Source organism: Streptomyces sp. NPDC001070 (assembly GCF_053598835.1).
Window position 1 is genome coordinate 1 of record NZ_JBSFLB010000028.1, and the last position, 55,169, is coordinate 55,169.

Annotated in this window: 52 protein-coding genes and 3 pseudogenes (1 of these 55 running past the window's edge); 19 read left to right on the forward strand and 36 right to left on the reverse strand. The window is 72.0% G+C overall.

Features of this window, described 5'->3' with window-relative positions; all coding sequences use genetic code 11:
- Positions 1–39: 39 nt before the first annotated feature.
- The 4 genes from ACWDAS_RS29840 to snpA all read right to left on the reverse strand — a co-directional run bounded on the left by ACWDAS_RS29840 (position 40) and on the right by snpA (position 2,945).
- Positions 40–210: a hypothetical protein gene (locus ACWDAS_RS29840; protein WP_450397191.1), complete on the reverse strand. Its 171-nt coding sequence runs from the start codon at positions 208–210 to the stop codon at positions 40–42.
- A 164-nt stretch (positions 211–374) separates the two neighbouring features.
- A complete protein-coding gene (locus ACWDAS_RS29845) occupies positions 375–1,121 on the reverse strand; it encodes a hypothetical protein (protein WP_450397194.1) in 747 nt (248 codons plus the stop codon).
- Between the two features lie 10 nt (positions 1,122–1,131).
- Positions 1,132–1,686: an isochorismatase family protein gene (locus ACWDAS_RS29850; RefSeq protein ID WP_450397197.1), complete on the reverse strand. Its 555-nt coding sequence runs from the start codon at positions 1,684–1,686 to the stop codon at positions 1,132–1,134.
- Between the two features lie 500 nt (positions 1,687–2,186).
- The gene (gene snpA / locus ACWDAS_RS29855) at positions 2,187–2,945 is read right to left on the reverse strand and encodes a snapalysin (RefSeq protein ID WP_450397199.1); all 759 of its coding nucleotides are present in this window, start codon (positions 2,943–2,945) and stop codon (positions 2,187–2,189) included.
- Positions 2,946–3,817: 872 nt separating this feature from the next.
- Between snpA and ACWDAS_RS29860 the strand changes: the two genes are divergently transcribed.
- The 3 genes from ACWDAS_RS29860 (at position 3,818) to ACWDAS_RS29870 (ending at position 6,041) form a co-directional block, all read left to right on the forward strand.
- Positions 3,818–4,981 carry an L-histidine N(alpha)-methyltransferase gene (locus ACWDAS_RS29860; protein WP_450397202.1) on the forward strand — a complete coding sequence of 388 codons (1,164 nt, stop codon included), beginning with the start codon at positions 3,818–3,820 and terminating at the stop codon, positions 4,979–4,981.
- 1 nt (position 4,982) lies between these two features.
- Positions 4,983–5,564, forward strand: a complete 582-nt coding sequence (locus ACWDAS_RS29865; protein ID WP_450397204.1) for a hypothetical protein — start codon at positions 4,983–4,985, stop codon at positions 5,562–5,564.
- A gap of 231 nt (positions 5,565–5,795) precedes the next feature.
- Positions 5,796–6,041 carry a hypothetical protein gene (locus tag ACWDAS_RS29870; protein WP_450397206.1) on the forward strand — a complete coding sequence of 82 codons (246 nt, stop codon included), beginning with the start codon at positions 5,796–5,798 and terminating at the stop codon, positions 6,039–6,041.
- Positions 6,042–6,486: 445 nt separating this feature from the next.
- Here the strand turns inward: ACWDAS_RS29870 and ACWDAS_RS29875 are convergent, their stop codons facing one another.
- Positions 6,487–7,287 carry an SDR family NAD(P)-dependent oxidoreductase gene (locus tag ACWDAS_RS29875; protein ID WP_450397209.1) on the reverse strand — a complete coding sequence of 267 codons (801 nt, stop codon included), beginning with the start codon at positions 7,285–7,287 and terminating at the stop codon, positions 6,487–6,489.
- 379 nt (positions 7,288–7,666) lie between these two features.
- Between ACWDAS_RS29875 and ACWDAS_RS29880 the strand changes: the two genes are divergently transcribed.
- The 4 genes from ACWDAS_RS29880 (at position 7,667) to ACWDAS_RS29895 (ending at position 11,654) form a co-directional block, all read left to right on the forward strand.
- The gene (locus ACWDAS_RS29880) at positions 7,667–8,200 is read left to right on the forward strand and encodes a DUF6882 domain-containing protein (protein ID WP_450397211.1); all 534 of its coding nucleotides are present in this window, start codon (positions 7,667–7,669) and stop codon (positions 8,198–8,200) included.
- 358 nt (positions 8,201–8,558) lie between these two features.
- Entirely contained in the window at positions 8,559–8,909 is a 351-nt protein-coding gene (locus ACWDAS_RS29885) for a hypothetical protein (protein WP_450397213.1), read from the forward strand.
- Positions 8,910–9,185: 276 nt separating this feature from the next.
- The gene (locus ACWDAS_RS29890) at positions 9,186–10,196 is read left to right on the forward strand and encodes a DUF1259 domain-containing protein (RefSeq protein WP_450397215.1); all 1,011 of its coding nucleotides are present in this window, start codon (positions 9,186–9,188) and stop codon (positions 10,194–10,196) included.
- 891 nt (positions 10,197–11,087) lie between these two features.
- Entirely contained in the window at positions 11,088–11,654 is a 567-nt protein-coding gene (locus ACWDAS_RS29895) for a hypothetical protein (RefSeq protein ID WP_450397217.1), read from the forward strand.
- Positions 11,655–11,919: 265 nt separating this feature from the next.
- Here ACWDAS_RS29895 and ACWDAS_RS29900 read toward each other — a convergent pair whose 3' ends face one another.
- From ACWDAS_RS29900 to ACWDAS_RS29925, 6 genes are all read right to left on the reverse strand, one after another.
- A complete protein-coding gene (locus tag ACWDAS_RS29900; RefSeq protein ID WP_450397220.1) occupies positions 11,920–12,201 on the reverse strand; it encodes a hypothetical protein in 282 nt (93 codons plus the stop codon).
- A 725-nt stretch (positions 12,202–12,926) separates the two neighbouring features.
- Complete coding sequence (locus ACWDAS_RS29905; protein WP_450397223.1) at positions 12,927–15,089, reverse strand: phosphocholine-specific phospholipase C; 2,163 nt, start codon at positions 15,087–15,089, stop codon at positions 12,927–12,929.
- A 218-nt stretch (positions 15,090–15,307) separates the two neighbouring features.
- Positions 15,308–15,580, reverse strand: coding sequence for a hypothetical protein (locus ACWDAS_RS29910; RefSeq protein ID WP_450397226.1), 273 nt, complete (start codon positions 15,578–15,580; stop codon positions 15,308–15,310).
- A 430-nt stretch (positions 15,581–16,010) separates the two neighbouring features.
- The gene (locus tag ACWDAS_RS29915) at positions 16,011–17,093 is read right to left on the reverse strand and encodes a WxL protein peptidoglycan domain-containing protein (protein WP_450397229.1); all 1,083 of its coding nucleotides are present in this window, start codon (positions 17,091–17,093) and stop codon (positions 16,011–16,013) included.
- A gap of 74 nt (positions 17,094–17,167) precedes the next feature.
- Complete coding sequence (locus ACWDAS_RS29920) at positions 17,168–19,144, reverse strand: fibronectin type III domain-containing protein (RefSeq protein WP_450397232.1); 1,977 nt, start codon at positions 19,142–19,144, stop codon at positions 17,168–17,170.
- Positions 19,145–19,273: 129 nt separating this feature from the next.
- A complete protein-coding gene (locus tag ACWDAS_RS29925; RefSeq protein ID WP_450397235.1) occupies positions 19,274–20,479 on the reverse strand; it encodes a HupE/UreJ family protein in 1,206 nt (401 codons plus the stop codon).
- Positions 20,480–20,613: 134 nt separating this feature from the next.
- Between ACWDAS_RS29925 and ACWDAS_RS29930 the strand changes: the two genes are divergently transcribed.
- Positions 20,614–21,324 carry a hypothetical protein gene (locus tag ACWDAS_RS29930; protein WP_450397241.1) on the forward strand — a complete coding sequence of 237 codons (711 nt, stop codon included), beginning with the start codon at positions 20,614–20,616 and terminating at the stop codon, positions 21,322–21,324.
- Between the two features lie 165 nt (positions 21,325–21,489).
- Positions 21,490–22,779, forward strand: coding sequence for an MFS transporter (locus tag ACWDAS_RS29935; RefSeq protein WP_450397244.1), 1,290 nt, complete (start codon positions 21,490–21,492; stop codon positions 22,777–22,779).
- Between the two features lie 461 nt (positions 22,780–23,240).
- Here the strand turns inward: ACWDAS_RS29935 and ACWDAS_RS29940 are convergent, their stop codons facing one another.
- The 5 genes from ACWDAS_RS29940 to ACWDAS_RS29960 all read right to left on the reverse strand — a co-directional run bounded on the left by ACWDAS_RS29940 (position 23,241) and on the right by ACWDAS_RS29960 (position 29,195).
- Positions 23,241–24,902 carry an alkaline phosphatase D family protein gene (locus ACWDAS_RS29940; protein ID WP_450397247.1) on the reverse strand — a complete coding sequence of 554 codons (1,662 nt, stop codon included), beginning with the start codon at positions 24,900–24,902 and terminating at the stop codon, positions 23,241–23,243.
- 136 nt (positions 24,903–25,038) lie between these two features.
- Positions 25,039–25,710, reverse strand: a complete 672-nt coding sequence (locus tag ACWDAS_RS29945) for an HNH endonuclease family protein (protein WP_450397250.1) — start codon at positions 25,708–25,710, stop codon at positions 25,039–25,041.
- Between the two features lie 274 nt (positions 25,711–25,984).
- Positions 25,985–26,389 carry a DUF742 domain-containing protein gene (locus ACWDAS_RS29950; protein ID WP_450397253.1) on the reverse strand — a complete coding sequence of 135 codons (405 nt, stop codon included), beginning with the start codon at positions 26,387–26,389 and terminating at the stop codon, positions 25,985–25,987.
- On the reverse strand, positions 26,386–26,835 hold the full coding sequence (locus ACWDAS_RS29955; RefSeq protein ID WP_450397256.1) for a roadblock/LC7 domain-containing protein: 450 nt from the start codon (positions 26,833–26,835) through the stop codon (positions 26,386–26,388). Before ACWDAS_RS29955 ends, ACWDAS_RS29950 begins: the two co-directional genes overlap by 4 nt.
- Positions 26,832–29,195 carry a sensor histidine kinase gene (locus ACWDAS_RS29960; protein WP_450397259.1) on the reverse strand — a complete coding sequence of 788 codons (2,364 nt, stop codon included), beginning with the start codon at positions 29,193–29,195 and terminating at the stop codon, positions 26,832–26,834. Before ACWDAS_RS29960 ends, ACWDAS_RS29955 begins: the two co-directional genes overlap by 4 nt.
- Positions 29,196–29,584: 389 nt before the next feature.
- Here ACWDAS_RS29960 and ACWDAS_RS29965 point away from each other — a divergent pair.
- Positions 29,585–29,961: pseudogene (locus ACWDAS_RS29965) on the forward strand (TetR/AcrR family transcriptional regulator); the annotation flags it as partial.
- 19 nt (positions 29,962–29,980) lie between these two features.
- On the opposite strand, the gene ACWDAS_RS29970 reads toward ACWDAS_RS29965, so the two are convergent.
- The 4 genes from ACWDAS_RS29970 to ACWDAS_RS29985 all read right to left on the reverse strand — a co-directional run bounded on the left by ACWDAS_RS29970 (position 29,981) and on the right by ACWDAS_RS29985 (position 33,338).
- Positions 29,981–30,748 (reverse strand): Mut7-C RNAse domain-containing protein, encoded by a 768-nt coding sequence (locus tag ACWDAS_RS29970; RefSeq protein WP_450397476.1) that lies wholly within the window; start codon positions 30,746–30,748, stop codon positions 29,981–29,983.
- A gap of 122 nt (positions 30,749–30,870) precedes the next feature.
- The gene (locus ACWDAS_RS29975; protein ID WP_450397262.1) at positions 30,871–31,533 is read right to left on the reverse strand and encodes an HAD-IA family hydrolase; all 663 of its coding nucleotides are present in this window, start codon (positions 31,531–31,533) and stop codon (positions 30,871–30,873) included.
- Positions 31,534–31,661: 128 nt separating this feature from the next.
- Complete coding sequence (locus tag ACWDAS_RS29980; protein WP_450397264.1) at positions 31,662–32,258, reverse strand: hypothetical protein; 597 nt, start codon at positions 32,256–32,258, stop codon at positions 31,662–31,664.
- Between the two features lie 117 nt (positions 32,259–32,375).
- Positions 32,376–33,338 (reverse strand): peptidoglycan-binding domain-containing protein, encoded by a 963-nt coding sequence (locus tag ACWDAS_RS29985; RefSeq protein WP_450397266.1) that lies wholly within the window; start codon positions 33,336–33,338, stop codon positions 32,376–32,378.
- Between the two features lie 188 nt (positions 33,339–33,526).
- Between ACWDAS_RS29985 and ACWDAS_RS29990 the strand changes: the two genes are divergently transcribed.
- A complete protein-coding gene (locus tag ACWDAS_RS29990) occupies positions 33,527–35,572 on the forward strand; it encodes a DHA2 family efflux MFS transporter permease subunit (RefSeq protein ID WP_450397269.1) in 2,046 nt (681 codons plus the stop codon).
- 37 nt (positions 35,573–35,609) lie between these two features.
- Here ACWDAS_RS29990 and ACWDAS_RS29995 read toward each other — a convergent pair whose 3' ends face one another.
- The 3 genes from ACWDAS_RS29995 to ACWDAS_RS30005 form a co-directional block, all read right to left on the reverse strand.
- A complete protein-coding gene (locus ACWDAS_RS29995) occupies positions 35,610–36,116 on the reverse strand; it encodes a hypothetical protein (RefSeq protein ID WP_450397272.1) in 507 nt (168 codons plus the stop codon).
- A gap of 154 nt (positions 36,117–36,270) precedes the next feature.
- Positions 36,271–36,681 carry a cupin domain-containing protein gene (locus ACWDAS_RS30000; protein WP_450397275.1) on the reverse strand — a complete coding sequence of 137 codons (411 nt, stop codon included), beginning with the start codon at positions 36,679–36,681 and terminating at the stop codon, positions 36,271–36,273.
- 258 nt (positions 36,682–36,939) lie between these two features.
- Positions 36,940–37,269 carry an antibiotic biosynthesis monooxygenase family protein gene (locus tag ACWDAS_RS30005; RefSeq protein ID WP_450397278.1) on the reverse strand — a complete coding sequence of 110 codons (330 nt, stop codon included), beginning with the start codon at positions 37,267–37,269 and terminating at the stop codon, positions 36,940–36,942.
- A gap of 82 nt (positions 37,270–37,351) precedes the next feature.
- Here ACWDAS_RS30005 and ACWDAS_RS30010 point away from each other — a divergent pair, with 82 nt between their 5' ends.
- The gene (locus ACWDAS_RS30010) at positions 37,352–37,633 is read left to right on the forward strand and encodes a DUF2087 domain-containing protein (protein WP_450397280.1); all 282 of its coding nucleotides are present in this window, start codon (positions 37,352–37,354) and stop codon (positions 37,631–37,633) included.
- Here ACWDAS_RS30010 and ACWDAS_RS30015 read toward each other — a convergent pair.
- A complete protein-coding gene (locus ACWDAS_RS30015) occupies positions 37,567–37,815 on the reverse strand; it encodes a DUF2000 family protein (protein WP_450397283.1) in 249 nt (82 codons plus the stop codon). The genes ACWDAS_RS30010 and ACWDAS_RS30015 overlap by 67 nt on opposite strands.
- A 58-nt stretch (positions 37,816–37,873) precedes the next feature.
- Between ACWDAS_RS30015 and ACWDAS_RS30020 the strand changes: the two are divergent.
- Positions 37,874–38,661 (forward strand): annotated as a pseudogene (locus ACWDAS_RS30020) (helix-turn-helix domain-containing protein).
- On the opposite strand, the gene ACWDAS_RS30025 reads toward ACWDAS_RS30020, so the two are convergent.
- A complete protein-coding gene (locus ACWDAS_RS30025) occupies positions 38,634–39,290 on the reverse strand; it encodes a hypothetical protein (RefSeq protein WP_450397284.1) in 657 nt (218 codons plus the stop codon). The pseudogene ACWDAS_RS30020 and the gene ACWDAS_RS30025 sit on opposite strands and share 28 nt — an antisense overlap.
- Positions 39,291–39,401: 111 nt before the next feature.
- Complete coding sequence (locus ACWDAS_RS30030; protein WP_450397287.1) at positions 39,402–40,073, reverse strand: DedA family protein; 672 nt, start codon at positions 40,071–40,073, stop codon at positions 39,402–39,404.
- A 529-nt stretch (positions 40,074–40,602) separates the two neighbouring features.
- On the opposite strand from ACWDAS_RS30030, the gene ACWDAS_RS30035 reads away from it, so the two are divergent.
- The 4 genes from ACWDAS_RS30035 (at position 40,603) to ACWDAS_RS30050 (ending at position 44,327) form a co-directional block, all read left to right on the forward strand.
- The gene (locus ACWDAS_RS30035) at positions 40,603–42,024 is read left to right on the forward strand and encodes a family 2B encapsulin nanocompartment shell protein (RefSeq protein ID WP_450397290.1); all 1,422 of its coding nucleotides are present in this window, start codon (positions 40,603–40,605) and stop codon (positions 42,022–42,024) included.
- 200 nt (positions 42,025–42,224) lie between these two features.
- Positions 42,225–42,422, forward strand: a complete 198-nt coding sequence (locus ACWDAS_RS30040) for a hypothetical protein (RefSeq protein ID WP_450397293.1) — start codon at positions 42,225–42,227, stop codon at positions 42,420–42,422.
- Positions 42,423–42,455: 33 nt separating this feature from the next.
- Complete coding sequence (locus ACWDAS_RS30045; protein WP_450397295.1) at positions 42,456–42,992, forward strand: DUF4097 family beta strand repeat-containing protein; 537 nt, start codon at positions 42,456–42,458, stop codon at positions 42,990–42,992.
- Positions 42,993–43,082: 90 nt separating this feature from the next.
- Positions 43,083–44,327 (forward strand): hypothetical protein, encoded by a 1,245-nt coding sequence (locus tag ACWDAS_RS30050; protein WP_450397298.1) that lies wholly within the window; start codon positions 43,083–43,085, stop codon positions 44,325–44,327.
- Between the two features lie 108 nt (positions 44,328–44,435).
- Here ACWDAS_RS30050 and ACWDAS_RS30055 read toward each other — a convergent pair.
- The 3 genes and pseudogenes from ACWDAS_RS30055 to ACWDAS_RS30065 form a co-directional block, all read right to left on the reverse strand.
- Positions 44,436–45,032: pseudogene (locus ACWDAS_RS30055) on the reverse strand (phosphotransferase); the annotation flags it as partial.
- Positions 45,033–45,083: 51 nt separating this feature from the next.
- The gene (locus ACWDAS_RS30060; protein WP_450397300.1) at positions 45,084–45,311 is read right to left on the reverse strand and encodes an FmdB family zinc ribbon protein; all 228 of its coding nucleotides are present in this window, start codon (positions 45,309–45,311) and stop codon (positions 45,084–45,086) included.
- Between the two features lie 20 nt (positions 45,312–45,331).
- Positions 45,332–45,991, reverse strand: a complete 660-nt coding sequence (locus ACWDAS_RS30065; RefSeq protein ID WP_450397303.1) for an O-methyltransferase — start codon at positions 45,989–45,991, stop codon at positions 45,332–45,334.
- 23 nt (positions 45,992–46,014) lie between these two features.
- On the opposite strand from ACWDAS_RS30065, the gene ACWDAS_RS30070 reads away from it, so the two are divergent.
- Positions 46,015–46,659, forward strand: coding sequence for a nucleoside/nucleotide kinase family protein (locus ACWDAS_RS30070; protein ID WP_450397306.1), 645 nt, complete (start codon positions 46,015–46,017; stop codon positions 46,657–46,659).
- Here ACWDAS_RS30070 and ACWDAS_RS30075 read toward each other — a convergent pair.
- Genes ACWDAS_RS30075 through ACWDAS_RS30085 form a run of 3 tightly spaced genes read right to left on the reverse strand, consistent with a single transcriptional unit; the run spans position 46,640 to position 51,098 of the window.
- Positions 46,640–47,467, reverse strand: a complete 828-nt coding sequence (locus ACWDAS_RS30075) for an HAD family hydrolase (protein ID WP_450397309.1) — start codon at positions 47,465–47,467, stop codon at positions 46,640–46,642. The genes ACWDAS_RS30070 and ACWDAS_RS30075 overlap by 20 nt on opposite strands.
- Positions 47,464–49,902, reverse strand: coding sequence for a phosphoribosyltransferase (locus ACWDAS_RS30080; protein ID WP_450397312.1), 2,439 nt, complete (start codon positions 49,900–49,902; stop codon positions 47,464–47,466). The genes ACWDAS_RS30075 and ACWDAS_RS30080 overlap by 4 nt, the downstream gene beginning before the upstream one ends.
- A 29-nt stretch (positions 49,903–49,931) precedes the next feature.
- Positions 49,932–51,098: an HpcH/HpaI aldolase/citrate lyase family protein gene (locus tag ACWDAS_RS30085; RefSeq protein WP_450397314.1), complete on the reverse strand. Its 1,167-nt coding sequence runs from the start codon at positions 51,096–51,098 to the stop codon at positions 49,932–49,934.
- Between the two features lie 235 nt (positions 51,099–51,333).
- Between ACWDAS_RS30085 and ACWDAS_RS30090 the strand changes: the two genes are divergently transcribed.
- Entirely contained in the window at positions 51,334–52,266 is a 933-nt protein-coding gene (locus tag ACWDAS_RS30090; RefSeq protein ID WP_450397317.1) for a TerD family protein, read from the forward strand.
- Between the two features lie 33 nt (positions 52,267–52,299).
- On the opposite strand, the gene ACWDAS_RS30095 is transcribed toward ACWDAS_RS30090, so the two are convergent.
- From ACWDAS_RS30095 to ACWDAS_RS30110, 4 genes are all read right to left on the reverse strand, one after another.
- Complete coding sequence (locus tag ACWDAS_RS30095) at positions 52,300–53,031, reverse strand: TerD family protein (RefSeq protein WP_450397320.1); 732 nt, start codon at positions 53,029–53,031, stop codon at positions 52,300–52,302.
- A gap of 87 nt (positions 53,032–53,118) precedes the next feature.
- Positions 53,119–54,261 (reverse strand): DUF475 domain-containing protein, encoded by a 1,143-nt coding sequence (locus ACWDAS_RS30100; protein WP_450397322.1) that lies wholly within the window; start codon positions 54,259–54,261, stop codon positions 53,119–53,121.
- A 16-nt stretch (positions 54,262–54,277) separates the two neighbouring features.
- Positions 54,278–54,853, reverse strand: a complete 576-nt coding sequence (locus ACWDAS_RS30105) for a TerD family protein (protein WP_450397325.1) — start codon at positions 54,851–54,853, stop codon at positions 54,278–54,280.
- 63 nt (positions 54,854–54,916) lie between these two features.
- A protein-coding gene (locus ACWDAS_RS30110) for a TerD family protein (protein WP_450397328.1) crosses the window boundary here: on the reverse strand, positions 54,917–55,169 show its 3' end. It continues 323 nt past the right edge of the window; 253 of the gene's 576 nt are visible here — the last part of the coding sequence; the start codon falls outside the window, past its right edge; its stop codon occupies positions 54,917–54,919.

Sequence of the window (55,169 nt, forward strand, 5' to 3'; positions counted from 1 at the left end):
GGAACCGCGATCACCACCGCGGTTCCCAGGCCCGCCGGGTCAGGAGGGCGTGCCGTTGCGCACGGAGGACAGGTTGATCCGCGCGCTCTGCAACTGGGCGTGGTGGGGGTCCTGCACGTCGGCATCGGTGATGTAGAGGGTGGTGCCGTGCACCGCGGTCGCGGTGGGCGAGGCGAGCCCGTACACCAGCGTCTCCTCCGGCCGTCGCATCGACCGACGGCAGCAGCCGGAGCGGCCTCGGATCGAACTTACAAGGCGGATGTCGGCGGTTCGAAACGGTGCACGCCCATCTCGACGTGGCACCGTGCATCAATCCAGCGGCGTGCCCGGTCGTCGCGGCAAGGCGCTCGTCTTCGCGCCCTCGCAAGCGGGCTTCACCGGTTCAGTGCCTCATCCCACACGTCTCCGCCATCCGCCCAGGTCCATAGCCAATTACGCAGTGAGGCCGATGCGTGCCTCAGCCCGTCGTGCGCGTCTTCGCCCCAGCCGGGAACCCACCCGTCCGCGTCGTAGAGCAACACGGGGTTGCCGACCGCGGTAAGGGAGAGGTGCCACTGCATCGTGCAGCCGCCGTAAGCGAGGTGCAGCCACGACGCCGGCACTCCACGCGTACGGTTTCGCTCATGAAGGCTGACCGCGCTTGGCCAGTCGCTCAGGTCCCCGGGGGCCCGGTTGCCGTCGGTCAGCGAGGCCAGACCGCTGTCGGGGCCGAAGCCTCCGTTGGCGACCTCGGTGTACACGCGCCGTAGAAGCTCGGGAAGGCGGCGCCCGATTCTGTGTTCTGCCTTATCGAGATCCGCCATGGAGAGCGGCGCAAACAGCGGGCCGCGGGGAGCGTCAGCGTAGTAGACGGCCACCTCCTCGACGTCGGACTTGAGCTGTACCGTCCCATCGCTGCAGTACCCCCTGATGACGTCCCGGCGCTGCTCCAGTCGCGCGCTGCCGTAGCGCTCGGATATCCACAGGGCTGGAACGTCAGCCGTGTCGAATCGCCGACCCGGATCGCACGCCCGAGCACGCAGCTTCTCGATCAGCACATCGTCGTCCTCCTCCTCGACGCCCGACTCGTCGAGAGACTCCGGCCTGAGCAGCGCAGGACCATCGTGCGAAGGGGAGGTCATGCGCGGGAGCCTAGTGCTGAGCCCTGTCCTCGAAGCCGATCTTCGCGGCCGGTGTCACCAGGATGGAACGCCCGGCGTACTGGATCGTGGAGAAGATCTCGTTGTTGTGCGCGATGACCTGAGCGGCGGCGGGCGCGGCACCAAACGGGCGTTCGGGCGTGGTGTGGCCGTCTGCGACCAGCACCAGGTCGTAGCCGCGGGAAAGCGCACTGCGGCAGGTGGAGTCAACGCAGTACTCCGTGGCGAAGCCGGTGACGACCAGGCGGCGCACTGCCTGCTCGCGCAGCAAGTCGTCGAGCGCCGTATCGAGGAAGGAGTCGGCGCTCTCCTTGTCCAGTACGGCGTCGCCCGGCTGTGGCGCCACCGCCGGGTGGACGTCGACCAGTTCAGCGGTCAGTCCGGGAACCACGAGGTCCAGCCGTTGCCTCAGGTAGACAACCAGCGCACCGGTAGAGCGAGCCCGATCGGCAAGTGCGGCGACCCGAACCAGACAGCCTTCGGCATCGTGGGCGTCGGCCAACAGGGCGCTCTGCATGTCGATGATGAGCAACGCAGTGTCTGGCACTCCGCGATCTTATAGGCCCCGCATAGGGGGCATGAGCGTGCCCGCTGCGTGCCCGGTCCGGCGGGGTCCAGGGTTGGAGCCCAGAGAGCGCCGACAGGGAATCGATCACTCCACTCGCACGTCTTGCTCAGAAGATCCACAGACCCCAGACGCCGGCCACAGCCGCTCGGCCACAGCTACCTGCCCCCCGCCCGTCCGAGACACCTACGATCGAGCTGTTCTTCAGTCTGCTTGATCAGTACCGAGCCGAGCAGCAACCTGTCGAATCCCCTTTCGTGGTTGACGGGTTGGTGTCGGGTGATCTTTGACATCCGCCATAGACGGGTTCGATTCGGCACCGCCCGCGTACCGGCCGGATGGGACGCGTTGGCCCTCTCGCGCAGCGGACATCGGCCCGCTGTCCCGGCTCTGGGGGTGCCCATACGGGCGCGGGTGGGTGGTCTTGGCCATGCGGCTGAAGCCATCCTCGACGGCGAGCCGCTTCCCACTTGGGAACGCAATCAGCTCCAGGACGTGCTGTTGAGCGGACGCCCCGGACCGTGGCCCGGCGCCACGGTCCCCACCGGCGGTGCAGTGCTCAGCTGGTCAGCGGGCTGGTTCACCGTACCCGGGGCCTGCGCGAGTCCGGTGGCCCACAGCTGGTCGACACGCGAGCGCTCGGTGGCGTCCGGGTAGCGGTTGGTGCAGGACGGGCCGGGGCCGCCGCCCGACATCAGCTCACTGCACGGCCCGCTGTAGTCGTCCGACAGGCCCAGCACGTGCCCGGTCTCGTGGGTGACGACGCGGATCGAGTCGTTCTGCTGGGTTTGGGAGTAGTCAAGGAAGATGTAGCCGCTTCCGTGGCCGTTGGTGGAGGCGTAGGACCCCCGCTGGTTGTTGCCCTCGTAGTAGGAGAAGTCGGCACCGCTCGATGCCTCCTGGAGCTTGACGTTGGACTCCGAGCTGTTCCAGATCGAGGCGGCGCTCGATATCTGCGAACGGAAGCTCGGTGCCCGGGAGGCGTCGTAGTAGACGGTCACCTCCTGCGCGTTGGGCTGGGCGGCGCGCTTCTCGGCGACCGACTTGAGCACAGCCTCGAAGAACGCCTTGTTGTTCGTGGCCTCCTCAACCGACCCGCCGTACCGCGCCACGGAGGTACCGGCGGAGGCGGACGGGGTGGCGGCCGTCTGGGCGCTCGCCGGCACCGCCGCGCCCAGCGCGCTGGTGGCCAGGCCGAGAGCGAGGGCGAGGAGCCTCGCGGACGTTCGGGACGACTTCATCTGAGGGCTCCTACTCACTCGGTGACGCCGAGCGCCCGGTGCGCGGTCGACTCCGCGTGAACACCGGCGACGAACTGCAGCGACGTCCTGTGGGTCGCCATTGTTAGAACGGCTCGACAGGGAGCGCAAAGGGCCCCGCCACTACGTCGCCTCGTAGGTCCCAGGAACTCGCCGGGGCAGTGCGCGGGTCTCCAGTCCGCACATGGCGGCGGAAGACAAAGCTGTCGCGACGTCAGAAGCCTTACGCCACCGGCCAACGGCCGCGCGGGTCGGACGGGCGGAATTCCGGGACGCGCGGCGGGATCCACATCCGGGCAAAGTCGGACAAATCCTCAGGTATCTGCCACGCCGCGTCTACTAAGTGCGCCCGTTGGTTGGCGGAGCACTGTGACCGACATCATAGAATATGGGCTTCCGTTCCTTTCGCGCTCCACCGGCCCCGAGTCGCCCCCGGGAAGTCACCCTCGGTGCTGGGCGGCATCCCTCACCGCTGAGCCGCCGCCGCTCAGTCCTGATCAGGATGGAAGCCGGGCCCGCCGTGCAGCGGCGAGCGGCGTGAGGGAGAGGTCGGTCGGTTCCTCGGCCGCCTCCAGCGGCGTGTCCGTGCCGGCGTCGTCCGCCGTGCTGGTCGGCGTCGTGCTCGGTCCCCGGGCGTAGAGCCCGTTGCGCAGTCGGCGCTCGTGCGGCTCGACCGGGGCGCGGTCATCGTTTGTTCCTCGCGTTCGTGATGCCAGGCGGTGGCTCGGTGGCAGGGGTTGACGGCGGTGTCCTGAGGTGTGGTCGGGTGTGCGCGCTCCCCAGGTGTGCAGCCCCGGCCGCGCGGGCACTGTTCGAGTGCAAGGGGGCTCTGCAGGGGACGGGGGGACAAACATATGGGGGACGGAGTGTTCTCGCGCCTGGAACGGGCCTTCACGGACGGCTGGGACCGCTGGATGCTCAGCCTGGAACGCGAGGACCCGCGCGGCTTCCTCATGGACATGGTCCGCTCACTCAAGGGGCACCGTGACGACGGCCTCGGCAAACAGATCGAGAACAAGCACCGCTACATCGGCCTGGGCCCCACCATCGCCTGGCTGCTCACCTCCAAGGACCCCTCCTACCCGGTGGCCTACGACAGCATCGCCTCCTTCGGGCGGGTCTGGGACGACTGTTACGGAGCCCTCGGCGACAAGCCCTACCACTACGTCAGCTTCGGGGTGGGCACCGGCGACAAGGACCGCCATGTTCTCGATCGCCTGCAGGCGCACAACGACGGCCTCCTCTACGTTGCCGTCGACATAAGCTCCGCCATGCTCAACCTGGGGACCCACGAGACCCGGCTGCGCATGCCGGGCCGCACCGTTCCCCTGGAGCTCGACTTCGAGGACAGCACGAGCCTGATGGCGCTGCGCGAGTTCCTCGACGCATTCATCGGCGAGGAGCCGATCCTGTTCAGCCTGCTCGGCAACGCACTCGGCAACGTCGAGGACGATCGCGGCCTGCTGCGCACCCTCGGGCAGGTACTGCGCCCCCAGGACCGGCTCGCGCTGGAAGTGGCCACCACCCAGCGCCTCGACGACGAGGCCACCCAGATCGTCGCCGCCGAACGCAGCGGAAGCCGCCTGTACAACGAATTCGTGACCGCCGCACTGGCGATGTACACCGACCTCACCATCGACACCAACTGGCTCAGCTACACGGCGAAGATCGATGAGGACCACGCCATCCGGGTCGAGGGCCACTACATCAATCGCAGCGGCACCCCGCTGACACTGATGCTGCCCAACCGGGAGACGGTCCCCTACCGGGTCGGCGAGGGTATCCGGGTGCTCCTTGGCCGCCGGTACTCAGAACAGGGTCTGCGCTCGGTGACGGAGGGCGCGGGGCTGCTGGACGTCGTGGCCGAGCAGGGACTGGACCTCGGCGCGGTGCAGCGACGACCCCAGTCGCCGCTCGGATTCGGCGATACGCTGATGCTGCTGCGCCGCGCTCCTTCACCGCCGCCACCGCCCCCGCTCCCGCTGGCTCGGCTCTGGACACCGGCCACGGAGCGCTGAGGTGCTGCGTGTTGCCGTACGCACCACCACATTCGTGCTGCTGTTCGGCCTGTTGGTGCAGTCGGCGTGGTGGTGCTTCGTTCCCGACGAACCGGTCATGCAGCCGGTCAACGCGCTGCTGGCGGTCAGTGCCGCGATCTCCGGCATCCCCGCGGAGCGGCTGGCGACAGCCGCCGAGCGGCGCCGCCGGGCGCTGTTGGCCCTGCGTCATGAACTCGGCAGGAACCGCTCGCTGCTGGCGGACGCCTGCGCACTGGCCCAGCGGCCCGGATACGGCCAGATCTATCCGCGTCTGATCCTGGACGCCCTGGACACCGCCGTCTTGCTGAGCGCGCTCAGCCCGATGCGCGACCAGGCGGTCCTGGCCAGGGTGATGGACTGGCGGGGCACCGCGGCCGACCTCAACCGCCGTTTGGAGATGACCGAGCTGCGGCTGTGCTCGGGGGAGCCGGTCGATCGCTCGGAACTCGCGCTGCTGCGGGACATCGCCGGGCGACCCGACGGCCCCTTCGCCCAGGCATCCTCCTCGCTGGAGGAGTTGCACGAGTCGATAGACCGCTCACTGCGGCGGGGCCGGCGCTGACGGACGGGCGTCCGGTATGGCCCTGTCCTGCAACGAGATCCAGCGCCTCATCACGCTCGTCATCCAGCCCTCCATGACATCTGCATGACCGTCTGACCAGCCGAGCAGACTTCCGCGTCCTCCACGCCCACAGTTCGCAGCGAGGGGGTCGTGCGGTCGTGCTGAGCATGGCATGGTGCGGCCTTTGCGCTGTGTACGTCGGGGCATCCGCGTCAGGAGGACACTGGTCCTATGACCCTGCCCAAAACGCATCATTGCTCTTCCTGCTCGGACGGTGGCGCGCAGGAGGAGGTCATCCACGAAGACCTCGTGGTCGGAGCACCACTGTCCATGGAGGATCTCACCGAGGCGCAGCGCCTCGACCGGTTCGCCCGCAAGTACGCCCACGACGGTTGCGAGGTCAGAGAAGTCCGACGGGTCCCGCACGACTGCTTGAGCGGCTACGCGTGGTCCGTCCGCTTCGTGGAGCGTTCCTGACCAGGACATCACCGGGTGGCCCGGGGAAGATGCCTGCCGGCGGGGGCCGGGCCCGTTGGGCAGTTTCGGACTTCTCGTCACGGCCGGCGATGCCGCGCCCTCCCTGGGGGTGGCAGAGTCTTGGCCGTGCCCGATGCGTGCCCGATCGAGCCGTGAACCCCGGTCAGCCGGGGTCTGCTGCGGGCTCCACCAAGGAAACACGCGCCGCCGTTCTTGCCGGTTCAGCGCCGGTTTCAGGCAGCCGGGCACGGCGGGTTTCGGTCCGCCGAGCCCGTGCCCACGTCGCCTGCCTCGATTCTGCAGCCGGCCCGTGCAACGCGACCCGTGGCTCACGCAGCGCGGTGTTCTGATCACGGCTGGGGCGGGTCACACCGGTCGTTCCCAGGTTGCCGGGAGCGGGGGAGCGAGATGGTGAAGGCCGCGCCGTTGCCGGGGCCGGCACGGATCAGTCGTTGATGGATCCGCAGCTGAGGTTGACCACGGTCCCGGTGATGGCGCCCGCCCGATCGGACGCCATGAACGCGGCCGTCTCTGCGACTTCAGCCAGCTTCGGCAGCCGGCGCAGGGCGGTGCCGCGTTCCATGTAGGCCTTCACCGTGGAGCTGTCTTCCGGATCGGGTTCGGCGTCGTCGATCAGGCCCCAGGAGACCCAGGCCTCCGGGATGCCGTCCGGGCGCAGGCAGACGACACGTACGCCGTGCGGTCCGACTTCACCGGCCAAATGTCGGGAGAGCAGTTCCACGGCGCCGCAGGCGACGCCGAAGCCTCCGGTCGCGTGGAAGCCCTGATCGCGGCCGGACAGGCGCGACGCTGACGTGGAAAGGGTCACGATCACGCCCGAGCCCTGTGCGGCCATGTGCCGGGCCGCCGTTGTCGCGGTGACGAAGTTGGCGGTGGCGGCGGTGGTGATCGGTGTCAGGAAGTCGTCGACTGACATGCCGGTCAGCGGCGTGCCCTGCAGATCACCGCGGATGCTGACCGCGTTGATGGAGACGTCCAGCCGGCCTGCCGTGCGGACCACCTCGGCGGCGTGCCGCTCAACCGCCTCCGGGTCGAGCGCGTCGACCTGGGCGACATGCGCCCGGCCGCCCGTGGACTCGATCTCCTCGGCCAGCTCCTCGAGCCCCGCGAGTCTGCGACCGGTGAGGAAGACTCGTGCTCCCTCGCGACCGAAGGTTCGCGCCACTGTCTGCCCGACCGCCCCGCCCGCTCCGTAGACGACGGCGGTCTTGTTCTCCAACAGCATGTCCCAGTCACCTCGATCGGAGTCTGCGTCGATCTCGCCGGCACATTAGATGCCGGTACTGACATACGGACTCTCGTGTGCGGTGCCGACGGCCCTGACCCTGCGGCTGTCGCAGCCCTCGCCGGCCGCAGCCGTCCGCGCGGAGGTTCCTCAGCCGGCCGCCGGCTGCCGTGCGGGTACTGGTGATCTCCGAATGAGGTCGCCCGTGGATCGAGGATCGCCGCAGGTCGGAGGTTGGCCAGGCGGCATCACCCGGCGAACCTCAGTAGCCGGCTACCGCTCGTGCCACTGTCGTGCCACATCGGGCGGTCCGCCACGTCCGCGGGTTCCGCCGGCCCCCGCGCTGTGCAGCTCACAGGCGTCCCCTATCGTCCCCACCATGGGACTGTTCAAGAAGGCTGCGAAGCAGCAGCCGACTGCCTCTCAGCCAGATCTCGCGGTGCTGGTCATGCAAGGCGAGGACATGATCGAGCAGCTTGCCGAGGCCCACCGGAAGTGGGGCCTGGGCACGGCAGATCGCTGGGACCTGGATCAGCGTACGGGTGAGATCACGTGGACCTTCCCGGACAAGATCGCCACTGCCCCCGCTCAGATCATCGGCAGCTACAACCGATCCACGTCCTCGTGGGTGTGGGCCTGGGCGAACGACGACATTCTGCCGGCGATGAGCCGGGACTCCGAGAAGGTCCGCGACTGGGCGGCAGCCAACGGTCACGCTGGCCTTGCACTCCCGCGCGTCGAAGTCGACGAGGAGACTGCGGGCACGATCGCTGCAGTAGCTCTCCGGGTCACGGGGGCGACCGGGTTCTACCGGGGCGGCAGTGGCACCGCCTTTCCGATCATCACCTTCGGGCCGGTAACGCTGACCTCGGCTGACGGAGAGGTCTCTTCTTTCACGGTCGACATCGAGTAGCAATACTCACGGCTGCACGACGGCGACGTCAGCGGCCATCACCGGACTCAGCGGCCGTCGTTGTGAGTTCCCAGGCAGACGCCTTCGCTTGGAAGTCCTGTCCTGACGCCTGAGTTGACCGCCCGGCGGCACGCTGAGCCCCCGACCCCCGCTGCGCAATCCGTGCGCCCGCGGCAGCGACGGCAGCGTCGACGGCACGGAGTACGGACCGCACAGCACCCAACGGCCGCCGGCAGTCCGGCCGCCGACTGATCAGGCCCCTGTTCGGGTGCCTGCCCGCATCTTCGAAATGCCCGCTCCAGCGGCCCCCCTGGAAGGCCTGTGCTGCGGTGTCGGCGGCCGGCTGTAGCCTCCGCGCATGGCCATCAGACCGTCCACGACCTGGCGCGACGAGGTCGCGCGACACGCCGGTTCCACGGAGCTCTACGCCTCGGGGATGCTGCAGGCCACCGAGGCCGCGCTGACCGCGTTCGAGGAAGAGGCGCGTGCTCTCGGCAGCGCATCCGACGAGCCCGTACTTGCCGCCGTCGAGCGCGTCGTGCAGCAGCTGAACGTCATCGATGAGGAGTACGGGGCGTACTGCACCGTCGAGCGCGAGGACCTGTGCGAGTACATCGACGACGTCCTCAGCGGGCATGGCGTCGACGTCTCGGCGCTTCTTGCCCGCCAGGACATGGCGGAGCTGACCGAACGGTGGCGTGAGTGGTAGGCCTGTCGGCCGTGTGTCCAGGTGCCGGCGCGTGATGTCACAGAGCCGTCCGGCGGCCACCTGACTGCGTCGATGAAACCGCCCCGGAAATCGAGCATCCGGGACTTCTCGCAGGTGGAGGGGGTCTACGCGCGGTGGAACCGGGCACACCGACCGTGCCGCCCGGCTCTCTCACCCGATTGGCGACGACGGCTTCACCCACCTGGCCGCAGTGCTGGCGATGTTGAGGACTGTCCGTCGCCCTCCGTGCTTCCATCCCGTCAGGAGGCACACATGATGGCTGAGGACCGACAGCAGGAAACCCACCCGGGAGCGGGTGCGTCGCGGCGGCGCGTGCTGGCCGCGGCCTCTCTGGCGCCGATGCTCGCCGGGACGCTCTCCGCGTGCGCGTCAGCCGGAGCGACGAAGGGGCACCAGCACGCGCCGGTCATGCCGGTGCGCACCGCCCTGTCGGACTGGAAGGACGTCGCCGTCGCGTTGGGCCGGACGGGCGACATCAGGCGCAACTTCATGTACCACACAGGCCTGCCACGCCGGGACCTCAAGGTGGTCTCGCAGGGCGTCACCGTCAAACCGGGGCTCGCCCTGGGTTCGCATGTGTCCTTCGTCCGCTACGCCGACGGGAACACACTGCTGATGGGCGACGTGGTGGTCACCGAGAAGGAGATGCAGTCGTTCGCCGACGTGCTGCACGAGCGCGGGATCGAGCAGACCGCGATCCACAAGCACCTGCTGTCCCAGTCCCCGGAGATCTGGTGGTTCCACGTCCACTCGCACGGCGACGACGCCGTGGCCATCGCCCGGGGCCTGCGCGCGGCGCTCGACCGTACCGGCACTCCACCCCCGGCCCGGCCGGCCCACGTCCTGCCGCGCACCATCGACCTGGACATCGCCGGCATCGATGCCGCGATGGGCGTCAAGGGCGGCATCGACGACGGGGTCTACAAGAACACCTTCGTCCGCCGGGAGACCATCACCGACGGTCACATGGTGCTGCCGCCGGGCCTCGGATCCACGAGTGCGATCAACTTTCAGCCACTGGGCGGCGGCCGGGCCGCGATCAGCGGCGACTGCGCCATGATCGCCGGCGAGGTCCAGGCCGTCCTCGCGGCCCTCAGGCGTGCCGGTGCCCAGCTCGTCGAACTGCACAACCACGGGCTGACGGACGAACCCCGGCTCTTCTTCGTCCACTTCTGGGCCGTCGGTGACGCGGTCAAGCTCGCCCGGGGCGTGCGGGCCGCGGTGGACGCCACCAACGTCGTGCCGATGCCTGTCTCGGTGGGCTGATCGCCCGGCCGGCACCCGTCCCCGGCCCCGGTCTCCCAGGTGCCGGGTACGGGCGGGGCCGGAGGGTGTGCCCCCGCCTTCCGGACGCTTGGCCGCAGGTTCGAGCCCTGCCGGGGGCTCGCCGGCCGGACACGGCCGGCCGAACGCAGAGCAGGGGCACCTGGGCGACCGGGTCCGCGGCACGGGGAGTCCGGGGTGACGAGCGGCTGCCCGGCGGCATCCCGGGTCGCGGGTGAACGCTTCCAGGGTTTCCGGGCCAGATCGGGGTCGCGCAGCGCGAGGCGGCGCCGCTCGGGATCCGGCGAGGTTGCGAAGCGGGCGGCGAGACCTGCTGCGGGGAATCGCGGGTGGGTGGCGAGCATCTGGACGGCGCGGTGAACGCCGTTGAGATAGAGGTCCAGCAGCAGCTCCGGCGGCGGCTCCGGGTGGAACTCGCACAGCAGGAGCCGTACGGCGAAGTCTTCGTCCTCCGAGAGCAGTTCGACGAGGTCGGTCTCCAGGGCCGGGCATACGGCGGCGCTGCGTCGCAGCCAGGTGTGGGCGGAGGTCGCGCACGCCCGCAGGACCTCTGGGTTCCCGCGCGCCTTCCATACCCAGTCGAGCGTGCCCAGGCGGGCCTCGGGGTCCACGGTGTAGTCGATGGCCGCGCGTTCCTGCTCGGTCAGTTCCTGCCTCGCAGAGACGACCAGGCGCACGTGCGGGTCCGGGTGGGCGGCCAGCTGCCGCACGAGGTCGGGCGGGAGGGAGGGGTTGGCGGCAACAGAGGCGGGGTGATCGTTGGTGACCAGGCGTTCGGCGAGTTCGCGGCTCAGCATCCTGGCGGAGTGCCTCGTCCAGGCGCCACGAGCCCGCGAGGCTCTCGACCAGCCAAGCCGTGCGTTCGGTGTCCATGTGGCAGACGCACAGTGCCGCTTCTCGCCGCACGTCGAGGTCGTCGTCGTGGAGCAGCGCTTGTCTGGCCTGCTCGGAGAGGGAGTCCCACGCGCCGCAGGCGGCTTGCCGCAGGGCGCTGTCCGGATGGTCCGCCAGTCCGGCCAGGACGTGCGCCGGCACGAAGGTCGACATGAGGGTTGCGTGGCGGATGCGTTGTTGCGGGTGGGTGAGGAGCTGCTCGTATGCCGAGTCGGGCAGCGGTTCCACGTGGGCCCGGTACGGCATCGGGCCTGCCGCCACGCCCAGGATGACCTTCGAGGACGGATCGTCGAGGAGGCGGGCTCGCTGAGCCGGGTCTGCGCTCGCGCTCTCGGCGAAATGGGTCCGCAGTGCCGGGTCGGGGTCCGCCAGGATCGCGTCGACAACCTCGGCCGGGAGGCTGCTGCGCTGAGTGATGTTCCTCCTGATGTTCTGGTCGTCGTGTTTGAGCAGCCGCAGCAGGACAGCGGCGTGTGCGGCCGGATTACAGGAGAGTGCCTCCAGGGCGGCGTTGTGGTGATCGGCCATGGTGTCTCCGTTGGGTGATCCCGGCTCGTGCAGCTTGCCATTCCACCAGCCGGGCGGCGCCGCGTCGATGGCGGGCGTTGCCCTGCCGGAAGCCGATGCCCGGCTTCGGAGCCACCTGCCGTACTGAAGCAGGTGCCGGCGCGTGTGGTGGACGAGGCCTGGTCGGCCTCGCCGGGCAGCCATGCTCGGGATTGCCACCGGCTGGAAGGCCCGTGGGTCTTGGTCACGGGCCTTCCAGCCGGTCAGTGCCGGTCAGTGCTGCTTCACAGGCAGCAGTGGCCGGCTAGCCCAGCGGGCCGAAGTAGGGGATGAACGGGGTGAAGCCACCGATGGGGGCGTAGGGGACCAGGCCGCCGTAGAAGCCGTAACCGCCGTAGAGGCCGTAGCCGCCGCGGGGGACGTAGGGGCCGAAGGGGCCGAAGCCGCCGCCGCCCTGGACGGTCTGGTGGGGCGCGGAGGCCGTGGCTTGCGGGGCCGCGGCGGCGGCGCTCGCCCCGACGAGGGCGAGCAGTGGCGCCGCGAGCGCCGCGGCGACAGTGCGGCGGACGCTGATGTTTGCGCGCATGTCAATCTCCTTTGGGCTTGAAGATTGCTGGACAACGGCCGTGTCATTTCCGACCGCCGTCAAACCGGCTTCGTTGCACCTGGAGCCGGTAGGGGGCACGCGACCCACGAGGTTCTGGCTCACTGGGCAGGGACGCCGTTATGCAAAGCGGCAAACGCCGAGACAATGACCGTGACATGCGCGGGGCCCGGAGTCAAAAGAAAGGGCCGCGGCACTGAGACGCCGAGGTGGATTTCCGCAGTTCAGAGGGCATGTATTCGCTCTTTGGAAAGCTTGGGGCCACGGTCTCCGCAGTCGCGGACGGCGCCCGGAACGCGGTCCGGGGCCCGCGGTCACCGGGCGAGGATCGCGCGACGCCCGCCCGGTATCGCGCGGACGCACCATGGCGCCGGCTACCCGGGGGCATCGCCGCCCGGCACCGCCGACGATCTGTGCGGAAGTTCGGCGTCGCACCAGAGCAAGCGGGCGGCGGCAGCCCCGACGCCGCCCCGGCACGGCGGATGTCGGGGCCAGGCTCGACCTCGACGCGCCGACCTCCACGTCGCCCGGTACGTACACCGCGGTGCTGACGGTGACCGTCATCCGACCCGGATCCGCGCGCGGTCGGCAGGTGGCCGGTCGCGGCCCTTCCCACCGCACACGGACCGCGACATGCGCGCGCTCCGGGATGGGCGGGAAGGGCCGACCGTCGATGCGGGCCGCCGGGGCGATCCGCCGGGGCCGGGTCAGCCGGTGATGCTGGCGCTGCCCGTCTCCAGGTGGCCGCTGAACCGCTGCGACCAGGCGCGGTCGTGGTCCGCGGTGACGGTCACGTCGTACCAGCCCCCGCTGATCTCCAGCGGGCTGACCGTCCACGCCTCCTCGCTGTGCGCGGCGACCCGCACCGTCTTCGGGGCGCCGGGGATGTAGTGGTTGTGGGTGATGGAGAACCTCACCGGTGAGTCGCCGTTGTTGCGCAGCCACAGCTTCAGCTTGGGGCGTGCCGTCGGCTTGCCGTCGTGGTAGCTCGCCTCGACCAGGAAGTCCTTGCCGGCGGTGGCGGTGTCGCCGATGAAGCGGCGCAGGAACCGGTTGGGGCCGGTGACGGTCAGGTCGTACGCGGTGTCGCCCGCGGAGGAGCCGATGGGGCCGCTGCCCTTGACGGCCCGGTTGGCGGGAACGGTGTACTGGCCGGGGAACGCGGCCGGGTACTGGGCCAGGGTGGGGAAGCCGCCGCGGTTGTTGTGGACGGTGAAGTGGCTCGCCTTGGTGGCGAACGGCGCCTCGTTGCCGAACTCCAGCTCCACCGCGCCGCCGGCGAAGCCGGTCAGGTTGGCGTTGGGCTGGTACGGCAGCGGGCGGGCCCGCTTGGTGCCCTTCTCCTGGACGGGCATGGTGTTGTCGCCGGGCAGCGGGGTGTACCGCGTCTCGGGGACGAGATCGCCGGTGTCCGGCAGGTCGGGCAGCCCGTAGACCGGTGAGGAGAAGTCGAAGGCGCCGCTGAGGTCACCGCAGACCCTGCGGCGCCAGCTGCTGATGTTGGGGCAGATGGCCGGCGTGCCGAGTGCGGTGGTCCACTTCTCCATGAACTGGATGACCGAGGTGTGGTCGGAGACCTCGGAGGTCACCCAACCGCCGCGGGTCCAGGGCGAGATGAGGAGCAGCGGCACCCGGAATCCGAGGCCGACCGGGAGGGGCTCGGTGACGCCGTACTGGCTCATGGTGCCGGAGACGAACTCGTCGGCCTCGCCGGGCGCCGGCACGGGCGGCGGGACGTGGTCGAACTGGCCGTCGTTCTCGTCATAGTTGACGATCACCAGGGTGGAGTCGAAGACGTCCGGGTCGGCGGCCAGGACCTCGAGGACGCCGCGGAGGAAGTACGCGCCGTTGCTCGGTGCGGTGACCGGGTGCTCGGAGAAGAACTGGTTGTTCACGACCCAGCTGACCTGCGGCAGCGTGCCGCCCAGTACGTCGGCGCGGATCGCGGCGTTGATGTTGTCGGCGTTGCCCGCCAGGCCGGTGACCGGCTCGGGCACGTTCTTGACACCGTTGTCGTAGTAGACGTTGCCCGGGGCGGCGGTGCCGCCCTGCGCGGGGTCGAGCCTGGCGAAGGTGTCGAAGTACTCCAGGCCGTTGTCTCCGTAGTCGTCGGCGCACTGGTACACGCGCCAGCTGACGCCGGCCTTCTGGAGCGTCTCGGCGTACGACTCCCAGGGCAGGAACCTGCCGAGCTCGTCACCGCCGTCGTTGGCGGTGAAGCCGCCGTGCTTCTTGTCGGCGTTGATCGTGCCACCCCACAGGTAGGTGCGGTTCGGGCCGGTCGCGCTGAGCACGGAGCAGTGGTAGGCGTCGCCGACCGTGTAGGCGTCCGCGAGGGCGTAGTGGAAGGGCAGGTCCTTGCGGTCGAGGTAGCCGAGGGTGGTGGGGCCGCCCTTGGCGTGATACCAGCCGTTCATGAGGCCGCCGTACCAGGCGCCGTGCTGGTCGGTCCAGCCGTGGCTGGTGCCGCCGTAGTTGGCGGCGCCGAGCTCGGCGCTCGGCGGGGTCGCGCCGCTCCAGGACTTCGCGCCGCTCAGCCGCCAGGGGTACTGGGTGTCGGCCCCTTCGGTCGGCGTCTTCGGCTGCTCCCAGACGGACTTGCCGCCCGGCAGCTGGATCGTCGAGCGGTCGCCGAAGCCGCGGACGCCCCTGAGGGTGCCGAAGTAGTGGTCGAAGCTGCGGTTCTCCTGCATGATCACGACGACGTGCTTGATGTCGCGGATGTCGCCGTGGACGTGGTGGTGCCGGCCGGGCCCGGTCTGCGGGGCGGCCGCGGCGGCGCTCGCGCCGGGGAACGTGGCACCGATGGCGGCCGCTCCGGCGACGGTCGCGGCGGTGCCGAGGAAGTTTCTTCGGGACACTGCGGACATGACTCAAGACCTCCAGGTGGGAGATACATCCATCTGGAGACCCTGACGCCGCGGTCTTGCTCCCGGGTGTCGGGAACCGGGCGCGGGCATGGACGGGGGGTGGCCTCGGCGATGTCGAGTCGGGTCCGGCCGGGAACGGGCCGGCCCGGGGCGGGGAGAAGGCCTGACGGAGAGCGGACGGCGGCGCGGCAGCGGTGACCGTGGCCGACGCCGCCGCCTCACCGCGCCGCGAGGAGGGCGAAGGCCCCCGCGCCGCACCCCAGTACGAGTAGCTGCAGGATGCCGGAGATGCGCCACCGCAGGGCCACGAGGCCTCCGCCGGTCACCACCGCGCCGCAGGCCAGGACCCACATCGCCTGCCGTGCGGCCTGCGGCGCGTCCGGGGCGTTGACGTCGTCGAAGCTGTCGGCCCACCCCGTCATCGCGTAGCCGTACAGCAACCAGGCGATCACCACCAGGTCGACGAGGAGCAGCGCCGAGCCGACCGCCACCTGCCGGCCGGTCGACGGCCTGTGCCCGCGCCTCGTTCCCGCCACCACTGCCCCCGTCCGCGATCACGTGTCCGTCATCCGGGCCCAGCATCGCGCCCCGGTCCGCACCGGGCATGAGTACCGCTACTCAGAACCGCCCCCGTTCGCCGCTCGCGTCGGCCGAACGGGCGGAAGTCCAACTGGCGGCCGTCGTCGGGTCCCCGGTACGGGAAGGGCCATGGCGCAGCCGCCGGACCTCGCCGGCACACCTTCGGCGGCCTCAGCGACGCCGCGTTCCGGATGACCCCGCTCCTGGAGTCCGGCCGCGACGCCGCATGGCCCTGTCCGTCCGCCACGGGGCCCCGTGAGGCCCCCCGCGGCCGCACGGACCACCCGGTCCTGACCGGGCGGCGGCACGACGGGCCCGGCCCGGCGCGTCCTGCGGGCGGTCTCAGCCCTTCTTCTGAGTCTCCTGCTCGCGCAGCGCCCGCTGCACCGCGTCCCGTACGCGGGCGTCCTCCCGCAGCTTGCGCCGTGCGCGGCCGCGGCGGGTGAGGACGAGGGCGCCGGCGACGGCCGCGACGAGGACGACGAGCAGCACCAGCAGGGTCCACGGGACCGCCCAGCCGTGGGCGGTGGCCTCGACCGGCTTGAGGGAGGTGGTGGTCCCCGAGGCGTCGGTGAGCAGGGGAGTCAGCGTCGCGGTCGCGGTCAGGCCGACGGCGGGTGCCACGCCGCGGACGGGCACCTTCACCTTCCAGCTCTCGCCCGGCAGCAGCTGCGGCGGCGCGGCGATGTCGCCCGCGCCGGCGCGCAGCCACCCGAACGGGCCCGAGACGGAGACCGTCTGGCGGGCCGACAGGAGGGCGTTGCCGGTGTTGTGGATCGTGTAGGTGACGGTGGCGTCACCGGTGGCGAACGGGTTGGCCGAGCCGGTGTAGTCGACGTGGAGGTCCTCGACCGCGAGCTTCGGCTTGAGCTCGCCGCCGACCCGGAGCTTGACCCGGATGCCGAGGCGCCGGTCCACGTTGATGCCCTGGGCCTCGTCGGACTGCTTCAGTGAGGTGAGGATGCCGCCCACGTAGTCGCCGGGTGCGGCGTTGCCCGGCACGGTGACGGTGAAGGGGATCTCAAAGGTCCTGCCGGGCTTGATCACGACGCTGTCGCGGTCGGCGTGGACCCAGGCGCCGATCCCCACGGACTTCTTGTCCTTGGTGAGCAGGTCGAGTTGTCCCGTGTCGGTCGTGTAGCCGTCGGCGGCGTAGAGCGCGAGCCGCAGCGGTGACGTGCTGCGGTTGGCCACGACCATGGCGTCCTTGACCTGTCCGCCTGGGTTCACGGCGTAGTTGTAGCTGGACCGGTCGTCGCCGTACCCGTTCGCGGCCGTCCTGACCGTCCAGGTGACGTCGCCGTCGTCCGCCTGTGCGGGGCCGGTGCCCGGGCCCACGATCGCGAGGGCCGTGAGCAGCGCCAGGGCGGCGGTGCGGAGGAGGGCGCTGACGGGGGGCTTCCGGCGCGTTGCGGGCGCGTGCATCTCGGGGGTCTCCTGGAGCGGGGGGGCGGGGCGGGCACCGCACGGCGCCTGCCCCGCCGGTTGAACGGGTCCGGTCAGCTGCTCAGCGCAGTGATCGTGAGGGTGGCGCGGTAGCCGCCCTTCTCGACGCTGTCCGGGATCTTCAGATCCAGGTCGGCGCCCAGCTTGGCGGTGCCGCGGGCGTGGCCCTGGTCGGCCGAGCCCAGGCCGCGGGAGACGGACAGACCCTGGCCGTGGTCGTCGTAGCCGGAGGCCACCGGGTCGCCGGCCTTGGCGCCCGCGCCGCCGTCGAGGACGTAGGGCGTCCAGCCGAGGTAGGAGCCGGAGAACGTCTTGTCGGCGTCGCGGAAGTCGCTCACGTTGGCCGAGATCGACCACGGGGCGAGCGAGCGCCGGCTGTCGGAGACGAGGATCGGGTTGATCCTGCCGCCCGCGACGAAGTGGTCGCCGTTCTGCTCCTGGGCGGTGCCGAGGTCGACCAGGCCGTTGTAGCCGTCGATCGTCCAGCCGAACTCGCCCGGAGCCGGGTTCGGGACGTTGACCTGGAGGTCCTGCTTGTCACCGTGGTAGGGGTGCACCGTCACCTTGTCGACGAGCGAGCCGACGGGCTGGCCCTCGGGGGTGTTGTCGCACCATTCTCCGTGCTCGACCTCGGAGTTCGGAGCCACGCAGGTGCCGCTGCGGACGTTCTCGACCACGAGCTTGTCGTTGCGCACCTGCACCTTGACGTAGGTGCGGACGTGCTCCTGGTTCTGGACGGAGTTGTACCAGTAGTTGTCCGGGTTCAGCGGGTCGGCGCCGTTGCCGGCGCCGCTCGTGCCGCTGCTGTCGGGCTTGGTGATGTCGTAGTACTTCGAGCCCGAGGCGGAGTTGCCCGTCACGTAGAGGACACCTCCGGGACCGGGGTACACGTCGGCGGCACCGGGCTGCTCGGCCGGGTTGGCCTTCTCGCCGTTCTTGATCAGGTAGCTGCGGGAGTAGCTGTGGTCGTGGCCCTGCAGCACCAGGTCGACGCCGAGCTTGGAGAACGTGGTCGGGAAGTCGACACGACGCGTCTTGTTGTCACCGTCCTTCGCGTGCGAGGCCGGCGAGTAGATCGCGTGGTGGTAGACGAGGACCTTCCACTTGGCCTCGTTGCCGTGCTTGTTGATGACGTCGGTGACGTAGTTGATGTGCGCCGCGTCGCCGCCGCCACCCGTGGCGGGGTTGTAGCTGTTGCTGTTCAGGTCGATGAACAGCACGTCCTTGTAGATGTACCAGTAGTCACCGCCGGACGTGTTCGACGCCGGGTTCCCGTTGGAGTAGTACGGGGCCGAGCGGTCGGTGTTCGGGGTGGTGAAGTGCTGCTCGTAGGCCTTGCCGCCGACGTCGTGGTTGCCGATGGTGGCGGCCCACGGGTACTGGCGCAGCTTGTCGGGGGCGAGGAAGGAGTTCCACTGGGACTCGTTGTTGGCCGTCTCGACCTGGTCGCCGCCGGACACCAGCAGCTCGGCGTCGGGGTTGGCCTTCAGCGAGACGTCCACGGTGTCCTGCCAGCCGGCCTGGTCCTTCGCCAGGTCGCCGGAGGAGCCGATCTGCGGGTCGCCGTAGAACAGGAAGTCGTAGTCGCCCTCGAAGTCCTGCGTCTTGAAGGAGTACGTGGACGACCAGTTGCCCTCGCTGCCGACGCGGTAGGAGTACTCGGCGTGCTCCTGCAGGCCGGTGATGGTGGCGTGGCGGTTGAAGCCGCCGCTGGTGGCGATGTTGGCCCCGCCGATGGCGTCGAAGGTGGCGGCGCCCGCCGGGAACTCGCCGTTGACCAGCTGGGCGGTCGGGGCGACCTGGATCTCCTGCGCGGTGTCGGCGGAGGAGTACCACGTCACGGTGCGCTGGGCCTCGTTGGCGCCCACACCGAGGATGATGCCGGTGAGCGCGGCGGGCTCGGCTGCGCCGGCGGGCGACACCAGGCCATTGCCCAGGGCAACAGTCAGGCCCAGAAACGCCGCGCCGGCCCCCAGGGCCACGCGGCGCCGCGCAGACCCGGAGGTCTGCGAGGAGGTGCTCGATCTCATTGTTTTTCGTTCCTTCTGTGCACGAGTGATGTGCATGGAGTGGAGATCTTCACGCTCACGCCGCCAGGTAAAGCGAACGCAAATGCGAGCTACGGAGTAGTTGAACTTCGCACGAGCCCTGAACGGGTCTCAGAATCCGGACACTCGTTGCACGAACCACACCAGACCCATGACGGACACTCCCGCGGAAATCGCGCCGGTCGCCCAGAGGGCGGCCCTCGCCGAGCGTCGGCGCACCACGATCAGCAGCGGGAAGACGCCGGCGATGATCGCCAACTGCACAGCCTCGATGCCGACGTTGAACACCAGCAGGGACCACAGCAGGGTCCACGACCACGCCTCGTCGATGCCCAGCGCACCCGCGAAGCCCAGGCCGTGCACCAGGCCGAAGCAGAACACCACGCCGAGCCGGGTCCAGCCGGCGCGGTCCAGGCTGAAGTGCCCCCGCCCCGCGGTCTCCAGGTCGCACGCGTGGTCGCCGCGCCGCCAGATCCTCCAGAGGTACCAGCCGGCGACGACGGCGATCGACAGCGCGATGACGGGCTCCACGATCCTCGCGGGCACGTCGACCACGCCGAGCGCGGCGAGCATGAACGTCACGGAGTGCGCCACGGTGAAGCTCGTCGCCGCCAGCACGATCTCCCGCGGGCGCCGCGATCCGGCGATGAGGGCCAGCAGGAACAGGATGTGGTCGATCCCGGTCAGCAGGTGCTCGGCGCCCAGGCGGAAGAACTCCCAGAACCGCTCGTACCAGGACTGGCCGATGGAGAAGGAGGGATGCCCGGCGTCGAGCGCGGCGCTGCCGGAACGGCCGTCGACCTCGTACGTGACGATCGTCTTGGTGCCCTTGACGTAGCCCTCGGAGTCGGGGAACAGCCCGCTGCGCACCTCGTGGTCGTCGCCGTCGGGACAGGCCCAGTCGAGCGTCAGACCGGCGTACGGCACGCCCTCCTTGCGGCCCATGGTGAAGCCGCCGGTCCGCGACGGCGTGCAGGCCTTGCCGTCGGCGGTGACCGTGAAGCGCTCGGAGGCGTACGCGACGGCCGCCTTGGCGTGGGCGTTGAGCGCGGCGGCCTGCGCTGCGGCGTCACCGGCGTCGAACGCGGCGGTTCCCTCGCGGAAGAGGGGGTCGTCGTCCTCGTAGTCGGCGGCGGACACGACGTAGAGGTCGTACTCGAGCCGCAGCGCCGTCCGTATGTGACCCCCGTCGGCCGGGGTGACCCGGACGTACACGGTCGACGTGAACCCGTGCGCGAGCGCCGGCTGCCCGGCGCCCAGGAAAGCGATCACCGCCACGATGATCCCGACGAGGGAGCGGCGGACGCGTTGTGACATGTGGCTCCTTCAGGTTGCCACTGCACGGTGCACGTCACGGGTGAACCGGAACCGGCCGGTCGGCGAATCGTACGAAAACAAGTTCGACAACGGCCCCTCGCGGATGGAGGGCGCCGGAACCGGGAGAGCAGGATGTGAGCGCACCACCTGCCACCACCCGGAGGTCGATCGCCTTGCGCCCCTCGCCTCGGGCCGTCGCCGTACTGGCCGCGGCCGCCGCGCTGCTCACCGGATGCGGGTCCGGTGACGACTGGTCACGCCCGCATCCCAGGCCCACCGCCGTCGGAACCCCCGGCCCTGGCTTCGTCGATCCCGCCGCCCCGCCCGTGCCCGAGGCGACCGCCACGCCGCGGCCCGGCTCCTGGTCCGGGGTCCACCCGTCGAAGGGTTACCGCGTCGTCCTGCTCACCTCGGGTGCGGACCGCCCGACCAAGGCCCTCGTGAAGGCGGTCGAGCAGTGGGCCGAGGCGGAGCACGTCGACCTCAGGACCGTGGCCGCCGCCCGCCACTCCGACCTCGTGCAAAGCATCACGAAGGCCCTGGACATGCGCCCGGACCTCATCGTCAGCGCGGGCAACGACCTGATCGACCCCCTCGCGATGGTCACCCCGAACCACCTCTCCCAGCAGTTCCTCGTCGTGGGCGCGGAGCTGGCCGAGCCCACCGGCAACGTCACCGCGGTCGACTGGTCAGGCGCCTCCTTCCGCGGCGAGGGCCTCGGCATGTCCTCGACCTACGACCCCGCCTCGTTCACCCCGCCGCGCTGCGCGGCCGCCATCCGCGCGGGCGTCGCGTCCGTGCTCAACGGCGTGACCGGGATCGTGCTCTGGCTCGACGAGCACTGAAGCCTGACCGGCCGGCCGCGCGCCGTGGCGACGCGCCGGCCGAGGTCGCGCCGAGCGTCGTCGTCAACGCGACCGGCGGCAGGTGAGGCACGACGAGCTGACGGGTCACGAGACGACCCGGACCACTCGGAGGATCCCGGGAGGGGCCCTGCTAGCCTGCCCGGCATGATCGGGAAGGGCCCCAAGCAGCGGATATCCGACTTTCCGGCGTCAAACGGTCCGCAGCGCGCTCTGATCATCTCGAGCTTCGTCAGTCGGGTGGGCAACGGGCTGTTCAACTCCGCTGCGGTGCTCTACTTCACGCTGGTGGTGCACCTGCCCGCCGCACAGGTCGGTGCCGGCCTCACGATCGCGGGGCTGACCGGGCTGCTGGCCGGGATCCCGGCAGGGAATCTGGCCGACCGATACGGGCCGCGCACGGTCTGGCTGACGGCCCTCGCGACGCAAGCCGCGACGATGGCCGCTTTCGTCCTCATCCACGGCTGGGTCACGTTCACGCTCATCGCCACCCTGGACCGGCTGGCAGCGACGGCGAGCGGCGCCGCAGGCGGTGCGCTCATCGCGCGCGCCGGCGGTGAACGCCCGGCCGCGTTCAGGGCGAGACTCCGCACGTTCGTCAACCTCGGCGTGGTCCTGGGCACCCTCGGCGCCGCCTTCGCCGTCTCGGTCAACACCCGCCCGGCATACACCGCGCTCATCCTCGCCAACGCCGCCAGCTTCGCCTGCGCCGGCCTGATCGTCCTGATCGGCGTCCCGAACTACCGGCCCCTGCCCCGGCCCGAGGAGCACCACGGCTGGGCCGTCCTGGCCGACCGGCCGTTCGTGTCCTTCGTCGCGCTCTACGGCGCCATGGGCCTGCAGTACCAGACCGTCTCCCTGCTGCTGCCGATCTGGCTCTCCGCTCACACCGACGCGCCCCGCTGGACCGTGGCGGCGGTCTACGCGGTCAACAGCGGGGTATGCGCGCTGCTCCAGAGCAGGATCGGCTCCCGGGTGGAGACACCGCGCCAGGGCGGCCGGGCGTTCCGCCTCGCCGGGCTGCTCTTCTTGGTCAGTTGCCCCTTGATGGCCCTGACCGCGGACGTTCCGGCCTGGAGCGCGCCGGGGCTCGCCATCCTCGCCGTCTGCGTGCACAGTCTCGGAGAGGTGTGGGAGTCCTCGGCCGGCTTCGCGCTTGGCTTCGGTCTCGCCCCCGACCACGCCCAAGGGCAGTACCAGGGCCTCTTCGGCATCGGCTTCGACGCCGGACAGGCCCTGGCCCCGGTGATCCTCACGGCAGCGGTCCTTGGACTCGGACACCCGGGCTGGCTGCTGCTCGGCGCGTTCTTCTCGGCTCTGGGGGCGGCGGGCCCGCCGGTGGCCGCGTGGGCGGAGCGAACCCGTCTCACGAGCCAGGACACGGCCCGCGCTGCACATGGCCGGTCGAGCGAAGCCCCGCTGCTCGACGCCGAGTAGTCCGAAGGTCCGCGCCGTACGGCGCCGCGAAGGCCGCCGTACGGCTCCTCGCACCGCGGTCCGCCGGCCGGTGCGGGGGCCGTCCGCGGGGGTTCGGCCGCCCCGAGCGTCACGGGCGCGAGATCGGGGAGGCCGTGGCGGGAGTGGGCCTCGGCGAGGGCCGATCGCAGGGCGGGGTCCGGCACGCCGAAGTGGTTCCGGAACACCGCGATCGCGCCCCCGGGACGCAGCGCTTCGAAGGCCAGGGTCCAGCGCGAGGCGGGATCCACCCAGTGCCAGGCCTGCGCGGACAGGAGCAGCCCGAACCGCTCGGCGGGAGGGCGCCATTGCTCGAATCCGGTCACCACGACGGCGGTGCGCGGGTAGGGCGCGCAACGCTCCTTGAGGACGGCGGCCCTGCGCGCGTCGTGCTCGACGCAGCTCAGGGGCTGTGCCCCGTTCGGCGAAGGCGAGGCCGCCCTTCAGCCCGTGGTGAGCTCGGTGTCCAGCACCGTCACCAGCCCCGCCCGCTCCCCCTCCCTCCTCGGGGCGCGGGTCTGGTCGAGGCGGAGCGCGGCGGCGCGGCCGCGGAGGGTCAGGGTCATGAGCTGGTTGCCGAACCAGGGGCCGCCGAGTTTGCCCCAGCGCAGGGCGGGGGCGGCGGCGCGGCCGTGGCGGGTGAGGACGCGGCCGACGAGACGGGCGGGGCGGGTCCAGGCGAAGCGGAAGGCGAGACGCATGTAGGCGGGGATGGTGTTGTGGACCGGGGAGCAGGTGAGCTGGAGGAGTCGGGCGCGCAGGGGCGCGCCGGGACGGTGGGCCTCCGCGGTGTACGCGTGGTGGACGTCGCCGGACAGGACGCAGATGGTGGCGGGGGCCCGGGGGTCGTCGGCGGCGTCGGTGAGGAGCCCGGCGAGGGCATCGAAGGAGCCGGGGAAGGCCGACCAGTGTTCGAGGTCGCCGGCCTGGCGCAGGCGTTCGCCGCGGTGCGTCCAGCGGTGGCCGCGGCTGCCGCCGCAGAGGGCGGAGCTCCAGACCTCGATGTCGTGGACGGCGTGCGGGAGGAGCCAGGGCAGGGAGGTGCCGATGAGCAGGTGGTCGAACGTGCCGTCGGGGCGGGCGTTCTGACGGAGCCAGTCGAGTTCCGCGGGGTCGAGCATGGCGCGGTCGCCCTCGTCCAGGACGCGCGCGGCGCGTGAGTCGACCATGAGCAGCCGGGTGCGTCCGAGGTCGCGGCGGTAGCTCCAGCGGGTGTGCGCGGGGTCGGCGTCGGCGCGGGCGGCGAAGGCGCGCAGGGTCTCGGTGCCGTCGTCGCAGGCGCGTATCGCGGCCAGCAGTTTGTCGGCGGCGAGTTCGGCGGGGGTGAGGTTGCCGAGGTGCTGGTGGACCCAGTACGAGGTGAGGCCGCTGATGACGCGTTCGTGCCACCAGGCGGTGTCGCGCATGGTGCTGCGCCAGGTGTGGGAGGTGTTCCAGTCGTCGATGACGTCGTGGTCGTCGAAGATCATGCAGCTGGGCACGGTGGAGAGCAGCCAGCGGATGTCGGGGTCGAGCCAGGACTCGTAGTAGAGGTGGGTGTATTCCTCGTAGTCGGCGACCTGGTCCCAGGGGGGCTCGCTCAGGTCCCGGCGCCGGGCGAGCCGGCGGCGGGTGGCCGCGGAGGTCTCGTCGGCGTAGACCTGGTCGCCGAGCAGCACCAGGAGGTCGGGGCGGGGCGCGTCCCCGGAGGCGATGTGGTGGGCGAGGGTGTCCAGCGCGTCGGGGCCGATGGGGTCGGGCTCGTCGGGGGGCGGGGCGGCCCAGCGGCAGGAGCCGAAGGCGACGCGCCGCGGCTGTTCACCGTCGCCGTCGGACTCCGGGCGGCCGGCGGTGTGGATGGTGCTGGGCGGGTACGGGGAGTCCGGCAGCGGCCAGACCTGCCGCCCGTCGAGGAGGACGCGGTAGGCGGTGCCGGTGCCGGGGCGCAGTCCGGTGACGGTGACGATCGCGTAGTGGTGGCCGGCGATCTGCCAGGTGCGGTCGGTGGCGGCCGCCCCGTCGTCGCAGACGACGGTCGCGGCGGCGGGACGGTCGGCCTCGATCCACACGGTGGCCGTGTCCTCGTCCACGTATCGCAGCAGCGGGCCCAGGCGCAGTTCTGCCATGGCGGTCGGCCTTCCCTCCGTCGTCGTGACTTACGGACGTCGGAGGGAAGGCGTGAGTTCCCGGCCGCGCCCCGGTAGCGGACCGGCCGCGGTCCCGGCGGCCCGCCGGCGGCCGGAACGGAGCCGGGACGCGGGGTCAGCAGCCGCTGAGGACGCTGCTGAGCTTGCTCTTCTCGGCGCTGTCGACCGCCAGGTTGTAGTAGTACTTCACCTGGACCCAGGCGCGGACGTAGGTGCACGCGTAGGCGGTGCGCGACGGCATCCACGTGGCCGGGTCCTGGTCGCCCTTGGCCTGGTTCACGTTGTCGGTGACGGCGACGAGCTGCGGGCGGGTGAGGTCGTTGGCGAAGGCCTGGCGCTGGGCGGTGGTCCAGGCGGAGGCACCGGAGTCCCAGGCCTCGGCGAGGGGCACGAGGTGGTCGATGTCCAGGTCGGAGGCGGCGGTCCAGGTGGCGCCGTCGTAGACGGAGTACCAGCTGCCGCTGGTTGCGGCACAGGAGGAGTCGGTGACGACGTTCGAGCCGTCGCGCTTGAGGACGGTCTCACGGGTGTTGCAGGCGCCGCTGATGGTGATCCAGTGGGGGAAGAGGTCGCGGTCGTAGCCGGTGCGGTTCTCGGTGGCGACCCGGAGCGAGGCCAGGTAGGTGCGGGCGGTGGCGGCGCTGACGGGGGTGGGGAGTGCCGCCTGGGCGGCGGGGCCGTTGAGGGTGGCGAAGCCGGCGAACAGGCTGGTGAGGGCCAGGAGGAGACCCAGGCGTCGACGCGCGTAGACACTGCGCCGCACGAGAGCACTGCATATCCGGGACATAAGGAACTCCCTTGGGTGTGGGGGTGTTTGGCCGCTGAAACCGCTGGCCATCCTTGTGCTGGGACGTTTCTGCGGGACAAGCGGCAGGTAACAGGTTGGCGACATGGACACGTCATGTCTAGGGGTTCGACCGCACTCGATCGACACCGCCGCGCCCCGGGGACGGGACGCGCGCCACGTCCTCTCCTCCGTGCTCCGGCGTGCCGTTCAACCCCCGCCCCTGCCAAGGAACCTCACTTCCCCGCAGGTCACCGCGCGGGCAGCGCCCGGGCCTTCACAGGGAGCGAAGCCCGCGGATCACCTCGCGCAGCAGCTCCGCGTCGGGCTGTTCGGCGGCGGCCGGCGGCGGGTCCACCCGCGCGAGCCCGGCGTCGACCAGGTCGCCGAGCACGACACGCACCACGGTGACCGGGAGGTCGGCACCGGCGGCCAGTTCGACCACCGGCAGCGGTCCCTGACGGCGCAGCAGCTCCAGCAGCGAGGCGCGCGCGTGGTCGACGAGCCCGTGCGCCCGGGCGGACGCCGTCTGCTCGTCCAGCGCCCGGACCCGGTCCATCAACGTGAAGGAGCGCTCCGTGTCGGGGCGGGTACGGCCCCGGGTCACGGTGTACGGGCGGACGATCGGGCCGGACTCCTCGTCGTACCAGCGGTCCTCGCCGTCCGTGGCGCGCCGGGTCACTCCTCGCCCGGCTCCCCCGCCGCGCGTGCGGGCGTGGCGAGGTGCCGTCCGGTGCGTTTGACGAGCAGGGACATCTCGTACGCCAGCTGCCCGACGTCCGCCCCCGAGGCGCACAGGACCGCCAGGCAGCTGCCCTCGCCGGCCGGGGTGACGAAGAGATAGGCGTCGTCCAGCATCACCATGACCTGGCGGACGCCGCCCGAGGCGAACGACCGCCCGGCGGACTTGGCCAGACTGTTGAAGCCGGAGCACACCGCCGCGAGATGGTCGATGTCCTTGCCGGTCAGCCCCTTGGAGGAGGCCGTCGCCAGCCCGTCGCCGGACAGCAGTACGGCCTGGCGCACGTGGTCCGTGCGGTCCACCAGGTCGTCCAGCAGCCAGTCGAGGCCCTCGGTGGAACCGGCGTCGGCGGGATGTCCCGCGCCAAACGGTTCGGCGTCCCTCATTCCCGTGCCCCTCCTTCTCCCGCACCGTCGCGTCCCCGGCTCAGCCCTCGCTGGAAGGCCCCGAAGATCGCCCCCATCTGCTCCGGCGACAGCTCGTCGCCGGAATCCTCCCGTCGCGCCCCGGGCGCGTCCGGATCGCCGCGCAGCTCCGGGGCCAGGTTCGCCTGGCGCACGCGGGTGGGCAGCACGGGTGCCGCGCCGGACCGGGGTGCCTCAGGTACGGCGGGCGGAGCGGGCGGGAGTGCGGCCGTGGCCGGCGTCGCGCCGGCGGGCGCCTCGCGCCGGCGACGGGGCAGCGGGCCCGGTGGCTCCGCCCCGGCGCCGGGCTCCCGCGCCTCGCGCCCGGCGGCGCCGGCCACGGACCCGGCGGCTGCCGACACGGGCTCCGGCTCGGGCCCGTCGCCCCGCCCGTCGCCTCGCTCCGGCGCGACGGGTGCCAGCACGGGCCCCGGCAGGAAGACTACCGCCGTGGTGCCGCCGAACGGGGAGCGGGTCAGCGTGACTTCGACGCCGTGCCGGTGGGCCAGGCGCCCGACGACGTACAGGCCGAGCCGTTCGCTGCGCGCCGGATCGAAGTCCGCGGCCCGCCGGAGCGTGGCGTTGGCCTGTTCGAGCTCGTCGGCGTCCATGCCGAGGCCGCGGTCGTCGATCTCCAGGGCGAAGCCGTGCGCGGCCTCGCCGACCCGCATGGTGACCTGGGTGCGCGGCGGGGAGAACGCCGTGGCGTTCTCGACCAGTTCGGCGATGAGGTGGATCAGGTCGACCACGGCCTCGCCGACGACGCCGACCTCGGGCATGGGCGGCACGACCACGCGGGCGTAGTCCTCGACCTCGCCGACCGCGGCGCCCACGACGTCGACGATCGGCACCGGCTTGCGCCAGACCCGTCCGGGCGCGGCGCCGGAGAGGATGATCAGCCCCTCGGCGTGGCGGCGCATCCGGGTGGTCAGGTGGTCGATGCGGAACAGGTCGGCCAGCGCGTCGGGGTCGGAGGTGCGGCGTTCGAGGGTGTCGACGAGCTTCAACTGGCGGTGGACCAGTGCCTGGTTGCGCCGGGCGATGTTGAGGAAGAGCGCGGACATCCCGCGGCGCAGGTCGGACTGCTTGACGGCGGCCTCGACCGCGGCCCGGCGTGCCGCGTTCAGCGCCCGCCCGACCTGCCCGATCTCGTCCGGCCCAGCGCTGTCGGAGCCGTCGTCCTCGGGACGCCCGAAGGCGAGCGGCGGTGCCTCCACGGCCACGTCGACCTGCTCGCCCGCGCCCAGCCGCCGTGTCACCTCGGGCAGTTGGCGCACGGCCAGGGTGTCGGCGGCGTCGCGGAGCTCCTCCAGCCGCCGTGTGATGCGGCGCCCGGTGTGCACCGAGAACCAGACGGACAGCGCCACGCCGAGCAGTCCGGCGCCGCCCGCGACTCCCGCGTAGAGCAGTTCGTGCCGGGCGAAGGCACGGCCGCGGGCGGCGGCGTTCTTCCCCGCGTCGGTGCACAGCAGCATGTACCGGCGGACGGCGTCGTCCATGGTCCGCCGCCACGAAGCGCTCACCAGCACCTTCCCGGTGCCGCTCGCACCGGCGCGGAGCAGGGCGTCCTCGCCCCCGGCCAGCGACCGGTAGAGAGGGCCGCGCTCGAACTCCGCGAAGAGGGCGCGGGAGTCGTCGGGCAGGGCCGGTACGTAGGTGCGCTGGAAGACCCGGCGGTCCTCGATCGTGGCGGCCAGCACGCGGAACTGCGCCGCGGTGAAGCCGCCCGCGACCCGCCCGCCGGTGACCAGCGCGTCCTCGCGGGAGACAAACTCGCGCACGCGGACCAGTTCCGCCACGTTCTGCGCCTCGCGGGCGAGCTGCCCGTTCTGCAGGGCGGTCAGGCCGGTCTGGACCTCGAAGGTGGGCCGGACGACGTCGGTGTACCGGTCCACGGCGCGCGCCCAGTCGATGCGTCCGGCGATGACCTCGCGGCGCAGCGCGGGCAGCCGGTCGACGGCGGCGAGCGCCCTGGTGAGCACCCGGCTCTGGCCGGCGCTGAGGTCACCGCGCTCGTCCCGGTCCTCGATGGCGTCGCGCATCGCGGCGATCACCTCGTCGGTGTGCCGCTGCTGCGCGGTGAGGTCGGCCAGCGCGGTCCTGCTGCTCCCGGAGGCCAGGTACGCGGCGGACAGCCGTCGTTCGATCTGGATCTGGCCGACGGCCGTGTCGACCGGCGACCCGTAGTGGACGTACACGCTCTGCAGCCGGATGAGATCGCGCAGTTCGCCCGTCACCGACACCACGGCGAAGGTCCACAGCGGGACGAGGACGACGACGGGGATCAGCACCAGGGCGAGGATCCGGGTGCGGATCGTGCGGCTGCCGTGACGGCGACGCATGCGCTCTCCAGGCTGCTCGGACGACGGACAGCCCGATCCCGCCGGTCGGCCACGCTGCGCGCCCGTCCGACTACGTTCCGCACGGCGGAACCGGTTGCGCAGTACCGTAGCGATCGTTGCTACTGGGGAGTAGACGCTGCGGCGAATCGTGAAGCGCACGTGCTGTGCCGTGAGTCACAGTTACCGCGGGTTGTGGCCCTTTGGGGGTGCTTGTCCAGGCGGCGACGGGCAGGGAGACACCGGTGAGGCGTTCGGCCTCGGACCGCGGACGGGCGTTGGCCGCGGGGTCGAGGGCCCGGCGGGCGCTTCGGGCCGGCCGGTCCCACCGTCACGGCCCGGATCACCCGCCGGGCCCGTGGTGGCCGCCGGCGGCCGCGCGCTCGCCGCGGATGGCGGCGCCGCCCCGCAGACCGGCGTCCGCGAACGCGGCGACCGGCCGGCCGGCCGGCAGCGGTCGTGGGGAGTCACTGGCAGGACGCCCGGTGCTCTGCGACCTGATCAGCACTCAGACCGCGATCCTGGAAGGCGATGTGTCCGTGCGGGTCGCCGCGGAGTACGAGCGGGCCGACATCGGCAACGCCGAGGCCATGGCCCGGCTCGCGCAGGCCCGCGTCCCGAGCTCGGCGCGCACGACGCCATGCGGTGCACCGGCGCCGCGTTCATGGTGGCGGGGGCGCTGTGGACGCACGCCCACCCCGCGGCGCGAATGTTCGCCGCCTACGAGGCGGACCACGCACTGGCGGCGCTGCGCCCGGAATTCACCGCGACCCTGCGCGAGACGCCTCTCAGGTGCCCTCGGGCCCGCGGGCGGAGGGCACGGCGGGCAGCCCGCCGCCGAACTCGCTCACCGCGTCCTGGACGATCGCCTCCAGCCGGGCGTGGTGCGCGCCGCGCCAGTAGGGGCGCTCGCAGACCACGCACTGCGCGAACACGTCGTAGCTGCGGCGGGTGCCGTGCTCCAGCTTCTCCCAGACCGCGTCCTTGTCGGCGTCCCGCAGCGGCCCGTTGCAGGCGGTACAGCGGGTCCAGGGTGCGAGGACGGGAGCGAACCGGCCCAGTACGTCGCGCAGTTGCTCGTCCGGCTGGTCGCTGTAGACGTACGCGCCCGCCCACAGTTCACGGCGGCGCAGCAGACCGCGGTCCCGGGAGAGCATCACCCGCCGTTCGGCGGCCGACCGGGCGGCCAGGGCGGGGTCGCCGATGTCCGCGCTCTCGTACGCGGCGTCCACCCCCAGCAGGCGCAGCCGCCGGGCGAGCGTGCCCAGGTGCACGTCGAGCAGGAAGCGCAGCGGCGCCCCGGGCACCGACTGCGGCCGCACGACGGGCTGGACCTCGACGTACTCGCCGGCGACCGGCACGTGCGAGACGGGGACCTCCCGTCCGTCGACCAGCAGCCGGCCGACCTCGGTGAGCGGGACCCCGAGCGACTCCACGACGTGCCCGAGGGTGGACACCCCGTCGGTGACGACGGACGTCCGTCCCTCGCGCCGTCCCGCCGCGGCGAAGAGCCGCAGCGCGGAGGCGAAGCTGATGCCGATCTCGGGTCCGTTCACGACGCTCACCCGGCCAGCATGTCACCCCGCCGGCCCGGGGCACACGGGGATTTCCGCCGGCTGGCGGGGCCGGCGGCACACCGGGCCCGGGGCCGACCGTGCGGCCCCGGCCCGGCAGGGGTCTAGCCGATGTGGAGGAGCAGGCCGCCGTCGGCGGCGACCTCGACGCGGACCTGCGCGAGGGAGTCGACGTGCACGGTGGGCTCGTGGGCCGCGGCACGGGGGCCGACGCCGACCACGCGCATCCCGGCGGCCTTGGCGGCCGCGATGCCGACCTCGGAGTCCTCGAAGACCACACAGTCCTCGGGGCCGAAGCCCAGCTCGGCGGCGCCCTTGAGGAAGCCCTCCGGGTCCGGCTTGCTCGCGCTGACGCTTTCCGCGGTGACCATCACGCCGGGCAGCGGCAACCGGGCGGCGTCCATCCGGGCCCGGGCCAGGGTGTCGTCGGCGGAGGTCACCAGCGCGTGCGGGCGGCCCTGCAGCGCGGCCATGAACGCGGGGGCTCCGTCGACCGGGACCACGCCCTCGACGTCGGCGGTCTCCTCGGCGAGCATGCGGGCGTTGTCCGCGTGGTTCTCCGCCATCGGGCGGTCCGGGAGCAGCGCCGCCATCGTGGCGTAGCCCTGCCGGCCGTGGACCACCTTCATCACCGCGTCGCCGTCGAGCCCGTGCGTCGCGGCCCAGCGCCGCCAGCAGCGCTCGACGACGGCGTCGGAGTTGACCAGTGTGCCGTCCATGTCCAGCAGCAGCGCGCGGGCGGGGATGACGGTGGACGGCGACAGCATGGGGCTCCCTCGAACGTACAAACAAGTGGCCCGCCCGCCGGTCAGGGGAAACGGGCGGAACCACTTTGTTCCTACACGATACAAAACCGTGAGGGGGTTCCGCCAGGGGGGAGGGTGCCAAGGCCCGGCTACGCGGTGGCGGCGCCCCCGTCGACGTACTGGAGCAGCCCGTAAGTGAAGCCCGCGGTACGGCGGTTGCTCCCCGGCGGGGCCTGCGGGTCGGTGAACTCCAGCCGCCAGCGGGTGGGGGCGTCGCCCTCCAGCGGCCGCGCGGGCGGGAACGCCCGGGCCACCTCGTCCACGGTGCAGGACCAGGGGGTGAGGTCGTCCGGTACCGAGAGCCGCGGCCCCTCCTCCCCCGGCGCGCGGACCAGCCACTCGTTCCAGATCGCCCCGCCGGCCGGAGCGCACAGCACCTCGAACCTCAGAGTCGGCCACAGCGGCACCGGCCACAGCAGCGCCGGGCAGGTCAGATCCCCCACCCGCCGCCGGGACACGGCCTCGGGCGGCCCGAGCACCGCCCGGTAGCGGCGCTCGCCCCGCGGGAAGCCCCGGGCATGCCCCCATGCCTGCCAGCGGCGGTTCGCCTCGCGCATCTCGGTACGGCTCGCCCCCAGCGCGCGCAGCGCCTCCTCCACCAGTTCGGGCCGGTGGTCGGCCATCCGCCGCAGCAGTACCAGCTGGAAGCCCCTGAGCCCGAAGTCCTCGATCGCCACGCCCCCCATCCTGCCGGAGCCCCCGCAGCCGGACATCACGGCGCCCGCCCGGGACCGCACCCCGGGCGGGCGGTGCGTGACGGATTCGGCGGACCGTACGCGACGGATCCGGCGGATCCGGCGGGATCAGCCCCAGCCGTGGCCGTCGTTGCCGCCGGAGTCCGGGTCCTGCGTCGCTCCGGTCTTCGACTCCAGGGCCGCCCGGGTGTTCGGCCCGTAGACGCCCTCGGGGTCGCCCTGGACGCCGTAGAAGAACTGGAAGCGGGCCACGGCGTCCCGGACCTTACGGTCGTAGTCGCCGTCGGAGGGGCCGTAGTAGAGGTGCATCTGCTTGAGACGGTTCTGCAGGTCGACAACGGCGGGGCCGCTGTCGCCGCTCTGCAGGGTCGCGGGCACGGCCGACGGCGACGAGCTGGGGGCCCGGGACACCTGACCGCTCGCGGAGGCGGTCGGCAGCGACGCGGTGGCGCTGGGCGTCGGGGACCCCGCCGTGGCCGAGGCCGTCCCGCGGGTGGCCGCGAGCGTGGAGGGCGTGACACTGGGCGACGCCGAGCGCGAGGCGGAAGCAGACGGCCGCTCAGACGGCGGCAGCTCGACCGCGGGCTCGGAGGTGCCCTGGTCGGGGGCTGCCTCGGTGCGGTCCGGTATGCCGGTCAGCTGGGCGGTGACGAACACCGCGCCGACGGCGAGTCCGACCGCCGCGAGGCCCGTGCCCGCGATGACCGCGCCGCGGCGGCGGCGGTGGGCTCCGGCGCGCCGCCTGCTCACGGCGCGGGAGGGGTAGGGCACCAGTTCGCGGGAGGTGGCGGTCACCGGCACCGGCAGCCGGTCGGAGGAGACCGTGCCGAGGTCGATGACGTCGGTGTCGTCCTCCCCTGCCTCATCCGCGCCCTCGGGCGCCACGGGTTGCGTCGACGGCTCCGCCTCGGGCAGCGGGAAGGCCTCGGCCGCCCCCACCGCGACATCGGCCGGAACGGGCTCTTCCACGTCCTCGTACTCCCCCGGCCCCGGCACGTACGGCCGCACCCGCAGGGACTCGTACTCGTGCTCCTCGTGCGAAGCCGGTGATCCCGGCGTGTCCGACGCCACCGGCGCCCCCTCCCCACGTCCTGACAGACGCAGTGATTATGCAGACCGCCCACGCCCGGTGCCCAGGCGTCTCCGTCCCCGACGGTCGTACAAACGGAGCCAATCTTGTGGAAATGGTGTGAATATTTATAGAGAAGTGACGTGAACGCGGTACCGGTGCCGCCGGTATCCGAGCGGAACGAGCCCGTATGGCGCACGACGACACCACCGCCCCCGCGGGGCGGGCCGCGGCGGACGGCCCGGCGGAAGTGACCGACAAGCGGTCCGTGTACGTCGCGATCGGTGCGCTGGCGCTCGGGCTGCTGCTCGCCGCGCTGGACCAGACGATCGTCTCCACCGCCCTGCCGACGATCGTCAGCGACCTGGGCGGCCTGAAGCACCTCTCGTGGGTGGTCACGGCCTATCTGCTCGCCTCCACCGCCGCCACGCCGCTGTGGGGCAAGCTCGGCGACATGTACGGGCGGAAGAAGCTCTTCCAGTCCGTCATCGTGATCTTCCTGATCGGCTCGGCGCTGTGCGGCCTCTCCCGGAGCATGGGCGAGCTCATCGCCTTCCGCGCCCTGCAGGGCCTGGGCGGCGGCGGGCTGATCGTGCTGTCCATGGCGATCGTCGGCGACATCGTGCCGCCGCGCGACCGGGGGCGCTACCAGGGCGTGTTCGGGGCGGTGTTCGGCGCGAGCAGCGTCCTCGGGCCGCTGCTGGGCGGGCTCTTCGTGGACACCCTCAGCTGGCGCTGGGTGTTCTACGTCAACCTGCCGCTCGGGATCGTGGCGCTCGCCGTGATCGCGGCCGTGCTCCACATCCCGGTGCGGCGCACCACGCACCGCATCGACTACTGGGGCATGGCGGTGGTGGCGGCCGCGGCGACCTGCCTGGTGCTGACGACCTCGCTGGGCGGTACGACCTGGGCCTGGAGCTCCTGGCGGATCATCGGGCTCGCGGTGCTCGGCATGGCGCTGATCGCGGTCTTCGTCGCCATCGAGCGGCGCGCCGAGGAACCGGTGCTGCCGCTGCGGCTGTTCCGTATCCGCACCTTCTGGCTGTGCTCGGTGATCTCGTTCGTCATCGGCTTCGCCATGTTCGGCTCGCTGACCTTCCTGCCGACCTTCCTCCAGGTCGTGCACGGCTACTCGCCGACCTGGTCCGGCGTCCACATGATCCCGATGGTGGTGGGCATGCTGGTGTCCTCCACCGCCTCCGGCCAGATCGTCTCCCGCACCGGCCACTACAAGGTCTTCCCGATCGCCGGGACCGGCGTCACCATCGTCGGCCTGCTCCTGCTGCACCGGCTCGACGAGACCACCGAGGTCTGGGTGCTGAGCCTGTACCTCCTCGTCTTCGGCCTCGGACTCGGCCTGGTCATGCAGGTGCTGATCCTCGCCGTGCAGAACGCGGTCGGTTACGCGGACCTGGGCGCGGCCACCTCCGGCGCCACCTTCTTCCGTTCCATCGGGGCCGCCTTCGGCGTCTCCATCTTCGGCACGATCTTCTCGACCAGCCTCGCCCGCGAGATCACCGCGGCCCTGGCCGGGCTCACCCTGCCGCCCGGCTTCGACCCGGCCACGGTCCAGTCCGACCCGCGGGGCGTCCGGCAGCTCCCGGCGGCCCTGCGCGACCCGGTGCTGCACGCGTACTCCACGGCCATCACCAGCGTCTTCGTGTGGGCGGTTCCGGTCTGCGCGGTCGCCTTCGTCCTGGGCTGGTTCCTCAAGGAGCAGCCGCTGCGGCGCTCGGTCACCGTCCCCGACGCGAGCGAGACGATCGGCACCAACCCCGTCGACCGCTCCTCCCTCGACGAGATCGCCCGCGGCCTCAGCGTCCTCGGCAGCCGCGAGGCCCGCCGCGACCTGTACGTACGGATCACCGACCTGGCCGGTCTCGATCTCCAGCCGGCGGCCAGCTGGCTGCTGCTGTACATCGCGCGCACCGGCTCCGCCGACCCCGTCGACCTCGCCCTGCAGACCACCGTGCCCTACACGGTCATCGAGGGTGCCGCCTTCGAGGTCGAGGAGCGCCGCTACGCCGTCCGCCAGGGCAACCCCCTGGTCCTCACCGAGCGCGGCCAGGAGGTCGCGGCGCTGCTCACCGAGGCCCGCCGCAAGGTCCTCGCCGATCTCCTCGGCGACTGGAACCCGGAGCACCACGCCGAACTGGCGGCCCTGCTCACCAAACTGACCACGGAGCTGTGCGGCCAGGACCAGGACCGCCCCGGCCCCCACCGCCCCGCGGCCTGATCACGCGAGAGCATCCGGAACCGCCCGCGCGACCGGGTCACCCCGGTGACGAGGCGAAGGCGGAGAGCGCGGTGAAGTCCGCCTCGGCGAGGCCCACGCGCGGGTCGACGTGGTGCAGCAGGGCGGGCGCGGTGTGGTGCTCGGCGACCCAGGACGCGTCGGCCGGGCTCTGCTCGTCGTCGACCCAGGCGAAGCGGCGGCCGGCGGCGTACGCCACGAGCGTCTCGGTCTTCCAGTGCACCAGGTCGGGCCGCTGGGCGAACAGCACGGCCCCGAAGTCGACGTACGGCAGCTCGGGCAGTCCGATGACCGGGCCGATCCACCGGTTCGCCTCCGCCATCCACGTGGTGGCCCAGCACAGTTCGTACCCCAGTCCGAGCAGCGCCTGGCCGTGGGAGGGGTTGAGCCACACGCGCAGCGGACGGGCGGCGATCCCGGGCATCGGCACCCGCAGCGTCGTGTAGCCCTCGGGCCGCCTGCTGCGCTTGGCCGCGTACGGGTTGAGCGGGCCGTCGACGTCGAGGAAGAGCAGCGGCCGGTTCATGTGCACAGCCTGACTCGGAGTGATCCACGTCGACAAACGGATATCGCGAGGACGGTGGGCGGCGGCGCCCCGCGCACGCGGGGCGCCGCGCGGGGCCGCCGGGCCGCGCACGGGTCGAGCTCCTAAAGCGGTGCCGACCCGATGCCGGTCGCCATCATGGCCGGGTGACCCGCAGGTGTCGCCGTTCGGCCAGTTCCTCCGCGCCGACCACGGTCAGAACCGGGGTACCAGGCGGCGCGAACAGGATCACCACCAGCTGCGACTGCGCGTCCTGAAGGTTGTTGGCGCCCTGGTAGTGGATCACATCGCCCCCGGGCTCGAACAGAGCGTCACCGGCCTTGAGCACCCGGGGCGGCTGACCCTCCAGCTCGAAGAGGACCTCGCCCTCGGCCACGTAGCCGAAGATCGGTCCGGGGTGCCGGTGCGGCGGAGCGCCGGGGTCACCGGGCGGCAGGGTGACCCGGATGGTCCTGGCCTCGGCACCGGCCGGAATCCGGGCCGCCGCCTCCGGCAGGGTCGCGATCACCTCGACGCCCGGGGGCAGGTGTGCGTGCTCAGCGCTCATGTCTTCCTCCAAACAGGGTTGGTCCGAAGCGAGGACAAGACGCCCACCACCTTTGTGACAGCGATACGCGGCGAACCCCTGCGACCACGACCTCGAGGACGGAATGCGCCGCCTGGGCACCGCCCTCGCAGAACCGGGCCGCCGTACCGGGCCGCCGTACCGCGCCTCACCGACCCGTCCACCGGTGACAGGGCGAAGCGCGCGCCCCCGGGCCCTTGGGCAGCCGGGGGCGCGCTGCCGCGGCCCTGGGCGAGAGCGTCAGCTCTGCTTCGGTGCCGCCTGCTGGACGACCTCGAAAGACCACAGGTTCGAGTCGGTTGCGGCAGGCTTCGGCCGCTCCGCTCCGGCCTCGCCGCCGCCACGGTGCGCGGCCTGCATCGGACCGGACATCCACTTCTGGAAGTCCTCCTCGCTGCGCCAGCGCGTGTAGACGAGGTAGCTGTCCGTGCCCTCGACCGGGCGCAGCAGCTCGAACCACTCGAAGCCGTCCGAGTTCTCCACGGCGCCCGCCCGCGAGGCGAACCGCTTCTCGAGGACCTCGCGCTGCTCGGCCGGGACGGTCAGAACGTTGATCTTGACGATGCTCATGTCCCTATCGTGCCAGCCGAAATTCGCGTGCCCCGGTCAGGCCCGCGTGTCAGGCTGCCCGGCGGAATGTGTCATCCCGAGCATGGAGGAATGCGCTGTGTCCGAGAGCGGTGCGCATGCGGTGTCGGCCCTGTTCTCGCAGGGGCGGCTCACGGTCATCCCGCGCCGCGCGGCGCGGCGCGAGCAGTTGCTGCGGCATCTGACGGAGACGCTGTTCCGGCCGGGGCGGGACTACCACGAGCGCGAGGTCAACGAGGCGCTGCGGACGGTGCACGACGACTGCGCGGCGCTGCGCCGCTACCTGGTGGAGGGCGGCTGGCTCGAGCGGTCGCCGGACGGGACCGCGTACCGCAGGAAGCGGTAGGCGGTCCCGGCCCGGCTCCTTCGCCCGCCCTTCACCCCGCCCGGCTCAGCCGTGCAACCGGAGCCCTTGGTGACCTTGTCGACCACGCCGCGCGGCCCGTGGAGCCCGAGCCCGAACAGTTTCAGCTCGTCGGCCGGGACGGCGCGGCCGGCCCGCCGTCTTGAACGCTGGTGCGCCCGCAATGGGGGGATCGACGACTGGGCCCGCTACTGGCGTGATCCGGCGCGGCCGGTCGAGGCTATGCACGCGCACTTCGTACGCCACGTCTTCCACCGGCACAGCCATGACGCGTACTCGTTCGCGGTGACGGAGAGCGGGGCGCAGCGTTTCCACGCGCGGGGCGGGATGCACACCAGCACGACGGGCATGGTGATGGCCTTCAACCCGGACGACCCGCACGACGGGGAGGCCGCGGAGGAGCTCGGCCTCACGTACCGGATCGTGCACATCGGGCCGAGGTGGTGCGCGAGGTGCTCGCCGACGCCGCGGACGGCGGGGCGGCCCCGCCCGCGATGCCCTTGTTCGAGCGGCCGGTGCGCGAGGACCCGGTGCTGGCACGGGCCCTCATGGGGCTGCACGGCGCGCTGGTGGGCGGTGGCGGGGACCTCGTGCGGGACGAGTGGCTGACGGCCTCGGTGACGGCGATGGTGCGGCTGGGCGCGACCCGCCCGCCCCGCGACCGGGTGATCTCCCCCGGTGGTCAGGCGCGGGCGGTGCGGCGGGCGCGGGCGCTGCTGGAGGAGTCGTACGCGCTGGACCTGCCCGCCCCGGCGCTGGCCGAGGCGGCGGGCTGCAGCCGGTACGCGCTGTACCGGGCGTTCCGGGCCGAGTACGGGATGCCGCCGAGCGACTTCCGGCGGCAGCTGCGGCTGCGCCGGGCGCGGCGGCTGCTGGCGGCGGGGCGGAGCACGGCGGAGGCGGCCGCGGAGGCGGGATTCGCGGACCAGAGCCATCTGCACCGCTGGTTCGGGCGGTACTTCGGGGTGACGCCCGGGGCGTATCAGCGGGCGGTGCTGTTCCGCGGCTGACCGGGCCCGCCCGCCCCGCTCCCCCGCTGCTCCGGCTCGAGCAGCAGCAGCACGCACACGCCGATGACCCACAGCCCGGCGAGCCCGAGGCCGATGAATCCGGCGTACGGGATGAACATCAGCACGCCCAGGACGAAGGCCGTCCACCCCAGCCAGTGCGGCAGCGGACCGCCGTCGGTGCGCGAGACGGCCAGTCCCGCCGCGAGCAGCATGACCCCGATGCCGGCCAGGATCGGCATGAACAGGTCGCTGCCCAGGGCGTTGAGTGCCTGGAGCGCGCCGCCGCCGACCAGGGCCCGGTCACTGGCCTCGACGAGGGCGAGGGTGAGCCCCGCGCTGATCCAGAAGCCGAGGGCCGCCAGGATGCCGCCGGCGAAGGCCACTTGGGGCAGCCAGCCGGTGCGGTCGGACGCGGCGAGGACGTGCCGCAGGTAGCCGGCGAAGAAGACCAGGAACAGTCCCGCGACGAGCAGCAGGTAGAGACTGACGCCCTGCCTGGTGTCGTGGACGAGGTAGAACGCCCTGATCGCTGTCCCGGAACTCCCGATCCCCGGGGTGTCGCCCTGGAGCGCGTAGGAGACGGCGGCAAGGATCACGGCCGCCAGGCCGGTGAGCGGTCCGAGTGGCATCGGGGGGTCTCCGATCCGTCCGTGCCCCCGAGACCGGTTGATGTCCGTATCGATGCTGTCACGGGTTCCCAGGGGCCGCCATCGACGGCCGCCGGGACCCCGCGCGGTGCGTCAGCGGGCCTCGGCGACGGCCGCTCGGTCGGGCGCGGCGGCCTGGGCGGGCAGCGTCACCGGTACGACCTGGTGGGCGCGGCGCTCGCGGCGGAAGACGTACGCGGCGAGCGAGCCGGAGCCGATCAGGGCGACGGCGGAGGTGGCGGTGCCGAGCCAGCCTGCGCCGAGCCACTGGCCGCCCGCGTAGCCGAGGCCCACGCTGTACGCGGCCCACGCCAGGCCGGCCAGTGCCGACCAGGGCAGGAACTCGCGGATGCGGCGGTGCGCGGCACCGGCGGTGAGGCTGACGACGGAGCGGCCGGCCGGGGCGAAGCGGGCCAGCACGACGAGCGCGCCGCCACCGCGGGCGAGGACCGCGCCGAGGATCTCCTGGGCGGTGGAGAGCCGGCGGGAGTGCGCGACGTGCTGGTCGATCCACTCGCCGCCGCGCCAGGCGAGGCGGTAGGCGGCCAGATCGCCGATGGTGGAGGCGACGGCCGCGCAGAGCAGCAGGGCGACCACGTCGAGGATGTCGTTGCCGCTGCCGCCGGTGGCGGTGCCGGCCGTGGCGGCGGAGATCAGCAGGACGCCGCTCGGCATCACCGGCAGGAAGACGTCGAGCACGATGGACGCGGCGACCAGGGCGTAGATCCACGGTGAATCGAACAGGGAGCCTGCTCCGATCAACACCGCGTCCTCCTCTCCCGGCGAGTGCGCGGCGCCCTCGGGGTGTGAGGCGGTATCGCGCAGAAGCGGTTCTTCTGCGACCCGCTCTCAGCCGTACAGCGTACGCCAGCTGCCCTCCTGAGATCTTCCCGGGGGCGCGTGACGTTTTCCTCATCTTCGATGGCGGACATCGGGAATAGCACGCGATTAACCGGGAGGGACGACAGAACGTCCCCGGAACGAGATGTTCCGCGCGGATCCGGACACCCCAACCATGGACATGCCAGGCATTCCAGTCCGCGCCCGGTACTCGGCGCCGGGAACGGGACAACACCCGCCGACCGCACCGAAGGCGCCGCCCGCCGAAGAGGGGAGCGTTCCGCACACTCACTCGAATGAGTGAGTACAGGACGCTCCGCCCGGTGGGTAGCTTCCCGAAGGAAAGCGGCAGAGGGCAGGGGGCAAGGCGAGAAGAACTCGTTTCACCGTGAATTGATTGCCTTAACCACGCTTTGTGCGCGTGGGCCATCAGGCCGCAAGGGAAGGACCATTCATGACGGTTGAGCCGGGTGTCGCGGCGGAGGCGGCGACGGGGAACGGCCAGTCTCAGCAGAGTCTGAGCACCGCTGCGGCGCGGAATTTGGCGACGACCACCAAATCGGCGCCGCAGATGCAGGGAATCACCTCGCGCTGGCTGCTGCGCGTGTTGCCGTGGGTCCAGGCCGCGGGCGGCGCCTACCGGGTCAACCGGCGGCTCAGCTACTCGGTGGGCGACGGACGGGTCGACTTCGTGCAGACCGGCTCCGAGGTCCGGGTGATCCCGGCGGAGCTCGGAGAACTGCCCGTGCTGCGCGGCTTCGGGGACACGTCGGTGCTGGCCACGCTCGCCGGGCAGTTCGAGCAACGGGAGTTCGCGGCCGGCGAGACCATCGTGTCGGCCGGGCAGCCCGCCGACCACGTCTTCCTCGTCGCCCACGGGAAGATCAACAAACTGGCTCCCGCCAAGTGGAACGGCCAGGGCGTGATCGGCACGATCGCCGACGGCGACCACTTCGGCTCCGAGGGGCTGGCCGGCGCCGACGGCACCTGGGAGTACACCGCCAAGGCGGCCACCGCCGTCACCGCGCTCGCCCTGCCGCGCCAGGCCTTCCAGGCCGCCATGCAGCAGGCCGACGGACTGCGCGAGCACGTGGCGAGCTTCGTCAGCGGCACCCAGCAGGCGCAGAACAGGTACGGCGAGAAGGCCATCGCGCTGGCCTCGGGACACATCGGGGAGCCGGAACTGCCCGGCACATTCGTGGATTACGAACTCTCGCCGCGCGAGTACGAGTTGAGCGTCGCCCAGACCGTGCTGAAGGTCCACAGCCGCGTCGCCGACCTGTACAACCAGCCCTACAACCAAGTCGAGCAGCAGGTGAGGCTGACCATCGAGGCACTGCGCGAACGGCAGGAGCACGAACTGGTCAACAACCGCGAGTTCGGGCTGCTGCACAATGCCGACTACCGGCAGCGCATCACCACGCACTCCGGCCCGCCCACCCCCGACGACCTCGACGAGCTGATCAGCCGGCGCCGGGGCGCCCAGTACCTGCTGGCCCATCCGCGCGCCATCGCGGCGATCGGAAGGGAATTCAACAGCCGCGGCCTGGTCCCGCACACCATCGATTTCCACGGCCATCACGTGCCGTCGTGGCGGGGTCTCCCGATTCTTCCCTGCAACAAGATCCCGATCTCCCGCGAGAACACGACCTCGATTCTGGTGATGCGCACCGGCGAGGACAACCAGGGCGTGATCGGCCTGCACCAGACGGGAATTCCGGACGAGTACGAGCCCGGTCTCTCCGTACGGTTCATGGGGATCGACGAGAAGGCGATCATCTCCTATCTCGTCAGCACCTACTATTCGGCGGCCGTCCTCGTCCCCGACGCCCTCGGGGTGCTGGAGAACGTGGAGATCGCCCGTCCCGGAGCCTGACGCTCACGCGGCCCCCGGGAGCGGCGGCGCGTGCTCGTGGCGGACGGTGCACAGCGGCGGGCCCCGGCCGGCCGCACCGTCCCCACCGCCCGCCACGAGAGCGGCCGTCGAACCCCCGGGCGGGGCGGGGGTTTTCCCCACCCCGCTTCCGGTGGGCGGCCCGATTCCGGGCACAACGGGCGCTCCGTAGCGTCCTGGGTATGACGAAGAGCATCCGCACGTTGAGGACCCTCACCGCCGCCGCGGGCGTCGTGGCGCTGATCGGGACGGCGTCCGCCTGCGCGAACGCCTCGGACGACACCGAGCCGGAGCGCAAGAGCTTCGCGCTCGACGGGAACGAGCTGACCATCGACTCCTCGGACAGCGAGGTCGTGGTGAAGCCGGCCGACGTCAAGTAGGTCCGGGTCACCCGGAGGTTCGACGGCTGGGCCGTGCTCGGCGACACCCCGAAGGCCACCTGGTCGATGAGCGGGCACACCCTGACGTTCCGCACCAAGTGCCAGGGCGTGGCGCAGGACTGCTCGGTACGCCACGAGGTGCTGGGGCCGCGCGGGGTGAACCTGACGGTGGTCAACGGCGACGGCCGCGTGGAGGCGAGCGGCTTCAGCACCCCGCTGAAGCTCAGCACCAGCGACGGCTCCGTCGTGGTCCGGGACGTGACCGGCCCGCTGCGGCTGTCCAGCGGCGACGGCCGGATCGACGCGACCGGCATCGCCCCCCGCGTGGTCAGCGCGCACACCTCCGACGGCTCGGTGAAGCTGGCCTTCAGCGAGGTGCCCGACCGCGTCGAGGCGACGAGCGGCGACGGCCGGGTCGGCGTCGCGCTGCCCCGCCAGGCCTACAAGGTCTCCGCGCGCTCCGGCGACGGGCACGTCAGCGTCGAGGTGCCCCGTGACGAGTCCAGCAGCCACGTCGTGACGGTCCGTACGGGCGACGGCTCGGTCAGCGTCACGGAAGCCGGCCGCTGACCGCAACCGCCCGGCCCGTGTATTCGTCCCAGCCAGGTGGGAGACTGGAGCGGACAACCACCGGCGGCGGACCTGCGGGAGAGGGCGACTGTGACGACGGCACGCTCGTGGTGGCGGCGCGGGGACAATCTGCGCGCCGACGCCCAGGCCGCGAAGGACGCCGCCGCGGAGGCCTTCTACGAGCTGGACACGGCCCAGCGTGACCTGGTCATCTCCATAGAGACCATCACCGCCGTCGACAGTTCCCCCGCCGCGCGGCGCGCGAGCGAGGACTTCCGCGCGCTGGGCGAGCGCATCGACCAGGTCAGCGCCGCCTACATCGCGGCGGTCGACGCCTACGACCTGGACCGCGACGAGTTGGAGGCCGGCACCGCGGCCCGCGCCCGCACCGAGCTCACCAGGGCCAAGGACGACCTGGTCCGCGCGCGGAACGACCTGGACGCCTTCACGCGGGGGCTCACCCCGCTGCTGGACAAGGCCGAGACGCAACTCGCCCGTCTCGCCCCCGCCGTCGAACGGGCCCGGCAGGCCCTGCTGGCCGCCTCCAACGCCCTGGACGCGGTACGCGCCTCGGGTCTGCGCGCGGACGACCTCGCGGCCAGACTGGCCGCTCTCGGCCCGGAACTGACCAAGCTCAACCAGGGCGCCGGCACGCACGGCGTCCAGGAGACCATCCGGCGCGCCGACGAGGTGCTGCGCACGGCCGAGACCATCCGCATGGAGGCCGAACGGCTGCCGGAGCGGGCCCGTGAGATCGACAAGCGGGTCGTGTCGCTGCGCACCAGGACCCAGGCCCTGGCGACCCGCACGGAGGGCGTCGAGCCGATCCTCAGCGAGCTGCGCCGCCGCTTCAGCATGGCCTGCTGGCAGGACCTGCAGCACGTGCCGGAGCGGGCGGCGGAGGCCGTGGGCCGCGCGGAGCAGAAGCTCTCCGAAGCGGCGAAGGCGCGGGACGAGCAGCGCTGGCCGGACGCGACGGCCCAGCTCGGCACGGTACGGGCGCTGCTCGACGACGCCGACGCGGCGGTGTCCGCGGCCGGGGACCGGCTGCGGCGGCTCAACGAGGTCAGCAAGGACCCGCAGGGCGAGATCGAGCGCACGCGGTTCGCCGTCCGGGACGCCCAGCGGCTCGCCATGCAGGGCCGTACGACCCCCGAACCGCGCCACGCGCGCCCCCTCGACGACGCGGTCGCCCGGCTGGACCGCGCGGTCGACGGGCTGCAGGGCCGGCACCCCGACTGGTGGCACTTCCTCACCGAGACGGCGGCGGTACGGGACACCGCGGCACGGGTCGTCGCCGCCATCCGCGAGGACCGCGCCTCAGGGCGGCCTTAGCCCTCCTCGGCTCTCCTCGGCCATGAGACCGTCCCGCCCTCTCGCGCCCACCCACCGGCACTCCCCCCGGCGTGTGCCACCAGGGCCTCCGCAAAGGGTGAGGACGGCCTAAGGCATGGCGCAGGAGAGCGCCGCGCGGATCTCCCCGGCCGGATCGCCCTCGTGGTACACCCGCTCGCTGGGCTCGATGTTGTCCAGGAACTCCTGGTAGCGGACGGCGTACATGAGATGCGCCAGCGGTTCGCCGACGGTGAGCGCCCGCCGCGGATCGGATCCGGGCACCAGTGCCGACCAGGTCCGGACCCAGGCGTCGGCGGCGTGCTCCCAGCTGCGGGCGTCCAGGAACCCGCGTGGCCGCAGGCCGTCGAGCACCGGGTGGCCGAAGTGGCCGTCGGCGAAGTCCACCATCACGATGCGCCGCCCGTCATGACGCCAGTTCCCCGGATGGAAGTCGCCGTGCACGACGGTGTGCGGCAGTCCGCAGGCCTCCAGATCCGCGATGAGTGCGGGCAGCCGCGCGGCCAGCCGGCGTGCCCGGGTCCGCTCCGCCGGTGCGAGGTCCCGACCGGCCTCGCCGCCGAGGAGCCGGTGCACCCGGCCGGGCAGGGTGCGCGGCGTACGGTCCCGCAGCCCGGGCGGTGCCTTCGCCGAGGCGATGGCGGCCTGGGCCGCCGCCAGCCGCCGCACGGCGCCGCTCGCGACGTCCGGCGCGGGGGCTTGTGCCCGCGAACGGTTATCGCCCGCCGCCGCGTCCCGTCAGCCGCAGCAACCTCCGCCGCAGCAACCGCCACCGCCGCCCGCCGCCGGGCGGGGGGCCGCGGCCGCGGAGGCCGAGGCGGTGCCGCCGACGGCGACCGTCGACAGCAGCTTGACCGTGTCGTCGTGCCCGGCGGGGCACTCCGCGGGGGCGGAGGACTCGGCCATCGGCCGGCTCAGCTCGAATGTGGTGCCGCAGGAACGGCAGCGGTACTCGTAACGGGGCATGAGCACAGATTAACCAGCGCTCAGAGCCTGCGCGCCAGAGTGAGCCCGTCCGCGACCGTCAGGAGCAGCGCCTCGACGCGCGCGTCGGCGGCGACGCGCTCGTTGAACGCCTGGATCGCGGCCGCGTCACCCGTCGCCTCGCGGTCCACGACCCGCCCGTGGAAGAGGGTGTTGTCGGCCGCGAGCACCGCGCCGGGCCGCATCCGCGGTACCAGCTCCTCCCAGTAGTTGGTGTAGTTGCCCTTGTCCGCGTCCAGATAGACGAAGTCGATCCACGGCTCCCGCGGCAGGGCTCGCAGGGTGTCCAGCGCGGGCGCGATCCGCAGGTCGACACGGTCGGCGACACCGGCCTTGGCCCAGGCCTCGCGGGCGACCGCGGTCCACTCCTCGGAGATGTCGCAGGCGAGGAGCCGCCCGTCCGCGGGCAGCGCCTGCGCCATGGACAGGGCGGAGAAGCCGGTGAAGGTGCCGACCTCCACCACCTGCCGGGCCCCGACGAGCCGCACCAGGAAGGCCAGCAGCGGACCCTGCTCCCGCGCCGACTGCATGGCCGCCGCGTCGCCGAAGCGGGCGTGGGTGATCTCGACCAGCTCCTCCTGGACCGGGTCCAGTGCCGGGTTGTGCTCGAGGACATACTCGTACAGCTCGGGCGTGAGCTGCGGGTTCTTGGTCTCGTGCACGGCTGCTCCTTAAGGTGGCGGGCATGTACGTGGATGACGTCCTCGACCTGGTGCCCAGCATGCCAGGCAGGCGAGTGCTGCTCGGGCTGGCGGGCGCTCCCGCGGCGGGAAAGTCGACCCTGGCCCGTTCGCTGGTGGACGGAGTGGACGCACGGCTCGGCGCGGGCACGGCCGCGTACGTGCCGATGGACGGCTTCCACCTGTCCAACACCCAGCTGGACCGGCTCGGTCTGCGCGGCCGCAAGGGCGCGCCGGAGACCTTCGACGTGGACGGGTACGTCCATCTGCTGCGACGGCTGCGGGCGTGGCAGGGCCGCACCGTCTACGCGCCCGACTTCGACCGGGCGCTGGACGAGCCGGTGGCGGCGGGGGTCGCCGTACTCCCCCAGGCCCGGCTGGTGGTGACGGAGGGGAACTACCTGGCCGACGACGGCCCCGGCTGGCACGAGGTCCGGGACCTGCTGGACGAGCTGTGGTTCGTCGAGGCCGACGCCGCGGTCCGCGAGGAGCGGCTGCTGGCCCGGCATGTGACGGGCGGTCGTACGGAGACGGACGCCCGCGCCTTCATCGAGGCGAGTGAACGGCCGAACGCGCTGCGCGTCGAGGCGACGCGCAGCGCGTGCACGCGGGTGGTGCGGTCGGGCGGGGTCAGCGGCGGGCCACGCTGAGCATCCGGCGCAGGATCTCCTCCCCCGCCGCGACGCCCGGCAGGGCCAGCGCGTCGACGTGGGGCGCGACCCAGCCCGTGTCGGCGAGTTCGCCGTGGCCGGGGCGCCAGCCGGTGTGGGCGGCGAGCAGCAGCTCCGCGTCGAGCAGCGAGTCGCCCGCGGCGAGCACGTGGTCGGCGCCGGTGCGCCGGACGACCTCGGCCAGGGCCGCGGACTTGGTGAGCGGCTTCGGCACGGCATAGATCTTGCGGCCCTGCAGCGAGACCGTCCAGCCGCGCTCCTCGGCCCACTCGGCGAGGTCCTTGACCCAGCCCTCGGGGAGCAGCGACCGCTCCACGACCAGGTACACGAACAGGTCCTCGGCGACGCGCTCCTTGCGCATCCAGGACTCGTCGGCGGTGCGCGCCATGAACTCGCGGACCTCCGCGAGCGGCGCGCAGCCCTCGGCGAGGCGGCGGCGCATCTCGGCGTTCCAGTCGTGGTCCGTGTGGCCCTTGACCAGGATGTGGCCGCCGTTGGCGCAGATCGCGTAACGGGGCACCGGGCCGGGGAGGTTGATGCGCCGGTACTGCTTGCGGGTGCGGGTCGTCGCGGGGACGAACTCGGCGGCGGCCGCGAGCCGCTGGATCAGCACGGCGGCGGTCTCGGTCATGAAGGACAGCGGCCTGCCCTCGTGGACCTCGACGCACAGCAGCCGCGGCGCCTCCTCGTCGGCGACGGACAGGGCCAGGGCCGACGGCGAGTAGATGAGGGTGCGGTCCAGGTCGCTCGCGACCAGGGACTTCACGATCTCCGGGCGCTGCTTCACTTGGCCTCCACCGCCTTGCCGTCGGTACCGGTCGCACCCCGGGTGAAGCGCGGGTGGATCAGTCCCACGCACGAGTACGGCAGGTCGTCCACCTCCTCCACCGGGACGCCCCGCTGCTCGGCGAGCAGCCGGATGTGCGCCAGGTCCTGCCCTGCCCCGCGCCGGGCGAGCACCCGCCACGGCACGCGGCGCAGCAGGACCCGGGTGGTCTCGCCGACGCCGGGCTTGACCAGGTTGACGTCCCCGATCCCGTACTCCTCGCTGATCCGCTCCACGGCCTTCCAGCCCTCCCAGGTGGGCGTGCGGTCGGCGGCCTGCAGCTCCTTGACGTCCGCGGCGACGGCGTCGGCGACGGCGGCGAAGCGGGCGGTGATCGCCTCCAGGAAGAGGTTGGAGACGTCGGCGCCGGCCAGCTCGCGGTAGAACTTGGCGCCGTGGAACTCGTCCGGGCCGATCAGGTCCGCGCGCAGCACGGTGCGCGAGATCAGCCCGGATACGGTGGAGTTGAGGCACGCGGACGGGATGAGGAAGTCGTCCCGGGTTCCGTAGGTGCGCACGCACGACCCGGGGTCGGCGAGCACCGCGATCTCCGGGTCGAATCCCCCGTACGGCGCCACCGCGTCGGCGAGTTCGCGGGTGATGGCGCCCTTGCCGGTCCAGCCGTCCACGAACACCGCCCGCGCGGGGTCGTGGTGCTCGGCCAGCCAGCGCAGGGCGGTGGTGTCGATGCCCCGGCCGCGCACGATGGAGACGGCGTAGTGCGGCAGGTCCAGGCCGTGCGCGTGCCGCGCCCAGCGGCGCATCAGCACGCCGACCGGGGTGCCCGCGCGGGCCAGCGACACCAGGACGGCGTCCGGTCCGCGTTCGGCGAGCACCAGCTCGGTCACGGCGCCGACGGCCCGTGCGATCCGGTCGGCGGAGTCCTCCAGCGCGGCCCGGAACAGCTCCTGGTACTCGGCACTGGGCTGGTACTCCACGGGCAGCGACTCGGCGTAGTGCGCCCCGCCGCTCTGGATCGCCTCCTCGCGCTCCTCGGTCGGGGCCTCCAGGTCCACGTCGGAGAGGTCCTTCAGCAGCCATCCGACCTCGTCGGGCGCGTACGAGGAGAACGCGGGCCCGCGCAGCGGCTCCGGGAGCGTCGAGGCGGGCGTGCGGGGTTCGTACGAGGGCACCACGGCGAGCAGGAGCCTTTCTGTATGGCCGGCGAGCTGCGCCAGCAGCCCTCCGGGGGCGTGCAGGGCGGGCGTGTCGCCCGCGCTGTCCACGACGGCGACGACGGCGTCGAAACCGGCGCCCGCGACGTTGTAGGCGTAGCGCTCGCCGGGGCCGTCCGCCGGGTCGTCGTGGTCCGGGAAGGAGATCCGGGTACGGATCGCGTACCCGGGGTCGTCCACGGCCAGGACCGGCGAGCGGGTCGTCGTGGAGAACCGCACCTCGGCCCGCGGCAGCGCGTCCTGCAGTGCCTGCGCCAGCCGCAGCGGGGCGTACATGAGCTCCTCGTTCCCGAGGACGAGGACGCGGGGTGCCGGGCCGTCCCCGGTGCCGTCGCCGTCCCCGGCCAGGCGCAGGCCGTCGAGCAGGCGTGCCGCCATCGCGGGCAGCGCCGCCTCCAGCCGCGCGCGGTGCGCGGGCGTGAAGCCGTGCCGGCCGCCGTCGGGCAGACCGGCGGGCCAGTCCAGGTGCACCCGGTGGGGTGCCGCTCCCCCGGCCGGACGGGTGGGCTCGGCGGCGCCGTGCGCGGCGACCAGCGCCTGGCCGCGCTCCAGCACCCCCTCCGGGAGGACGACGGTGCCCGAGGCCAGGGCGATGACGTCGACGGTCGCGCCCAGGTCCGCGGCGAACTCCGCGAGCAGCCCGCGGTCGGCCTCCGACCGCATGTCGACCAGGGCGACCACCACGTACCGGCGCCGCGGATACCGCTCGTGCAGCGCCCGGACGGTGTTGAGCACCGTCCGGCCGGTCGAGAACTCGTCGTCGACCAGCACCAGCGGCCCGTCCCCGGCCAGCAGCCGGGTGTCCTCCGGCAGCAGCAGGTGCGAGGTCGCGTGGCTGTGCTCCTCCTCGAAGCCGCCGACGGCCTCGACCCCGGGGACCGGGCGCCGGGTGGAGTGCAGGTACGGGGCCGTGCCGAGCCCGTCGGCCACGGCGTGCCCGAGGCCGGTCGCGGTCTCGGCGTAGCCGAGCACCACCGCCCGGGCGGCCTCGCGCTCGCCCAGCAGTTCCCGCACCCGTATCCCGAGCCCGTACCCGGCGTCGTAGACGACGTGCGGCCGCTGCGGCACGTGCTTGCCCAGCACATTGGAGACGAGCAGGTGCGCCCGCTTGGGGTTGCGGCGCAGGGCGAGGCCGAGCAGACCGCTCAGGCCGTCTCCCCGGAGGGTGACGCCGAGGCGGTCGGCGACCCACTGCCCGGACCAGATGTGCTCCGCTGCCATGCGTTCGGCACTCTCCCTTTCGTTGCCGGTCACGACGGCACGCACGCGGAGAGCAGCTCGACGAAGCCGATCTCCTCCCGCGCCACGCCGAAGACCTCGGCGCGCCGCACGGTGCGCTCGGCCCAGGCGCGGTGCGGCTTCACCTCGTTCATCTTGTTCGTGTAGGCCGAGCGCAGGACGCCCCCGCCGCTGCGGTCCTCGTGGAGGATGTCGATGGCGTCGCTCCACTCCTCGTGGGAGACGACGCTGAGCGCGTGGACGGGCTGGACGTGCGAGGGGTGGATGCAGGTCTTGCCCTGCAGCCCGTTCGTCCGGTCCAGCTCGATCTCGCGCAGCAGCCCGTCCATGTCCCGCTGGATGAGGGCCTCGCGCAGGTCGACGGCCTCGGGGACGAAGGGGCTCTGCCGCAGCAGCGGCTTGAACATGCGCTCGGAGTGCTTGAAGTACTCCCAGACCGGTCCGGTGATGGTGAAGCCGGTGCCGTCGGCGCGTCCGAGGACGTTGACCACGTCGGCGATGATCGAGGCGACGATGCGGACGTCGTAGGCGGTCATGTCGGGCGAGCGGCGCAGCCCGTAGGCGGAGCAGAAGTCGGTGACGCCGAGCCGGAGCGCGAGGACGCGGTCGCGGTACTTGTCGACGGTGCGGGAGATGCCGTAGAGCGTCTCGGTGCGGGTCTCGAGGTGGAGCAGCTGCGGGGACTCCAGGACCGGCATCGCGAAGAGCCGTCGTCCGCAGACCGCCTCGGCGGCGCTCAGGGCCTCCAGGAAGGGGACCCCGGACTCCTCCGTGAACTTGGGGAGCACGAATCCGGAGAGCAGCGCCACGTCGTCGCCGAGCCGCCGTACGAGGTCGGTGATCTGGCCGGGGGTGCGGACCCGTATGAAGAGCAGCGGCGGGTCGGCGTCCCCGATCCGGTGGGACAGCTCGCCGAACTGGCGGACCAGGTTCTCCTCCGCGTCGTCGACCTCGCGGTCGTCGATGGAGTCCTCCAGGCACAGCACCATCGAGACGACCCCGCGCGCGGCCTGCTTGAGCACGTCGTCGGCGAGCCGCGGCCGGGTGGCCGGGCAGTACAGGGTGGCGCCGAGGGCGACGGCGAGCGTGCCGGCCGGGGAGTCCGCGGTGAATTCGGCGGGCTCCCGGTGGAAGAGCTCGTTCCGGACGTCCGGCGCGAGGTGCCCGAAGTGGCGCATGCTTTCCCCCGTGGCAGGTGGTGGTCGAAGAGGTTGGAGAGGTGGGGGGCGTCCCCCGACGCCGTGGCCGATTATCGTACGTGTGAGCCCCCTCCGGACGTTCCCGCCGCGCGTGAAAATCAGGTAACCCCCGCGCGTCCGGTGCGTGTCGTACTGTCCCCATCTCTCCCCCCGGCCGGGCGCGCCCCGCGCCCCGCGTTGTGGGCGCGGCCCCCGGGAGGGCAGGATTACGCGCATGACGCAGGCGATGGTGAAGGGCTCGAACATCCCCGTGACCGCCTCGGGGGTGCGTGCGGTGCTCCGCTGGAGCCCGGGGGCGGGGGTGCCGGACGTCGACGCCTCGGCGCTGCTGCTCGGGGCCGACGGGCAGGTGCGCACGGACGAGGACTTCGTCTTCTACAACCAGCCCCGGCACCCGGCGGGCGTCGCCCGGCACCTGCCCAAGCGCAGCGAGCCGACCGGGCTGACGGACGCGGTCGAGGTGGACCTGGCCGCGCTCGACGCCGGTGTCGACCGGGTGGTCGTCGCGGCCTCCGCGGACGGCGGCCCCTTCGCCCTCGTGTCGGACCTGCGGGTCCTGCTGTACGACACGGCCGCGGGCGCCGACGCCGAGCCGCTGGCGGTCTTCGACGTCGTCCCGGACACCGGCGACGAGTCGGCGCTGATCTGCGGCGAGCTGTACCGCAGGGCGGGCGGCTGGAAGTTCCGCGCGCTGGGGCAGGGCTACGCCTCGGGGCTGGAGGGGCTGGCCACCGAGTTCGGCATCGCGGTCGAGGAGGGCGACCTCGTCGAGGCGCCGCCGCAGCGGCCGCGGCCGGACGGGGAGGTGACCTCGGTGCCGCAGCCGGTGCCGCCGACCGTGCCGGTGGCCGCCGAGCCGGACGCGTACACCCTGCAGGCCCCGGCGCCGGCGCCCGCCCCGGTGCCCCCGCAGCCCGCCGCACAGCCCGCATACGGCTACCCTCAGCAGCCCCAGCCAACGGTCGCCGCCCCGGCGTACGGCTATCCGCAGCAGCCCACGGCGCCCGCGCCGGCCTACGGCTACCCGCCGCAGGCCCCGGCCCCGGCCCCGACGGCGGCGGCCCCCGGCCCCGCGTACGGCTATCCGCAGCCGGTCCAGGGGTTCACGCTGCCGCCGCAGGGTCCGCAGTTCCAGGAACGCCGCTGAGCGAGCCCGGGGCGGGGCCGGCGGTCCGGGCGGTCAGACCTTGGTCTTGTAGCCGCGGCCCCACTGCAGGCCCCAGCCGTACAGCCGGTCGAGCTCGGCCTGGAAGCCGTAGACGTACTTGACCTCGCGGCGCACGGTCAGGTCGCCCTTCTTGTTCTCGATGAGCACGACGGCGCAGGAGCGGGCCTGCGGCTCGCGCTCGTCGAGCAGGATCTCGATCCGCGGGCCCGAGCCGGGGAAGATCTCCACCTTGGCGTGGGTGCGGTCGAAGGCGGGCGTGCCGTCGTAGATGTAGACGAAGACCAGCATGCGCTTGAACTCGTCGCGCTTGTCGAGGTTGATGTAGAGCGTCTCGCCGGACGAGCCGCCGAAGCGGTCGTCACCGGTCATCTGGATGTACGGCGGGGCGTCGAGGTCGCCGAGGAAGTTGCCGAGCGGCTGGACGACCCCCTTGGTGCCGTCGGCCAGCTCGTACATGCACGCCAGGTCGAGGTCGACGTTGACCATGGCGGGGCCGGCGGCCTGTACCGGCTCCGGCTTGAACAGATGCATCTGGCGGCTCAGCCAGGAGCCGCTGCGCTGGTTCCAGCCGCCGGTGTCGGAGGTGCGCATCTGCCAGGACAGGTTGATGCGCAGATTGCCGACGGCCGCGCCCTGCTTGGTCAGCGAGACGACCTGGTGCCGCCTGGTGAGCTCGATGGTGTGAGCGTTCGCCACGTCGAACTGCGCGCTGAAGCCGCCGCTCGGCCGCAGGAAGTTCCACATGTCCGTCCGTCCCTCCCCTGGACGCGCGCCGCCCCCCGCCGGGGCGGCGGGGGGCGGCGTGACCCGAATGTCGTGACGAGACGGGGGTCAGACCCCGCTCGTCACCTCCGCTTTGTCGTCCCGCTGCTCGGAGCTTTCCCCGAGACGGCGGTTTCGCACCACCGACGACCAGTAGGAGGCGCCGATCAGGACGACACCGACGAGGCCGGTGACGACCTCGTTGATCTCGAACTTGATGGTGACCAGGAGGATGACGGCCAGGGCGCCGATGGCGTAGTGCGCGCCGTGCTCCAGGTAGACGTAGTCGTCCAGGGTGCCCTTGCGGACCAGGAAGACCGTGAGCGACCGGATGTACATCGCACCGATGCCGAGGCCCAGGGCGATGATGAAGATGTCGTTGGAGATCGCGAACGCGCCGATGACGCCGTCGAAGGAGAACGACGCGTCGATGACCTCCAGGTAGAGGAAGAGGAAGAACGCCGCCTTGCCCGCCAGGCCCACGGCCGAGGCGCCACTGCCGGCCGGCTTGCCGCCCGACGCGATCTCCTCGAGCTCCTCGTCGGCCTCGTCGGCCTCGTCCTCCAGGCGGTCCTCGAAGTAGCCGGAGACGCCGCCGACGACGAGGTAGGTGATGAGGCCGCCGATGCCGGCGAGCAGCACCGTGGAGGTCTTGTCGCCGCCGCCGTGCGCGACGTTCGTGGCGAGGGTGGTGGCGGTGACGAGCAGCGCGACCAGGGCGATGACCACCGAGAGCGTGTCCAGCTTGCCGAGCTTGGAGAGCGGCTTCTCCAGCCAGGCGAGCCACTTGTGCTCACGCTCCTCGAAGATGAAGTCGAGGAAGATCATCAGCAGGAACATTCCGCCGAACGCGGCGATCGCCGGGTGCGCGGACGTGACGAGGTGTTCGTACTGTTCCTTTTGGTTGATCGCCAGGTCGATCGCCTCGATGGGACCGATCTTCGCCGTGATCGACACGATGATGATCGGGAAGACGAGACGCATGCCGAAGACGGCGATCAGAATGCCGACGGTGAGGAAGATCTTCTGCCAGAAGGCATTCATCTTCCGCAGGATGCCGGCGTTGATCACGGCGTTGTCGAACGAGAGCGAGATCTCCAGCACCGAGAGGATGGCGACGAGGGCAAGCCCCTCCGCACCCCACAGGTAGCCGGCGAGGGCGAAGCCGGCGGCAGTCACGCCGAGCGACCAGCCGAAAGTTCGGAGGAGCACTGGATATCCAATCCCTTTACGAAACGTTGACCCCGAAGTCTAGGGCGATGCCCCGCAGACCTGACGCGTACCCCTGGCCAACGGCTCGGAACTTCCATTCGCCGCCGTACCGGTACAGCTCCCCGAAGATCATCGCGGTTTCGCTGGAGGCGTCCTCGGAAAGGTCGTAGCGGGCCAGCTCGCTCTGGTCGGTCTGATTGACCACGCGGATGTAGGCATTGCTGACCTGGCCGAACGTCTGGCCCCGGGAGTCGGCGTCATAGATGGAGACCGGGAAGACGATCTTGTCGACCCGCTCGGGCACGGCCATGAGGTCCACCAGCAGGACCTCGTCGTCGCCGTCGCCGTCACCGGTCAGATTGTCGCCGGTGTGCTCGACCGAGCCCTCCGGGCTCTTGAGGTTGTTGTAGAAGACGAAGTACTCGTCGCCGAGCACCCGGCCCGAGGCGCACAGCAGCGCGCTGGCGTCCAGGTCGAAGGGCGCCCCGGTGGTGGAGCGCGCGTCCCAGCCGAGCCCGACCAGCACGCTGGTCAGATTGGGTGCGGCCTTGGTGAGGGAGACATTGCCCCCCTTGGCGAGCGTGACGCCCATGCTGTTCTCCTCCCCCGCAGGGGCTCGCGGCCCGCCGGGCGCGGACCGCGAGGCCCCGACGAATCAGACGTTGACGCCGAAGTCCTGCGCGATGCCGCGCAGGCCGGACGCGTAACCCTGGCCGATGGCCCGGAACTTCCACTCCGCGCCGTGCCGGTACAGCTCGCCGAAGACCATCGCCGTCTCGGTCGAGGCGTCCTCGGTGAGGTCGTAACGGGCCAGCTCCCTGTCGTCGGCCTGGTTGACCACGCGGATGAACGCGTTGCGGACCTGGCCGAACGACTGCTGGCGGGTCTCGGCGTCGTAGATCGACACC

Excerpts from the sequence above, each read along its gene's own strand:
- ACWDAS_RS29975 (WP_450397262.1), bottom strand. The coding sequence starts at position 31,533 with ATGCTGTCGCCGTCCACCGTCATCCCCGCCCGCGCGCTGCTGCTGGAC.
- ACWDAS_RS30025 (WP_450397284.1), bottom strand. The coding sequence starts at position 39,290 with ATGCCACTCGGACCGCTCACCGGCCTGGCGGCCGTGATCCTTGCCGCC.
- ACWDAS_RS29990 (WP_450397269.1), top strand. The coding sequence starts at position 33,527 with ATGGCGCACGACGACACCACCGCCCCCGCGGGGCGGGCCGCGGCGGAC.
- ACWDAS_RS29875 (WP_450397209.1), bottom strand. The coding sequence starts at position 7,287 with ATGCTGTTGGAGAACAAGACCGCCGTCGTCTACGGAGCGGGCGGGGCG.
- ACWDAS_RS30080 (WP_450397312.1), bottom strand. The coding sequence starts at position 49,902 with ATGGCAGCGGAGCACATCTGGTCCGGGCAGTGGGTCGCCGACCGCCTC.
- ACWDAS_RS29960 (WP_450397259.1), bottom strand. The coding sequence starts at position 29,195 with ATGCGTCGCCGTCACGGCAGCCGCACGATCCGCACCCGGATCCTCGCC.
- ACWDAS_RS30095 (WP_450397320.1), bottom strand. The coding sequence starts at position 53,031 with ATGTGGAACTTCCTGCGGCCGAGCGGCGGCTTCAGCGCGCAGTTCGAC.
- ACWDAS_RS29870 (WP_450397206.1), top strand. The coding sequence starts at position 5,796 with ATGACCCTGCCCAAAACGCATCATTGCTCTTCCTGCTCGGACGGTGGC.
- ACWDAS_RS30040 (WP_450397293.1), top strand. The coding sequence starts at position 42,225 with ATGACGAAGAGCATCCGCACGTTGAGGACCCTCACCGCCGCCGCGGGC.
- ACWDAS_RS29900 (WP_450397220.1), bottom strand. The coding sequence starts at position 12,201 with ATGCGCGCAAACATCAGCGTCCGCCGCACTGTCGCCGCGGCGCTCGCG.
- ACWDAS_RS30085 (WP_450397314.1), bottom strand. The coding sequence starts at position 51,098 with ATGCGCCACTTCGGGCACCTCGCGCCGGACGTCCGGAACGAGCTCTTC.
- ACWDAS_RS29925 (WP_450397235.1), bottom strand. The coding sequence starts at position 20,479 with ATGTCACAACGCGTCCGCCGCTCCCTCGTCGGGATCATCGTGGCGGTG.
- ACWDAS_RS29860 (WP_450397202.1), top strand. The coding sequence starts at position 3,818 with ATGGGGGACGGAGTGTTCTCGCGCCTGGAACGGGCCTTCACGGACGGC.
- ACWDAS_RS30005 (WP_450397278.1), bottom strand. The coding sequence starts at position 37,269 with ATGAGCATCGTCAAGATCAACGTTCTGACCGTCCCGGCCGAGCAGCGC.
- ACWDAS_RS29840 (WP_450397191.1), bottom strand. The coding sequence starts at position 210 with ATGCGACGGCCGGAGGAGACGCTGGTGTACGGGCTCGCCTCGCCCACC.
- ACWDAS_RS30010 (WP_450397280.1), top strand. The coding sequence starts at position 37,352 with ATGGAGGAATGCGCTGTGTCCGAGAGCGGTGCGCATGCGGTGTCGGCC.
- ACWDAS_RS30000 (WP_450397275.1), bottom strand. The coding sequence starts at position 36,681 with ATGAGCGCTGAGCACGCACACCTGCCCCCGGGCGTCGAGGTGATCGCG.
- snpA (WP_450397199.1), bottom strand. The coding sequence starts at position 2,945 with ATGAAGTCGTCCCGAACGTCCGCGAGGCTCCTCGCCCTCGCTCTCGGC.
- ACWDAS_RS30070 (WP_450397306.1), top strand. The coding sequence starts at position 46,015 with ATGTACGTGGATGACGTCCTCGACCTGGTGCCCAGCATGCCAGGCAGG.
- ACWDAS_RS29980 (WP_450397264.1), bottom strand. The coding sequence starts at position 32,258 with ATGGGGGGCGTGGCGATCGAGGACTTCGGGCTCAGGGGCTTCCAGCTG.
- ACWDAS_RS29880 (WP_450397211.1), top strand. The coding sequence starts at position 7,667 with ATGGGACTGTTCAAGAAGGCTGCGAAGCAGCAGCCGACTGCCTCTCAG.
- ACWDAS_RS29955 (WP_450397256.1), bottom strand. The coding sequence starts at position 26,835 with ATGAGGGACGCCGAACCGTTTGGCGCGGGACATCCCGCCGACGCCGGT.
- ACWDAS_RS29995 (WP_450397272.1), bottom strand. The coding sequence starts at position 36,116 with ATGAACCGGCCGCTGCTCTTCCTCGACGTCGACGGCCCGCTCAACCCG.
- ACWDAS_RS30035 (WP_450397290.1), top strand. The coding sequence starts at position 40,603 with ATGACGGTTGAGCCGGGTGTCGCGGCGGAGGCGGCGACGGGGAACGGC.
- ACWDAS_RS29915 (WP_450397229.1), bottom strand. The coding sequence starts at position 17,093 with ATGCACGCGCCCGCAACGCGCCGGAAGCCCCCCGTCAGCGCCCTCCTC.
- ACWDAS_RS29890 (WP_450397215.1), top strand. The coding sequence starts at position 9,186 with ATGGCTGAGGACCGACAGCAGGAAACCCACCCGGGAGCGGGTGCGTCG.
- ACWDAS_RS29935 (WP_450397244.1), top strand. The coding sequence starts at position 21,490 with ATGATCGGGAAGGGCCCCAAGCAGCGGATATCCGACTTTCCGGCGTCA.
- ACWDAS_RS29885 (WP_450397213.1), top strand. The coding sequence starts at position 8,559 with ATGGCCATCAGACCGTCCACGACCTGGCGCGACGAGGTCGCGCGACAC.
- ACWDAS_RS30105 (WP_450397325.1), bottom strand. The coding sequence starts at position 54,853 with ATGGGCGTCACGCTCGCCAAGGGGGGCAATGTCTCCCTCACCAAGGCC.
- ACWDAS_RS29845 (WP_450397194.1), bottom strand. The coding sequence starts at position 1,121 with ATGACCTCCCCTTCGCACGATGGTCCTGCGCTGCTCAGGCCGGAGTCT.
- ACWDAS_RS30060 (WP_450397300.1), bottom strand. The coding sequence starts at position 45,311 with ATGCCCCGTTACGAGTACCGCTGCCGTTCCTGCGGCACCACATTCGAG.
- ACWDAS_RS30090 (WP_450397317.1), top strand. The coding sequence starts at position 51,334 with ATGACGCAGGCGATGGTGAAGGGCTCGAACATCCCCGTGACCGCCTCG.
- ACWDAS_RS29945 (WP_450397250.1), bottom strand. The coding sequence starts at position 25,710 with ATGTCCCGGATATGCAGTGCTCTCGTGCGGCGCAGTGTCTACGCGCGT.
- ACWDAS_RS29905 (WP_450397223.1), bottom strand. The coding sequence starts at position 15,089 with ATGTCCGCAGTGTCCCGAAGAAACTTCCTCGGCACCGCCGCGACCGTC.
- ACWDAS_RS29940 (WP_450397247.1), bottom strand. The coding sequence starts at position 24,902 with ATGGCAGAACTGCGCCTGGGCCCGCTGCTGCGATACGTGGACGAGGAC.
- ACWDAS_RS29920 (WP_450397232.1), bottom strand. The coding sequence starts at position 19,144 with ATGAGATCGAGCACCTCCTCGCAGACCTCCGGGTCTGCGCGGCGCCGC.